Origin of the sequence: Roseateles terrae, from assembly GCF_014192155.1 — a bacterium.
Taxonomy (GTDB): domain Bacteria; phylum Pseudomonadota; class Gammaproteobacteria; order Burkholderiales; family Burkholderiaceae_C; genus Roseateles; species Roseateles terrae.
Map to the genome: position 1 here is coordinate 1,147,556 of NZ_JACHXO010000001.1, position 57,535 is coordinate 1,205,090.

General features: G+C 65.6%; 47 protein-coding genes, 1 tRNA gene and 1 riboswitch (2 of these 49 cut by a window edge). Of the genes, 26 read left to right on the plus strand and 22 right to left on the minus strand.

Annotated features, from left to right (window positions below; translation table 11 throughout):
* From FHS28_RS24040 to FHS28_RS04805, 5 genes are all read left to right on the plus strand, one after another.
* A protein-coding gene (locus tag FHS28_RS24040; protein ID WP_246409487.1) for a serine hydrolase crosses the window boundary here: on the plus strand, positions 1-907 show its 3' portion. 335 nt of this gene lie to the left of the window's left edge; only the last 907 of its 1,242 coding nucleotides appear in the window; its start codon lies off the left edge, out of view; it ends in the stop codon at positions 905-907.
* A gap of 129 nt (positions 908-1,036) precedes the next feature.
* A complete protein-coding gene (locus FHS28_RS04790; RefSeq protein ID WP_221193703.1) occupies positions 1,037-1,447 on the plus strand; it encodes a PA2779 family protein in 411 nt (136 codons plus the stop codon).
* Positions 1,448-1,585: 138 nt separating this feature from the next.
* Positions 1,586-2,539: a PA2778 family cysteine peptidase gene (locus FHS28_RS04795; protein ID WP_184294156.1), complete on the plus strand. Its 954-nt coding sequence runs from the start codon at positions 1,586-1,588 to the stop codon at positions 2,537-2,539.
* A 128-nt stretch (positions 2,540-2,667) separates the two neighbouring features.
* Positions 2,668-4,275 (plus strand): polyamine aminopropyltransferase, encoded by a 1,608-nt coding sequence (locus tag FHS28_RS04800; RefSeq protein WP_088448848.1) that lies wholly within the window; start codon positions 2,668-2,670, stop codon positions 4,273-4,275.
* A complete protein-coding gene (locus FHS28_RS04805; protein ID WP_088448847.1) occupies positions 4,257-5,888 on the plus strand; it encodes a flavin monoamine oxidase family protein in 1,632 nt (543 codons plus the stop codon). The genes FHS28_RS04800 and FHS28_RS04805 overlap by 19 nt, the downstream gene beginning before the upstream one ends.
* A 144-nt stretch (positions 5,889-6,032) precedes the next feature.
* On the opposite strand, the gene FHS28_RS04810 is transcribed toward FHS28_RS04805, so the two are convergent.
* From FHS28_RS04810 to FHS28_RS04845, 8 genes are all read right to left on the minus strand, one after another.
* Positions 6,033-7,553, minus strand: coding sequence for a cytochrome c (locus tag FHS28_RS04810; protein WP_246409489.1), 1,521 nt, complete (start codon positions 7,551-7,553; stop codon positions 6,033-6,035).
* A gap of 20 nt (positions 7,554-7,573) precedes the next feature.
* Entirely contained in the window at positions 7,574-9,346 is a 1,773-nt protein-coding gene (locus tag FHS28_RS04815) for a GMC family oxidoreductase (protein ID WP_088448846.1), read from the minus strand.
* Between the two features lie 30 nt (positions 9,347-9,376).
* Positions 9,377-10,087: a gluconate 2-dehydrogenase subunit 3 family protein gene (locus tag FHS28_RS04820; RefSeq protein ID WP_088449687.1), complete on the minus strand. Its 711-nt coding sequence runs from the start codon at positions 10,085-10,087 to the stop codon at positions 9,377-9,379.
* Between the two features lie 320 nt (positions 10,088-10,407).
* Positions 10,408-10,659: a MoaD/ThiS family protein gene (locus FHS28_RS04825; protein WP_088448845.1), complete on the minus strand. Its 252-nt coding sequence runs from the start codon at positions 10,657-10,659 to the stop codon at positions 10,408-10,410.
* Positions 10,660-10,664: 5 nt separating this feature from the next.
* Entirely contained in the window at positions 10,665-11,951 is a 1,287-nt protein-coding gene (locus FHS28_RS04830; RefSeq protein ID WP_184294273.1) for a molybdopterin molybdotransferase MoeA, read from the minus strand.
* A gap of 166 nt (positions 11,952-12,117) precedes the next feature.
* Positions 12,118-13,527 (minus strand): threonine synthase, encoded by a 1,410-nt coding sequence (thrC, locus tag FHS28_RS04835; protein ID WP_088448843.1) that lies wholly within the window; start codon positions 13,525-13,527, stop codon positions 12,118-12,120.
* A 2-nt stretch (positions 13,528-13,529) separates the two neighbouring features.
* The gene (locus FHS28_RS04840; protein WP_088448842.1) at positions 13,530-14,846 is read right to left on the minus strand and encodes a homoserine dehydrogenase; all 1,317 of its coding nucleotides are present in this window, start codon (positions 14,844-14,846) and stop codon (positions 13,530-13,532) included.
* Between the two features lie 30 nt (positions 14,847-14,876).
* Positions 14,877-16,103 (minus strand): pyridoxal phosphate-dependent aminotransferase, encoded by a 1,227-nt coding sequence (locus tag FHS28_RS04845; protein ID WP_088448841.1) that lies wholly within the window; start codon positions 16,101-16,103, stop codon positions 14,877-14,879.
* Positions 16,104-16,204: 101 nt separating this feature from the next.
* Here FHS28_RS04845 and FHS28_RS04850 point away from each other — a divergent pair, with 101 nt between their 5' ends.
* The 3 genes from FHS28_RS04850 to FHS28_RS04860 all read left to right on the plus strand — a co-directional run bounded on the left by FHS28_RS04850 (position 16,205) and on the right by FHS28_RS04860 (position 19,314).
* Positions 16,205-16,579 (plus strand): Mth938-like domain-containing protein, encoded by a 375-nt coding sequence (locus FHS28_RS04850; protein ID WP_088448840.1) that lies wholly within the window; start codon positions 16,205-16,207, stop codon positions 16,577-16,579.
* 174 nt (positions 16,580-16,753) lie between these two features.
* Positions 16,754-17,233, plus strand: a complete 480-nt coding sequence (locus tag FHS28_RS04855; protein ID WP_058935601.1) for a peroxiredoxin — start codon at positions 16,754-16,756, stop codon at positions 17,231-17,233.
* Positions 17,234-17,517: 284 nt separating this feature from the next.
* The gene (locus tag FHS28_RS04860) at positions 17,518-19,314 is read left to right on the plus strand and encodes a PhoH family protein (RefSeq protein ID WP_088448839.1); all 1,797 of its coding nucleotides are present in this window, start codon (positions 17,518-17,520) and stop codon (positions 19,312-19,314) included.
* 295 nt (positions 19,315-19,609) lie between these two features.
* Here the strand turns inward: FHS28_RS04860 and mdtD are convergent, their stop codons facing one another.
* The gene (gene mdtD, locus FHS28_RS04865) at positions 19,610-21,022 is read right to left on the minus strand and encodes a multidrug transporter subunit MdtD (RefSeq protein WP_088448838.1); all 1,413 of its coding nucleotides are present in this window, start codon (positions 21,020-21,022) and stop codon (positions 19,610-19,612) included.
* A gap of 312 nt (positions 21,023-21,334) precedes the next feature.
* Between mdtD and FHS28_RS04870 the strand changes: the two genes are divergently transcribed.
* Entirely contained in the window at positions 21,335-22,210 is an 876-nt protein-coding gene (locus FHS28_RS04870; RefSeq protein WP_184294159.1) for an HAD family hydrolase, read from the plus strand.
* Here FHS28_RS04870 and FHS28_RS04875 read toward each other — a convergent pair.
* On the minus strand, positions 22,182-24,089 hold the full coding sequence (locus tag FHS28_RS04875) for a propionate--CoA ligase (protein ID WP_088448836.1): 1,908 nt from the start codon (positions 24,087-24,089) through the stop codon (positions 22,182-22,184). The genes FHS28_RS04870 and FHS28_RS04875 overlap by 29 nt on opposite strands.
* A gap of 442 nt (positions 24,090-24,531) precedes the next feature.
* On the opposite strand from FHS28_RS04875, the gene FHS28_RS24550 reads away from it, so the two are divergent.
* The 5 genes from FHS28_RS24550 to FHS28_RS04895 all read left to right on the plus strand — a co-directional run bounded on the left by FHS28_RS24550 (position 24,532) and on the right by FHS28_RS04895 (position 29,591).
* Positions 24,532-25,641 (plus strand): NlpC/P60 family protein, encoded by a 1,110-nt coding sequence (locus tag FHS28_RS24550; protein WP_310736736.1) that lies wholly within the window; start codon positions 24,532-24,534, stop codon positions 25,639-25,641.
* Positions 25,642-26,111: 470 nt separating this feature from the next.
* The gene (locus tag FHS28_RS04885) at positions 26,112-28,181 is read left to right on the plus strand and encodes a hypothetical protein (RefSeq protein ID WP_184294160.1); all 2,070 of its coding nucleotides are present in this window, start codon (positions 26,112-26,114) and stop codon (positions 28,179-28,181) included.
* Positions 28,182-28,269: 88 nt separating this feature from the next.
* Positions 28,270-28,345: transfer RNA gene (locus FHS28_RS04890), tRNA-Ala, on the plus strand.
* Complete coding sequence (locus FHS28_RS24725) at positions 28,307-29,005, plus strand: DUF6538 domain-containing protein (protein ID WP_375140720.1); 699 nt, start codon at positions 28,307-28,309, stop codon at positions 29,003-29,005. Before FHS28_RS04890 ends, FHS28_RS24725 begins: the two co-directional genes overlap by 39 nt.
* Before the next feature lie 67 nt (positions 29,006-29,072).
* Complete coding sequence (locus FHS28_RS04895) at positions 29,073-29,591, plus strand: site-specific integrase (protein WP_088448832.1); 519 nt, start codon at positions 29,073-29,075, stop codon at positions 29,589-29,591.
* 688 nt (positions 29,592-30,279) lie between these two features.
* Here the strand turns inward: FHS28_RS04895 and FHS28_RS04900 are convergent.
* Positions 30,280-31,032 (minus strand): hypothetical protein, encoded by a 753-nt coding sequence (locus FHS28_RS04900; RefSeq protein ID WP_184294162.1) that lies wholly within the window; start codon positions 31,030-31,032, stop codon positions 30,280-30,282.
* A gap of 396 nt (positions 31,033-31,428) precedes the next feature.
* Here FHS28_RS04900 and FHS28_RS04905 point away from each other — a divergent pair, with 396 nt between their 5' ends.
* Positions 31,429-32,217 carry an SDR family NAD(P)-dependent oxidoreductase gene (locus tag FHS28_RS04905; RefSeq protein ID WP_088448829.1) on the plus strand — a complete coding sequence of 263 codons (789 nt, stop codon included), beginning with the start codon at positions 31,429-31,431 and terminating at the stop codon, positions 32,215-32,217.
* Positions 32,218-32,533: 316 nt separating this feature from the next.
* Here the strand turns inward: FHS28_RS04905 and FHS28_RS04910 are convergent, their stop codons facing one another.
* From FHS28_RS04910 to FHS28_RS04920, 3 genes are all read right to left on the minus strand, one after another.
* Positions 32,534-33,142 (minus strand): DUF1989 domain-containing protein, encoded by a 609-nt coding sequence (locus tag FHS28_RS04910; protein WP_088448828.1) that lies wholly within the window; start codon positions 33,140-33,142, stop codon positions 32,534-32,536.
* Entirely contained in the window at positions 33,135-33,818 is a 684-nt protein-coding gene (gntA, locus tag FHS28_RS04915; RefSeq protein WP_221193705.1) for a guanitoxin biosynthesis heme-dependent pre-guanitoxin N-hydroxylase GntA, read from the minus strand. The genes FHS28_RS04910 and gntA overlap by 8 nt, the downstream gene beginning before the upstream one ends.
* A 219-nt stretch (positions 33,819-34,037) precedes the next feature.
* Positions 34,038-36,254, minus strand: coding sequence for a TonB-dependent receptor (locus tag FHS28_RS04920; RefSeq protein ID WP_246409492.1), 2,217 nt, complete (start codon positions 36,252-36,254; stop codon positions 34,038-34,040).
* 117 nt (positions 36,255-36,371) lie between these two features.
* A riboswitch (cobalamin riboswitch) is annotated at positions 36,372-36,620 on the minus strand.
* A gap of 87 nt (positions 36,621-36,707) precedes the next feature.
* On the opposite strand from FHS28_RS04920, the gene FHS28_RS04925 reads away from it, so the two are divergent.
* The 3 genes from FHS28_RS04925 (at position 36,708) to FHS28_RS04935 (ending at position 40,511) form a co-directional block, all read left to right on the plus strand.
* On the plus strand, positions 36,708-37,193 hold the full coding sequence (locus tag FHS28_RS04925) for an RrF2 family transcriptional regulator (protein WP_088448825.1): 486 nt from the start codon (positions 36,708-36,710) through the stop codon (positions 37,191-37,193).
* Positions 37,180-38,076 carry an FAD-dependent oxidoreductase gene (locus FHS28_RS04930; RefSeq protein ID WP_088448824.1) on the plus strand — a complete coding sequence of 299 codons (897 nt, stop codon included), beginning with the start codon at positions 37,180-37,182 and terminating at the stop codon, positions 38,074-38,076. Before FHS28_RS04925 ends, FHS28_RS04930 begins: the two co-directional genes overlap by 14 nt.
* A gap of 242 nt (positions 38,077-38,318) precedes the next feature.
* A complete protein-coding gene (locus tag FHS28_RS04935) occupies positions 38,319-40,511 on the plus strand; it encodes a C1 family peptidase (protein WP_088448823.1) in 2,193 nt (730 codons plus the stop codon).
* Between the two features lie 87 nt (positions 40,512-40,598).
* On the opposite strand, the gene FHS28_RS04940 is transcribed toward FHS28_RS04935, so the two are convergent.
* Entirely contained in the window at positions 40,599-41,345 is a 747-nt protein-coding gene (locus tag FHS28_RS04940) for a PA4824 family protein (protein WP_088448822.1), read from the minus strand.
* A 150-nt stretch (positions 41,346-41,495) separates the two neighbouring features.
* Entirely contained in the window at positions 41,496-41,666 is a 171-nt protein-coding gene (locus tag FHS28_RS04945; RefSeq protein ID WP_184294165.1) for a hypothetical protein, read from the minus strand.
* A gap of 551 nt (positions 41,667-42,217) precedes the next feature.
* On the opposite strand from FHS28_RS04945, the gene FHS28_RS04950 reads away from it, so the two are divergent.
* Positions 42,218-43,078, plus strand: a complete 861-nt coding sequence (locus FHS28_RS04950; protein WP_088448821.1) for a hypothetical protein — start codon at positions 42,218-42,220, stop codon at positions 43,076-43,078.
* 11 nt (positions 43,079-43,089) lie between these two features.
* Here the strand turns inward: FHS28_RS04950 and FHS28_RS04955 are convergent, their stop codons facing one another.
* From FHS28_RS04955 to FHS28_RS04970, 4 genes are all read right to left on the minus strand, one after another.
* Positions 43,090-44,349, minus strand: coding sequence for an ROK family transcriptional regulator (locus FHS28_RS04955; protein WP_246409495.1), 1,260 nt, complete (start codon positions 44,347-44,349; stop codon positions 43,090-43,092).
* A 61-nt stretch (positions 44,350-44,410) separates the two neighbouring features.
* Positions 44,411-45,211, minus strand: coding sequence for an ATP-binding cassette domain-containing protein (locus FHS28_RS04960; protein ID WP_088448819.1), 801 nt, complete (start codon positions 45,209-45,211; stop codon positions 44,411-44,413).
* 1 nt (position 45,212) lies between these two features.
* Complete coding sequence (locus FHS28_RS04965) at positions 45,213-46,259, minus strand: ABC transporter permease (protein ID WP_088448818.1); 1,047 nt, start codon at positions 46,257-46,259, stop codon at positions 45,213-45,215.
* A 32-nt stretch (positions 46,260-46,291) separates the two neighbouring features.
* On the minus strand, positions 46,292-47,314 hold the full coding sequence (locus FHS28_RS04970; protein ID WP_088448817.1) for a sugar ABC transporter substrate-binding protein: 1,023 nt from the start codon (positions 47,312-47,314) through the stop codon (positions 46,292-46,294).
* Positions 47,315-47,460: 146 nt separating this feature from the next.
* On the opposite strand from FHS28_RS04970, the gene FHS28_RS04975 reads away from it, so the two are divergent.
* From FHS28_RS04975 to FHS28_RS04995, 5 genes are all read left to right on the plus strand, one after another.
* Positions 47,461-48,396: a carbohydrate kinase family protein gene (locus FHS28_RS04975; RefSeq protein ID WP_088448816.1), complete on the plus strand. Its 936-nt coding sequence runs from the start codon at positions 47,461-47,463 to the stop codon at positions 48,394-48,396.
* Entirely contained in the window at positions 48,396-49,034 is a 639-nt protein-coding gene (locus FHS28_RS04980) for a nucleoside/nucleotide kinase family protein (protein ID WP_088448815.1), read from the plus strand. The genes FHS28_RS04975 and FHS28_RS04980 overlap by 1 nt, the downstream gene beginning before the upstream one ends.
* Before the next feature lie 56 nt (positions 49,035-49,090).
* Positions 49,091-49,924 (plus strand): hypothetical protein, encoded by an 834-nt coding sequence (locus tag FHS28_RS04985; RefSeq protein WP_088448814.1) that lies wholly within the window; start codon positions 49,091-49,093, stop codon positions 49,922-49,924.
* A gap of 195 nt (positions 49,925-50,119) precedes the next feature.
* Positions 50,120-51,280, plus strand: coding sequence for a glycosyltransferase family 2 protein (locus tag FHS28_RS04990; RefSeq protein ID WP_184294167.1), 1,161 nt, complete (start codon positions 50,120-50,122; stop codon positions 51,278-51,280).
* Positions 51,281-51,411: 131 nt separating this feature from the next.
* Positions 51,412-53,025, plus strand: a complete 1,614-nt coding sequence (locus tag FHS28_RS04995; protein WP_088448812.1) for a histidine kinase famiy protein — start codon at positions 51,412-51,414, stop codon at positions 53,023-53,025.
* A gap of 77 nt (positions 53,026-53,102) precedes the next feature.
* Here the strand turns inward: FHS28_RS04995 and FHS28_RS05000 are convergent, their stop codons facing one another.
* On the minus strand, positions 53,103-53,408 hold the full coding sequence (locus tag FHS28_RS05000; RefSeq protein WP_088448811.1) for a YMGG-like glycine zipper-containing protein: 306 nt from the start codon (positions 53,406-53,408) through the stop codon (positions 53,103-53,105).
* Between the two features lie 299 nt (positions 53,409-53,707).
* Between FHS28_RS05000 and yqhD the strand changes: the two genes are divergently transcribed.
* Both yqhD and FHS28_RS05010 read left to right on the plus strand, forming a co-directional pair.
* Positions 53,708-54,871, plus strand: coding sequence for an alcohol dehydrogenase (gene yqhD, locus FHS28_RS05005; protein ID WP_088448810.1), 1,164 nt, complete (start codon positions 53,708-53,710; stop codon positions 54,869-54,871).
* A 22-nt stretch (positions 54,872-54,893) separates the two neighbouring features.
* Entirely contained in the window at positions 54,894-55,805 is a 912-nt protein-coding gene (locus FHS28_RS05010) for an AraC family transcriptional regulator (RefSeq protein ID WP_088448809.1), read from the plus strand.
* Between the two features lie 21 nt (positions 55,806-55,826).
* Here the strand turns inward: FHS28_RS05010 and FHS28_RS05015 are convergent, their stop codons facing one another.
* Positions 55,827-57,535: the 3' portion of a beta-1,3-glucanase family protein gene (locus FHS28_RS05015; RefSeq protein ID WP_221193707.1), read on the minus strand. It continues 22 nt past the right edge of the window; only the last 1,709 of its 1,731 coding nucleotides appear in the window; its start codon lies off the right edge, out of view; its stop codon occupies positions 55,827-55,829.

Sequence of the window (57,535 nt, forward strand, 5' to 3'; positions counted from 1 at the left end):
CGTCCCGTTGATCAGCCGTGGAGACGGTTCACACGCGGCCGTCCAACCCGCGGACAAGACCGAGCTGCAAGGCGCCACCGCTTTCAGTGCCCAGCCTTCCGACGCCTCGCCGATGGACACACTGCCGGTCCACGCCCGGCACATGGTGGTGATGGACGACAGCGGCCAGGTGCTGGCCGCCAAGGAACCGGACGCCGTCGTGCCGATCGCCTCGCTCACCAAGCTGATGACGGCCATGGTGGTGCTCGACGCCCGCCAGGATCCGCAGGAAGAGCTGACCATCGACGACGATGACGTGGACCGCCTCAAGCACAGCAAGTCCCGCGTGCGGGTGGGCGCCCGGCTGACCCGCGCCGATGCGCTGGAGATGGCGCTGATCGCCTCCGAGAATCGCGCGGCCTCGGCGCTGGCGCGGCATTTCCCCGGCGGCCTCGCAGCGTTTGAATCGGCGGTGCAGGCCAAGATCCGGGCACTGGGGCTCACCCACACCACGCTGAATGACCCCACCGGTCTGTCGCCAGCCAACCTGTCCACTGCGTCCGAAGTGGCCCGCATCGCCATGGCAGCCGCGCGTTATCCGGACATCGTCCGCATTACCAGCGTCAAGTCGTCCACCGTGGAAATCAGCGGCCGCGACCGCGAGCTGCGCAACACCAATCACCTGGTCGGGGCCAAGGGCTGGGACATCCGCCTGTCCAAGACCGGTTTCACCAACGAAGCCGGCCGTTGCCTGGTGATGCGCCTCAAACAAGGCATCCGCACCCTGACCGTGGTGCTGCTGGACACCGATGGCTCGGCGCAGCGCCTGCAGGATGCGTCCCTGATCCGTCGCACCCTGTCCGGCGAGCCGGCCCAGGCCGAACGTGCAGCACCGGCCCGCAAGCACCACAAGGTAAGGCTGAGCTGAAGAGACGGCGGCGGCAGCCAGCAGCTGTTGGCTACCAGCTGCGTGGAGTGTGACTCAAGGTAAGCACTCTTGTAACAAAGGCCGGGGAGCTTCTAGCATCCAGTCTCCTCCCCTTTTTGACTCTCCACCATGAGCCGCACCATCTCCCGCTTCACCCGCGTTGTTGCCTCTTCGCTGATCGTTTCGTGCTCGCTGATGGCGGTGCCGATGCACGCTTCGGCCCAGATCGTGCCGACCGATGCGCTGGTCCAGCCGGTGAGCACCGGCAATGTGGCCGACAGCCGCGCCCGCGTGAATGCCTTCTTCGCCCGCAGCGATGTCCGCCAGGCGATGATGAATGAAGGCGTGGACGCCGCCAGCGCCCAAGCCCGTGTGGACGCCATGTCCGATGACGAAATCCGCGCCCTGGACGGCCGTATCGCCAAGGCCCCGGCCGGCGGCGACGTGCTGGGCATCATCTTCACCGTGTTCGTGATCCTGCTGGTGACCGACATCCTGGGCTTCACCAAGGTGTTCCCGTTCACCCGCTCGATCCGCTGATCCGCTGATCGGCTGATCCGCCGATCGCGTGAGGGGCCGACCGGCCCGCGTCCGCCTGAAGCGGAGTCACCGACCCTGGGGCCGCGCGGGATGTCCACCCGACCGGCCCCTGTTGTTTTTCGAGAGCGAGAGCTTCGCATGCGCCGTTTGATGCTCAAGGCCGTTCTGGGTGGTCTGGTGGTGTCCCCTCTGCTGCTGACCGGTTGCGCCAGCACACCTCCACAGGTCAGTGCGCTGGAGTCGAACTGGCCGGCCCATCTGCCCCCTCGGGTGGACCTGTCCGCCCGCACCCCGTTCATTGCGCAGGATGACTATGAATGCGGCCCTGCCGCCCTGGCCATGCTGCTGCAGAGCAATGGCAAACGCGCCACCATCGAGAGCCTGAAGCCGCAGGTGTTCCTGCCCGGCCGGCAAGGGTCGCTGCAGACCGAGATGCTGGTGGCCACGCGCCGTCAGGGCCTACCGGCCTACCCGCTGCCGCCGCGCCTGGATGCGCTGCTGTCCGAACTGGCGGCGGGTCATCCGGTGGTGGTCTTCCAGAATTTGTCGCTCGACGTCTATCCCGTCTGGCATTACGCCGTGGCCGTCGGCTACGACCGTGAGCGGCGGATGCTGCTGCTGCACAGCGGCAAGACGCGTCGCCAGGAAATCGAACTGACGGTGTTTGAACGCACCTGGGCCCGGGGCGATTACTGGGCCATGACCACCCTGCCGCTGGACCAGGTGCCGGCATCGCTGGACGGTGCCCAGACCGGTGCCGCGTTGAGCGCGCTGGAGCGTCTGCATCCGGCAGCGGCCCGCCAGGGCTACCTCACCGCCCTCACCCGCTGGCCCGGCGAACCGGTGCTGCTCATGGGTGCTGGCAATACCGCCTACAACGCCGGCGACAAGGCCGCCGCGCTCAAGTACTACGGTCGCCTGACCGATGTGCGGCCGGACATTGCCGATGGCTGGAACAACCTGGCGCAGGTGATGCTGGACCAGGGGTATCGCTACAAGGCGTCGCTGGCCATTCAGCGCGCCGTGGACCTCGGCGGTCCGCGACTGGACCAGTACAAGTCACTGCAGAAGAAGATCACGGCGGGCATGTAAACCCGCTGGTGCGGGGGACCGGCTCCCCCGCTGGCCGGGATTCGTCACCGGGCCGCAACACCCCAAGGTGGGCCGCGGCGCGCTGAGCGATGGCTGGGCGTCCCTGCGTGATAGCCTCGCGCCCCATCATGTCCCAAGACCACCCCACGCACGCCCTGCCGCCTCCGGCGCCCCCGGAGGATCTGGAGGACGTTGCGTCCCGCGCCTCGCTGCCCGAGGTGCTGCTGCTGGCCAGCGTGTTTGTCATTGCCGCCTGCGGCCTGGTGTATGAACTGGCCGCGGGCGCGCTTGCGAGCTATCTGCTGGGCGACTCCGTCCTGCAGTTCTCCACCATCATTGGCAGCTACCTGTTCGCCATGGGGCTGGGTTCGTGGCTGTCCCGCTTCATCGACCGGCAACTGGTCGCGCATTTCCTGCGGCTGGAACTGCTGGTGGGCGTCATCGGGGGCCTGATGCCGGCGGCGCTGTTCACCGTGCACAGCCTGCTGCCGCCAGGTCAGGTCATGGCCTTCCGCTTTCTGCTCTACGCACTGGTGCTGGTGGTGGGCACGCTGGTGGGGCTGGAGATTCCGCTGGTCATGCGCATCCTCAAACGGCATTTCCGGCAGCGGTATGCGCTCAAGGAACTCGTCTCGCAGGTGCTGACCTTCGACTACCTCGGCGCCCTGCTGGTCGCGCTGGCCTTCCCCTTGGTGCTGGTGCCGCAGCTGGGACTGGTGCGCACGGGGCTGTTCTTCGGCCTGCTCAACGTGGCGGTGGCCATCTGGGCGCTGTGGATCTTTCGTGCGCGGCTGCGGGCCTGGCGCTCGCATGCGGTGGCCTGTGGGATGTCGGTGCTCGTGCTGGCGGTGGGCATGGCGGGCGCGGACCATCTGAGCACCTGGGCGGAAGACCGCTTCTACGGCGAGCACATCCTGTTCAAGGAAAGCAGCGACTACCAGCGCATCGTCGTCACCCAGGGTCAGGGCGGGACGCGGCTGTTCCTCAATGGCAACCTGCAGTTCCACTCCCGGGACGAATACCGCTATCACGAGGCACTGGTGCATCCGGCCATGGCGGCCCAGGGCGCGCCGCGGAACGTGCTGGTGCTGGGGGGCGGCGACGGCATGGCCGTGCGAGAGATCCTTCGTTACCCCACGGTGGAGCAGGTCACGCTGGTGGAGCTGGATCCCCACATGACGACGCTGTTCTCCACCATGCCGCTGCTGCGCCAGCTCAATCAGGATGCCCTGCTGAGCCGCAAGCTGCGCATCGTCAATGCGGATGCCTTCGGCTGGCTGGAACAGCATCCGACGATGTATGACGTGATCATCATCGACTTCCCCGATCCCAGCAATTTTGCGCTGGGCAAGCTCTACACCGCCAGCTTCTACAAGCTGATCGACCTGCATCTGAATGCGAGCGGCCTTGCGGTGATCCAGTCCACCTCACCGCTGGTGGCGCCGCGCAGCTTCTGGACGGTGGTCAACACGGTGGAATCGGTCGGCCTGACCGCCACGCCCTATCACGCGCATGTGCCGAGCTTCGGTGAATGGGGTTATGTGCTGGCCAGCCGCCGCCCCTGGGTGACGCCGCGCAGCCTGCCGGCGGGGCTGCGGTTTGTCAGCATCGAAGGTTTGCCGGCACTGATGAACTTTCCGCCGGACATGGCCCGCCCCGAGCATCTGGAAGTCAACCGTCTCTCGAATCAGGCGCTGGTGCATGAGTTCGAGCGGGAATGGGGCAAGCTGCATTGAGTGCCACCTCGCTTCGCCGCCGTGATCTGCTGGCGCTGAGCCTGCTGCCGGCTCTGGCGGCCTGCGGCCGGGAGGCCAGGCCGCTGGCCGACCGCATCGCCCGCCGGGTGGCGGAGCTGTCCGGCGGATGGGTGGGCGCTGATGTGCGCAGCGGCCATCGTCTGCGCGAGGCGCCGCCCGGTTGGAGCAGCGCGCCTCAGGAGGTGCGGCGCGCCCAGGTGCTTGTGCTGGGGGCGGGCATCGCCGGGCTCGCTTGTGCGCGCCGCCTCAAGACGCAGGGCGTCGACGTGGCGGTACTTGATCTGGAGACCCGCGCCGGCGGCAACAGCCGGCCGCACGACATGGGCGGGCTGCTCTGCCCGCTGGGTGCGCACTATCTGCCGGTCCCGGGTGACGAGGCGCCGGATGTCCAGGCCCTGCTGGAAGAACTCGGACTGGCTCGCCATGAGGCGGGACGCTGGACCTACGATGAACGGCACCTCTGCCACAGCCCGCAGGAACGCCTGTGGCTGGGGCGGCAGGACCAATGGGTGGAAGGTCTGCTGCCACCGCCCGATTCACCGCAGGTGCAGGCGGAGTACCAACGCTTTGCCAGCCTGGTGGAGCAGGCGCGCCGGGCGGTGGGCTTTGCCATGCCCAGCACCCATCACCGCTGGACGGCGGCTCATGACGCGCTGGACCGTCAGACCTTCGCGGCCTGGCTGGACAGCCAGGGCCTGACGTCCGCCCCATTGCGGTGGTATCTGGACTACTGCTGCCGGGACGACTATGGCGCACCGGCCCGTGAGGTCTCCGCCTGGGCCGGGCTGCATTACTTCGGGAGCCGGCACGGCTTCATGAGTCTGGAAGAGCGTGAATCGGTGCTGACCTGGCCGCAGGGCAACGGGTGGTTGTCCGATCGACTTGCGGCGCCCCTGGCGGATTGTTTGCACACCGGCCACACGGCGCTGCGGGTGCGTGAAGGTCGCCACGCCGTGGAGGTGCTGAGCTGGGACGCTGCGGCGGAACGCCCGCAACGCTGGCAGGCGGATCAGGTGGTGCTGGCCCTGCCCTTGTTCATCGCGGGCCGCATTGTCGAGCAACCCAGCGCCGCCTTGTCCGAGATGGCGCCGCGCCTGCGGTATGCGCCATGGCTGGTGGCCAACCTGCGTCTGGACGAAGAGCCGCTGGAGCGGCTTGGCACCCCTCTGGCCTGGGACAACGTGGTCTACGGCAGTGACAACCTGGGCTATGTGAATGCGGCGCACCAGTCGCTGGACCCGCGGCGCGGCCCCTGTGTGCTCACCGCCTATCGTGCCCTGCCCCAGGCCCAGCGCAGCAGCCTGTTGACGCCCGAGTGGCGCCCCTGGGCGGCGCAGATCCTTGCGGACCTGGCCCCGCTGCACCCGGACCTGCCGGAGCGCCTGCAGGCAATGGACCTGATGCGCTACGGCCATGCCATGAGCATTCCAGTGCCCGGCCTGCGCGGCGCCGCCGCGCTCACCGCCCTGCGCGAGCGGGGCCAGGGCCGCCTGCATCATGCGCATGCGGATCTGGCCGGCTATTCAGTGTTTGAAGAGGCGTTCACCCAAGGCGAGGCAGTGGCGCGCCGGCTGCTGGGACGGACACGCTGAACCTCCTCTCGCGGGGTGCGGAGGACGCGCAACGCGCGCGGGGCCGTGGGCCCAAGGACAAATCGGAGCATCCGTCGAAGGCCGCCTCGGCTTGGCGGGAACTGAGCCATCACGCCCGCTCCCACCCGGGCTCCTCGCGAGACCTTAATGCACCGAGTCTCCGCTTGCGTGACTCTGCGTCGCCAGTCGCTCCCGCACCTGGGCCACGTCCTTCTCCGACACCGCAGCCGCCTGGTTGGTCCAGCCCTGACGCAGGAAGGTCGCCAGCGTCGCCACTTCACTGTCGCTCAAGCGATGGTCGAACCCCGGCATCACCAGCACCGACGGCGCCTTCTCGGTGGACGGCGTGCGCGCGCCCTTCAAGATGATGTGGATCAGTGCATTCGGATTGTTGGCATTGATCACCGTCGCCCCGTCCAGCACCGGGAACACCCGCTGGGCGCCCTTCCCGTCCACAAAGTGGCAGGCGGCACAGTTGTCCAGGTAGAGCCGCTCGCCCAGGGTCAGGTTGACAGCCTGCGTCAGCTTGTCCGCCGTCTCGCGTGCGCCTTGCGGCTTCACGTCTGACGGACGGTCCGGCGCCTGCGTGAGCCCCTTCAGGTAAACGGCCACCGCATGCAGGTCGTCCTCTTGCAGGTAAGCGGTGCTGTGTCGCACCACCTCGGTCATCTCACCGGCCACGGCCGAGCTCTTGTTGCGACCGGTCTGCAGGTAGTCGACGATGTCCTGTTCCGACCAGCGCGGCAGGCCGCGCAGCGACGGCACGCCCCAGCCACCCAGTTCACCGCCGGACAGGAATTGATCTTCCCCGCTATGGCTGGCCTTCTCGTTCATCGCAAACCCGCGCGGCGTGTGGCAACTGCCGCAGTGGCCCAGCCCTTCCACCAGGTAAGCGCCGCGGGTGACTTGCGGCGTCCAGCTGGCGACGGGTTTGAACGGGTCGCTGGATGCAAAGAACCAGTTCCACAGACCCATGCCAAAGCGCAGGTTGAAGGGGAAACTCAGGCTCGTCTCCGGGGACGCTTGCGCCACCGGCTTCACGCCCTCCATGAAGTAGGCGTAGAGGGCCTGCATGTCCTCGTCCGACACCTTTGCATAGCTGGTGTAGGGCATGGCGGGATACAGATGCGTGCCGTCGGCCCGCACGCCCTTGCGCACCGCATCAGCAAACTGCTGCGCGGTGTAGCGGCCAATGCCGTGTTGGGCATCGGGGGTGATGTTGGTGGAATAGATGATGCCGTGGCCGCTGTCGATCGGCAGGCCGCCAGCAAAGGCCGGCTTGCCGGGCGCGCTATGGCAGGCGATGCAGTCGCCAGCCCGGGCGAGGTATTCACCGCGGGCCATCAGCGCCGACTTGGCACCGGGCGCCGCCGAAGCAGCGTCCACGCGCGCCCGGCTCAGCGTCGGCGCCGAAGTCGCGGCAGCCGAAGCGGCTGTTCCGGCAGACGCGGAGCCGGCCGAGGCGGAGTCTGGAGAGACAAAGCCAGAAGCAGAGCCCGCAGATGCGGCCGCGCTGGCACTGGCCGCGGCACTGGCACTGACACTGGCACTGGCAGTGGAGGCAACACTGGGCGTATCCGCCACGCCATGCGTGGCATACAAGGCCGCTGCGGCGAGCCCTGCGGCAGCCAGCAGCGGCTTCACGAAGGTCAAACGAGACGTCATGGTGGGGGTCCTGCCTGCGCTCATGCCTGCACCAGCGGGCCGGGGTTCTTCAGGTACTGCTTCTTGATGGCTTCGGCCGCGAACAGCGTGATGGCACCGATGGTGGCGGTCGGATTGGCCTGGAAGTTTTGCGGGAAGGCATTGCCGCCCGGCACAAACACGTTGTGCACGTCCCAGGATTGCAGGTAGCGGTTGAGCGCCGAGTCATGCGGAGACGTCCCCATGATGGCGCCCCCCACGTTATGGGTGGAGACGTACTTGGTGATGTCCCAATTCGAGTCCATCTTGAGGAAGTTCTCGCTGATGGCATCCGGCTTGAGTTCACCCGCAATCTTCAGCACGATCTCGCGCAGGTAACGCTGCAGCTTGAGTTCGTTCTCACGCCAGTTGAAGGTCATGCGCAGTAGCGGCTGGCCCCACGGATCTTTGTAGGTCGGATCCAGGTCCAGGTAGTGACCGCGGTAGGACATGCAGGTGGTGGTGATGCTCACCCCCATGGAATGGCCATACCAGTCCACCATGCCTTCCTTCCAGCCCTTGCCCCACTGCGGCGTGCCGGGGGGCAGCGCAGCGCCGATCGGTGTGCCGGTGGCCTGCGAACTGTGGATCTTGGCGCCGCCGATGAAACCCAGCTTCGGACCATCCTGGAAGTTGCCCGGGGAGATGTCGTTGAACATCTCGCCGGTGGCGCCCGCGGTGGCGAAGGGATTGAAATGCTTGTCCTTGAAGAACAGCGTCGCGCCGCCGTTGGACAGGAACGCATAGTTGCGGCCGATGGTGCCCGTCTCCGAGATCGGGTCGTAGGGCTTGCCAATGCCCGAGAGCAGCATCAGGCGCACGTTGGCGAACTGGAAGCTGCTCAGGATGACGATCTTGGCGGGCTGGAACACTTCCCGCTGCTGCTCGTCGATGTAGGTCACGCCCTTGGCCGTCTTCTTGTCGGCGTGCAGGTCCACGCGAATGACGTTGGCATTGACCTTGTAGTCGAAGTTGGGCATCCGCTTGACCACGTCGAGGATGGTGGTCTGCGGCGAGGCCTTCGAATAGTTGAGGCAGGGATACTTGCTGCAGTAGCCGCAGTAGTTGCAAGGCGCCAGCTGCGCGCCATATGGGTTGGTCCAGGCCTGCGACACATTCGCCGACGGATTCGGGAACGGGTGGTACCCCAGACGGGTCGCCACGTCCTTGAACATCGAGTTGTTCAGCGTGTCCTTCAGGGCCGGCAGCGGATAGGGACTGGAGCGCGGACCCTCGAACGGATCACCGCCAGGCTGCAGTTCACCGCGCAGATTGCCGGTGTTGCCGGAGAGGCCGCAGACCTTGTCGAAGAAGTCGAAGTGCGGTTCGATTTCGTCCCAGGTGAAGGGGAAATCCTTGATGCGCATGTCGGCATCGAGCTGGCCCTTCTTGTAGGCCTGATCCGCGTAGGTCTTGAGCTTGATGTCGGTCGGGGTCGGCCGGATCAGCACACCCGTCCAGTGCAGGCCGGAGCCGCCCACGCCCGTACCGGGGGCAAAAGCGCCCCACTTGCGGGTGGGCAGCGCCGTTTCTTCGCGGGTGTAGCGAACGGTCAGTGCGGCTTCACGCGGCGTGGCGAAGACCTTGTTGCGGGTGTTGTAGGCGTACTGATCAGCGGGCTTCGGATAGGCGAAGTCTTCCGGCGGACGGTCCGGACCGCGCTCGAGCGCGCGGACCTTGAGGCCTTCACGGGCCAGCTCGATCGCCATCAGCGATCCGGCCCAGCCGAGGCCGACGATGACGACGTCCACGTCGTCGTTGGTGATGTTTGGCATGCGATGTTTCCTTTCGACGACGGACCCGCTTCAGGCCCGCTTGCCACTGAGGCTGACGGGGCCCAGGGGATACGGGCGGTTGTGCTGGTCCACCCACTCGGTGTAGGCCGCACGGGCGCCGGGGAAGCCGATCGCGACCCACGCCTTCATGTCCTTGTTGCCGCCGTACTTCGGGTCAGCCAGATAGCCGTTCTTGGTGTCGCCCAGGAACTGGCCGAAAAACTGCGAGGCCTTCAGGGTCGGCTCCCCGAGCGCAGCAAAGTCCACGGTGTTCTTCTGGAGGGCGGTGAGGAAGGTGTCCTTGTCCTTCTCCCCCAGCTGTTCGAAGGGCTTGCCGAACTGCTTCTGGCAGGCCTGCTGCGCCAGCTTGATGCCGATGCGGTAGGTGTCCTGCGGCGCGTAGGGCAGCTGGAAACCCAGCGTCGCGGGTGCATCCGGCTTGTGGGGGCCTTGCAGATAAATGTCGCTGCCCAGACCTTCGTGCAGTTGCTGGTCGATAAAGACCGGCACATTGGTTTCCAGCGCGCCCGGACCGCGGCCTTCGGCGGGGATGAAGCGGTCGCAGACGGCCATGACAAAGGTCCACTCGGCCGGCGAGAAGAACACCGGTTGGTAGCGCGAGAGGGTCACCCCCTCCAGCCCTTCGGCTTTGGGTTGGCCGAGGGGCAGTGCCACGATGGGCACGGCAGCGGCGGACGCCAGCAGCAGCGTGCGGCGGGACGAGGTGAACTTGCTTGACATGGCGGCTTGCTCCGAGGAGGGCTGGCGAATGGCGGCCAGCACAGCATTGGTAGCGGTACCAATGTTGCGGTGACGGCATTATCAGCAAGCTCGGAACAGGTTGGTACCGCTACCATGCGGATATCGCACGGACGTGGGCGAGATCGTCAACTGACAGGGCGCCCTGCGCACGCAACCATCCTTCATTGCTGCGCGGGCTAGCCGGATTCGGGTCGCGCTCGTCAGCCGTCAGCCGTCAGCCGTCAGCCGTCGGCCATCCGCGGTCATGCCTGAGGCCGCAGGCCACAGGCTCCAGGCGGGACGCCGGCTCAACCGCCCGTTCAACCGCCTGTCACAGGCGGGAAAAACGCCACCTCAGCGCCGTCCGTCACGGCGGCATCCTCACGGGTCATCACCTGATTCAGCGCGCAGCGCACCGCTCGCCCTCGCGCCAGCGCCTGGGCATGCGCCTCATCGCGCGCAATCAAGGCGTCCCGCAGTGCGCCGACCGTCAGACCCGGCTCAAAAGCCACCTGCTCCTGTGGCCCGAGGGCCTCGCGCAGCGAAGCAAAATAACGCACGGTGATGGTCATGGCAGTCAGAACAGGTCGTTGAACGGCAGGAAACGCAGCAGCTGACCGGGCTCAACCGTCGCGCCCGGCGGCAATTCAATCAGCCCATCGGCCCAGGCGGCTGAACTCATGACCCCCGAACTCTGGTTGCCAAACAGCGCCAGACCGCCCTGGTCCGTCACCCGACCGCGCAGGAATTCGCGCCGCTTGTCGGCCTTGGTCCAGGTGAACTCCGCCGGCAGTTGATAGCCGCGCGGCGCCAGTTGCGTTGCGCCTTGCAGTCGCAAGAGCACCGGCCGCACGAACAGCAGGAAGGTGACAAAGCTCGACACCGGATTGCCCGGCAGGCCCATGTAGAAGCAGCGGCCCTGCGGCGCGTCGGCATGATGCACTTCGCCAAAGGCCAGCGGCTTGCCGGGCTTGATGGCAATCTGCCAGAGGTCCAGCCGCCCTTCCCGCTCCAGCGCGGGCTTGAGGTGATCCTCTTCACCCACGGACACACCGCCGGAGCTCAAGATCAGATCGCTGTTGCGAGCCGCTTCACGCAGCGCGGCACGCGTGGCGTCCAGCGTGTCCGGCACGATGCCGAGGTCGCGCACCTCGCATCCCAGCGCCAGCAACAGCGCATGCAGCGTCGTGCGGTTGGAGTTGTAGATCTGCCCGGGACCCAGCGGCTGGCCTGGTAGCACCAGCTCATCGCCGGTGGAGAACAGCGCCACGCGCGGCCGACGGGCCACCGTCAGCGCCGCGGCACCCGCAGTGGCGGCCAGCCCGAGCGCAGCCGCATTCAGACGCGCGCCTGCCGACAGGATGGTCTGCCCCCGCTGCAGGTCTTCCCCGCGGCGGCGGATGTGCTGCCCCTGCGGCACCGACAACGGCACCCGCACCTGACCCAGCCCGCCTGCAACATCCGCGACGGCTTCACACTGCTCCTGCATCAGGATGGTGTCCGCGCCTTCAGGCACCGTGGCGCCTGTGAAGATACGGGCTGCGGTGCCCGGCTGCAGCGCGGTGGGCACCGAGCCGGCCGGGATGCGCTGTGACACCGGCAACAGCGCCGTGGCGGTGTCGCCCCGCTGTGCGCCCGCCTGTGCGCCCGCCTGTGCGTCGGCCTGTGCGTCGGCCTCAAGTCCGGCTCTGCGGATGGCGTAACCATCCATCGCGCTGTTGTCGTAGGGCGGCACGTCCAGCGGAGAGACGAGGTCCTGGGCCAGGATGCGGCCGAGCGCCAGCGGCGTGGGGACCGATTCGGTCAGCCCCAGCGGCTGGACTTGCGACAGCAGTCGCTCCAGCGCCTGCTCCATCGGCAGCATCGGCGCACGCTGCGGATGAGCGGTCGCCATCCCGGCAGCGGGTGCGGCGGATGCATCGGAAGGCGCCGCAGGGGTCACAGCGGCCGAAGCCGATGACGGCGCCGGAGGCGTGGACAACGAAGGCGTGGACGACGAACCGCTCGGCACGGCCCCGGACTTGGACATCTCAGACATGGGTGGTGATGAACTGCTTGATTTGCTCCACCGAAACCGGCAAGACCTGCACCCGCTTGGGCCGGCTTTCCAGGTCGGCAAGCGCGGCGGGCCGCGGCGGCACGAGGCCCAGCGCTTCCTGAATGGTCGCTGCGAACTTCACGGGCAACGCGGTTTCCAGCACCAGCATCGGCACGCCCGGCTGACGCTGTTCCAACGCCACCTTCAAGCCGTCGGCGGTATGGGTGTCAATGACCTGGCCATAGCGCTGATGGCACAGACGGATGGTGGCCAGCCGGTCCGCATGATTGCTGCGGCCCGAGCTGAAACCAAATCGTTCGCCGATGCGCGCCCGCTCTTCTTCGGTCAGCGCGAAGAACCCCTGCGAGGCCAGCTGCTCCCCGAAGAGCTGACGCACACGCGCGCCGTCTCGGTCCAGCAAGTCGAACACAAAGCGCTCGAAGTTGCTGGCCTTGGAAATATCCATCGACGGGCTGGACGTTTCCAGCGTCTGGGCTGCGCCGCGCGGGCGGTACACGCCGGTGCGGAAGAACTCGTCCAGCACGTCGTTTTCGTTGGTGGCCACCACCAGGCGGTCGATCGGCAGGCCCATCATGCGGGCGACATGGCCCGCGCAGACATTGCCGAAATTGCCGGACGGCACGGTGAAGCTGACCTTCTGGTCCTCCCGCGTCGTGGCCTGGAACCAGGCGGCGAAGTAATACACCACCTGCGCCAGCAGACGCGCCCAGTTGATGGAATTGACGGTGCCGATGCGGTAGCGGCGCTTGAATTCCAGGTCGTTGGAGACCGCCTTGACGATGTCCTGGCAGTCGTCAAAGACGCCGTCGAGCGCCAGGTTGTGGATGTTGGCGTCCTGCAGGCTGAACATCTGCGCCTGCTGGAACGGGCTCATGCGGCCGTTGGGACTCAGCATGAAGACCTGGATGCCGGACTTGCCGCGCATCGCATATTCGGCGGCGCTGCCGGTGTCCCCCGACGTGGCGCCCAGGATGTTGAGCGTCTCGCCGCGGCGGCCCAGCTCATACTCAAACAGCTGGCCCAGCAGCTGCATGGCCATGTCCTTGAAGGCCAGCGTGGGCCCGTTGGACAGGGCCACCAGCGCCAGGTTTTCTTCCAGCGGCTTGAGCGGCGTGATCTGCGGCGTGCCAAAAACGGCTTCGGTGTAGGTGCGGCGCACCAGCGCCTTCAGTTCGTCGGCGGGAATGTCGTCGATATAGAGCGACAGGATCTCCACCGCCAGATCCGCGTAGGACAGGCCGCGCCAGCCGGCCAGGGTCTCCTGGTCCACTTGCGGATAAGACGTCGGTAAATACAGCCCGCCGTCCGGCGCCAGGCCTTCCAGCAGGATGTCGCAGAAGTGGCGCTCACTGCGGTCGCCACGGGTGCTCACATACTTCATGGTCAGGCCAGTTCTTCCTTGCGCAGGGCCACGATCGGTGCGAGCACCGTCTCCAGCGCCTGCATCTGCTGCAGCGCCTTGGTCATGCGACCCTCCTGCGTGTCGTGGGTCAGGATGATCAGGTCGGTCTGGCTCTCACCTTCCGCCGACTCCCGCTGCAGCACGGCATCGATGCTGATCTGATGCTCGGCCAGGATGGTGGTGATGCGCGACAGCACGCCCGCCTGGTCCGCCACCCGCAGGCGCAGGTAGAACGCGGTCTGCACCTGCTCCATCGGCAGGATGGGCGTGTTGTTCATCGCTTCCGGCTGGAAGGCCAGATGCGGCACGCGGTGGTCCGGATCGGCCGTGGCCAGGCGGGTGATGTCCACCAGGTCGGCGATCACCGCCGAGGCGGTCGGCTCTGCGCCCGCGCCCTTGCCGTAATACAGGGTGGTGCCCACGGCGTCCGCCTGCACCAGCACCGCATTCATCGCGCCTTCCACATTGGCGATCAGGCGGTTGGCCGGGATCAGCGTCGGGTGCACCCGCAGCTCGATGCCACCCACATCCTGACGGCGGCGGGCAATGCCCAGCAGCTTGATGCGATAACCCAGCTGCTCGGCGTACTTGATGTCCGCCGCCTGCAGCTGGGTGATGCCTTCCACATGGGCCCGGTCGAATTGCACCGGAATGCCAAAGGCGATCGCACTCATGATGGTGGCCTTGTGGGCCGCATCCACGCCTTCGATGTCAAAGGTGGGATCGGCTTCGGCGTAGCCCAGGCGCTGCGCTTCCTTCAGCACGGTGGCGAAGTCCAGGCCCTTGCCGCGCATTTCCGACAGGATGAAATTGGTGGTGCCGTTGATGATGCCGGCGATCCATTCGATGCGGTTGGCGGTGAGGCCCTCGCGCAGCGCCTTGATGATGGGGATGCCCCCGGCCACGGCGGCCTCGAAGGCGACCATCACGCCCTTCTCGCGGGCGGCGGCGAAGATCTCGCTGCCATGCACTGCCAGCAGCGCCTTGTTGGCCGTCACCACATGCTTGCCGGCGGCGATCGCCTCCAGCACCAGGGTGCGGGCCACGCCGTAGCCGCCGATCAGCTCAACCACGATGTCGATGTCCGGGTTGGCAATCACCTCACGGGCGTCGGACACCACGGTGCAGGCGTCGCCGACGATGCTTCGCGCACGCTCCACATCCAGGTCGGCCACCATGGTGATCTCGATGCCGCGGCCGGCGCGTCCGCGGATGTCTTCCTGGTTGCGACGCAGCACCTGGAATGTGCCGCTACCGACGGTACCAATGCCCAGCAGGCCAACTTTGATCGGATTCATGGTCAGGATTCTTTCAATGGGTCACTCGAATCAACGGCCGTGGCGTTTGCGGTACTGCGCCAGGAACCGTTCGATGCGGCCAACTGCCTCACGGAGGTCGTCCGTGTTGGGCAGAAAGACCAGTCGGAAGTGATCGGGGGTCTTCCAGTTGAAGCCCGTCCCTTGAACGATCAATACCTTTTCCTCAGCCAGCAGGTCGTAGGCGAACTGCTGGTCGTCCTCGATCGGATAGATCTTGGGGTCCAGGCGGGGGAACATGTAGAGCGCGGCCTTGGGCTTGACGACGCTGACGCCGGGAATCTGCGAGAGCAGTTCATAGGCGAGGTCGCGCTGGCGGGCCAGGCGGCCGCCCGGGGCCACCAGGTCGTTGATCGACTGATAGCCGCCCAGGGCGGTCTGGATGGCGAGCTGGCCGGGGGTGTTGGCGCACAGACGCATCGAGGCCAGCATGTTTAGGCCGGTGATGTAGTCGGTGGCGTGGCGCTTGTCGCCGGAGACGACCATCCAGCCAGCCCGGTAGCCGCAGGATCGGTAATTCTTGGACAAGCCGTTGAAGGTCAGCGTCAGCACGTCATCCGACAGCGACGCGATGCTGGTGTGCACCGCGCCGTCATACAGGGTCTTGTCATAGATCTCGTCGGCCATGACGATCAGCTGATGCTGGCGGGCGATCTCGACCAGCGCCTCCAGCAGCTCCTTCGGGTAGAGCGCGCCGGTCGGGTTGTTCGGGTTGATCACCACGATGGCCTTGGTGCGGGGGGTGATCTTGGCGCGGATGTCGTCCAGATCCGGCAGCCAGCCATTGGATTCGTCGCAGACGTAGTGCACCGGCTCGCCGCCGGACAGCGCCACGGCGGCGGTGTAGAGCGGATAGTCCGGGGCCGGCAGCAGGACCTCGTCTCCGTTGTCCAGCAGCGCATTCAGCGCCATCACGATCAGCTCGGAGGCCCCATTGCCCAGGTAGACGTCATCGACCGTGACGCCGGAGATGCCTTTTTCCTGGCAGTAGTGCACCACCGCCTTGCGCGGGGCGAACAGGCCTTTGGAGTCGGTATAGCCGGCGGCGTCGGGCAGGTTGCGAATCATGTCCTGCACGATCTCGTCGGGCGGCTGCAAGCCGAAGGCGGCGATATTGCCGATATTCAGCTTGATGATTTTCTGGCCTTCCTCTTCCATCTGCCGCGCCTTGTCCAGCACGGGTCCCCGGATGTCGTAACAGACATTGGCCAACTTGCTGGACTTGGTGACGGTCTTCAAGATTTCTCCAGAGGAATGACGGGAAAATAGCCCTTGATTTGAACACAGGGTGTCTGACGTCCGGCCGCATCCGGCCTGCGTCGCTGCCAAAATCAGCCTCAATGAAATTTCAACTCGACGAGCCGCAGGGCGGCAACACCATCCATCGGCATGACACCCGAAGCGTCTGGGTCAATGGCACGGAACACCGCAACAGTTTGCTGGTGCCGTGGCAGGGCACGGTGGAGGACTGGCGGCTGACGCGCTTCGAAGACCTCACCGAGGCGCACTTCGAGCGCATCCGGGCCCTGAAACCGGAGCTGGTCATCTTCGGCAGCGGCAGCCGCATCCGGTTTGCCCGGCCGCAGCTGTACCGTGCGTTGATCGAAGCGCGCATCGGCATGGAAACCATGGACATCGGCGCCGCCTGCCGCACCTATAACGTGCTGGCCAGCGAGGGCCGTGCGGTGCTCGCCGCTTTGCTGATCGAGGACTGAACTCCGTCAAACCCGGCGTTGGCGGGGCCGGGCCATGACTTTTGGGGTGGGGCTGAACGGTCTACCTGCCTTGGCGGTTGACTGGCGGGTGGCCGGCATGGGCGATGGGCGACCCATTCAACGTATAATCGCTGGCTATGCCCGCCCGGGCACCTTTCTCTCTGAAAACGCCACATGACGCCAGCGCTCAACAAACCTCTTCCGGATATTGAAGCTCTTGCCACCGGAGGCGTGAAGTTCACCCCCTCGGCTTTCCACGGTCAGGCGGTGGTGCTGTACTTCTACCCGAAGGACAACACCCCTGGCTGCACGACGGAAGCCATGCAATTCCGCGACCATCACAAGGAATTTGTGAAGGCCGGCGCGGTGGTGCTGGGTGTCTCGCGCGACAACATGGCCTCCCACGAGAAGTTCAAGCAGAACCTCGAGCTGCCGTTTGAACTGATTGCGGACACTGAAGAAAAGCTGTGCCACATGTTCGGCGTTGTGAAAAACAAGATCATGTACGGCAAAAAGGTCAAGGGCATCGAGCGCTCGACCTTCCTGATCGATGCACAGGGCATTCTTCGTGAAGAGTGGCGTGGCATCAAGGTCGCCGGCCATGTGGACGAAGTGCTCAAGGCTGTGAAGGCGCTCAAGAAGGAAGCGGCCTGAGTTTCCATCTGGATCCCGGTTTTCCCGGGTCCCTGTTGTTTGATCACAGTGTCACCGGGGAGCGGGCACGAGTTGTGCATAATCAACCGCATGCCCCAGTGCCCGATCGCAACATTTTCAAGGACGAGCCGCACCGCCCCCGGTGCGGCTTTTTGTCTTTTGAATGGCGCTGGCCCTGAAAAAGCCGCCGATACCTCCGGCTTTTTCCGCCCCGACGGCTGCTCGGGCATGACCCCTGGTCCGCTCGGACCCAGGCTCTTCACGCTTGACCCGCTCATTCGCACATGCCACTGCCCAAGCCACCGACCAAGCGCGCCAGCCGCCTAGATTCCGACGCCTACGCCACCACGCTCACGCCGAGCAAACGTCCCGCCACCGCAAGCCGCGCGGCCTCTGCGGCGGCGCCTTCGGTGGCTGCCCCCGCCCTGCTTGATCCGCCAACGCCTGTGTCCCAGGCCGTGGCCGCGTCCCACGCCCCGGTGACACCGGCGTCCCGCACCAAAGCGGACACCGCTTCCAGCCCCCGTCCCGACAACCGCACGGACACCCGCATTGACACCCGCGCCGATGTGGAGGCCCGCAGCAGCGGCTCGCCGTCCCTGGCGCTGGTGGCACCGGCCGCTGCCAAGCCCGAGGCCAGGAAATCTGCCCCGGCCAAAACCCGTGCGCGCCAGCCGGTGGGGGATCCCAAGCTGTTTGTGCTGGACACCAATGTTCTGATGCACGACCCGATGTCGCTCTTCCGTTTTGAAGAGCATGACATCTATCTCCCGATGATCACGCTGGAGGAACTGGACGGACACAAGAAGGGCATGACCGAGGTGGCGCGCAACGTCCGCCAGGTCAGCCGTGAACTGGATGCGCTGGCGGCCACGCTCAAGTCCAGCTCCATCGAGGAAATGTCCAAGGGGCTGCGCCTGGCGGAGACGGGCCACCGCGAAGCGGGCGGCAAGCTCTTCTTCCAGACCAGTCTGATCGACACGCCGCTGCCGCAAGGATTGCCGCAAGGCAAGGCGGACAACCAGATTCTGGGTGTCGTCCAGGCCCTGAAACAGCAACAGCCGGGCCGTGAGGTGGTGCTGGTGTCCAAGGACATCAACATGCGCATCAAGGCGCGTGCGCTGGGTCTGCCGGCGGAGGACTACCGCAACGACAAGACGCTGGAGGATTCCGACCTCCTGTACACCGGCGTCCAGCAGCTGCCCGCGGATTTCTGGGAGCGTCATGGCAAGACCATGGAGAGCTGGAACCAGGGCGGCACCACCTTCTACCGCATCAGCGGCCCTTTGGTGCCGACGCTGCTGGTCAACCAGCTCGTCTACCTGGAAGCCCCGGGCGCTGCGCCGCTGTATGCCAAGGTGCAGGAGATCACCGGCAAGACCGCGGTGCTGCGCACCCTGAAGGATTACGGCCACCAGAAGCACTCGGTGTGGGGCGTCACCGCACGCAACCGCGAGCAGAATTTCGCCCTGAACCTGCTGATGGATCCGGACTGCGACTTTGTCACCCTGACTGGCTCGGCCGGCACGGGCAAGACGCTGATGACGCTGGCCGCCGGTTTGTCGCAGGTGCTGGACGAGCGCCGCTACAGCGAGATCATCGTCACCCGCGTGACGGTGCCGGTGGGCGAGGACATCGGCTTCCTGCCCGGCACGGAAGAAGAGAAGATGGGGCCCTGGATGGGTGCGCTGGACGACAACCTGGAAGTGCTGGCGCGTGGCGATAGCGCGGCGGGTGAATGGGGCCGCGCGGCCACCAACGATCTGGTCCGCAGCAAGATCAAGATCAAGAGCCTGAACTTCATGCGAGGCCGCACCTTCCTGAACAAGTACGTCATCATTGACGAGGCGCAGAACCTGACGCCCAAGCAGATGAAGACCTTGATCACGCGGGCGGGTCCGGGCACGAAGATTGTCTGCCTGGGCAATTTGGCCCAGATCGACACGCCCTATCTCACCGAGGGCAGCTCGGGCCTGACCTTCGCCGTGGACAAATTCAAGGGCTGGGCTCACAGCGGGCACGTCACGCTGGCGCGTGGCGAGCGTTCACGCCTGGCCGACTTTGCCTCCGAAGTGCTCTGATCCACCGCTCCGGCCCCAAGCCGGCGACACCACAACACCGCCTGAGGGCGGTGTTTTTCGTCGACGAAGTCGGTGCCAGCGTGCTCCTCGGTGCACCGTTGGCTCGGTGCACCGTTGGCTCGGTGCACCGCAGGAGTGAGGAAGGGCTGCCCCTGTTTTCGTAAGTATTAAGAGGAGACCGCGAAGCGGTCGGGGGACATGGAGAAAACAGGGGCAGCCCTTCCTCACTCGCGCTCCAACCGCTGCATCCATCCCCCCGTCAGTACGACGCAGCACCGCTCACGCTCCTGCGTCGTCAGGACTCGCTCATCCTCGACTCTGCCGTCTCTTTCTTCGCCCCTTCATCCACCCGCAGCTGATGAAAGATGAACGCTGCCATCCCCGCCATCACCCCCAGCGCCAGATAGGTCGCATGAAACGCCGGCACCATCGCTGCGCCGTCGGTGCGTGCCACGCCCTCCGAGAAGAGCAGCAGGAATGCGCTGGACGTCGCCACCCCCAGACTCATCGACAACTGCATCACCACCGCCAGCAGGCTGTTCCCCCCACTGGCGGTCCGCTCATCCAGATCCCCAAGCGTCAGGGTATTCATCGCCGTGAACTGCATGCTGTTGACCATCCCGAACACGCCGAGATGAATGACCAGCCACACATGCCCGACATCCCGAGGAATCAGCGAGAAACTCGCAATCAGCACCCCCAGCAGCAGTGTGTTGACGATCAACACCCGCCGATACCCACTCCAGCGAATCAGCCGGATCGCCAGCGTCTTGGTGAACATCGCCCCGAGCACTGACGGAATCATCGACAACCCCGCCTCACTCGGTGAAAAACCCAGCCCCACCTGCAGAAACAAGGGCGTGAGAAACGGTGTCGCCCCGCTCCCCAATCGTGCGAACACATTCCCCAGCAATCCGATGCGAAACGTCGGCACCGCAAACAGCGCTGGAGAGAACAGCGGGGCTTCCGTCCGGGTGGCGTGCAACCAATAGGTCATCATGCACACCACACCCGCCACCAGCATGACCAGACAGATGGCCATACTCACCACATGCTCGCCAAACCCCTGAAGCGCGAGCGACAGCAACATCAACCCCAGGCTGAACAGCACATATCCGCTCCAGTCGAAGCGCTGCCGCCCGGCCCCCTTGAGCTGCGGCATATACCGCCGACATGCCAGTACGCCCACCAGTCCCACCGGCAGGTTGATCAGAAAGATCCAGTGCCAGCTTGCATACTGCGTCAGCACCCCGCCAAGCGTGGGCCCGAGCAGCGGCCCCACCAGCCCCGGTAATGTGATGAAGGTCATCACCTTCAGAAACTCATCCTTGGGAAACGCCCGCAGCACCACCAGCCGCCCCACCGGCACCAGCAGCGCCCCGCCCATCCCCTGCAGCACCCGGGCCAGCACCAGAATCTGCAAGCTGGGTGAGATCGCACACAACAGCGAGCCGAAACTGAACAGTCCGATCGCCCACAGAAACACGCTCCGCGTCCCCAACCGGTCCGCCAGCCACCCTGACGCGGGAATCAGCAGCGCCACCGTCAACAGATAGGCCACCACCGCCGATTGCATCCTCAACGGGTTTTCGCCCAGATCCCGCGCCATGCCCGGCAAGGCGGTGTTGAGGATGGTCGTGTCCAGCGTCTGCATGAAAAACGCCAGGGCCACCACCCACGGCAGATACCGATGCATGGCGGCATCCATCACCGGTCGCCCGGTGGTGGGATGAATCGGCGTGACGCCTTGGGCCCCGGGCCTCGCGGCGGATGAAGGGGAGGAGGAAGTAGGAACGTCCGGCATGGGGCCAAGTATGCGACGGCCCGGTGTCGGCGTAGGATGCAGGGCTTCGCTGTTGTGCGCCCGGCGCCACCCGGTGTGAATGTTGCCCGCGACGCGCTTGCCGCCTCCGGTGCCACCGCTGCCTCCGGTGCGGTCGCCGCCCGCGGTGCAAAGTGGTCCACGGTGCATCCGCATCCTCGGTGCCTCCGGCGCGCCCGGTGCTTGATCCTTACCCTCATGCGCTTTTACGTCTCCGACCTGGACGGCACCCTCCTCGACCCGCAGGCTCGCCTCTCCTCCGCCACCCGCGACGGCCTGGCCGAGCTGCTGCATGAGGGCCTGGCCTTCACCGTGGCCAGCGCCCGCCATGTGATGTCCATCGCCCGCATCCTGGATGGGCTGCCGATCCAGCTGCCGGTCGTGTCCTCCAACGGCGCCTACATCAGCGACCTGCGCACCGGTCGCCATGAACTGGTCAATGCGATGGAGCCCGCCATGGGCCAGGCCTTGTTTGCGCTGGTGCGCCGGCATGGCCTGATGCCGTTCATCGCCACCCATGGCCCACAAGGCGATCAACTGTTCTGGCAGGAAGTCCGGAACGAAGGCCAGCAGCGCTTTGTCACCGAACGACAGCGCAACGCCGACCCGCGCCTGCGTCAGGTCGACCGGCTTCAGGATCAGCTACAGGACGCCCTTGTCACCCTGCTGGTCGTGGACAAGGCCGAGCCGCTCGCTGCCTTGCAGGCCGACATCCACAGCCTCTTTGGCGATGCCATGGTCACCCACCTGGCGGAGGACCTCTACATGCCGGGCTGGCCCTGGTTGAATGTGCACGATCGCAGCGCGAGCAAGGATCAGGCCATCGCCACCCTCGCCGAGCGCTACCAGTTGCACGACCGTGAACTGGTCGTCTTCGGCGATCAGGTCAACGACCTCAGCATGCTGCGTGCCGCCCACCATGCGGTGGCCGTGTCCAATGCCAGCGAGGATGTGAAACAGGCCGCGCACCGCATCATCGGCGCGCACCATGAGGACGCGGTGCTGCACTTCATCCGCGACGACTGGCGCAGCCTGCGCGAACGGCTCAACCTCCCGCCGCCAACTGTGCCTTGAGCTGCTCCAGCGCGACCGGGTCCTCCATCGTGCTCAGATCGCCGGTCTCACGGCCTTCCGCCACGGCCTGCAGGGCTCGTCGCAGCAGCTTACCCGAGCGGGTCTTCGGCAGCCCCGCCACCAGCCGCACCCGCGCCGGCCGGGCCACCGCGCCCAGCTCCTGATCGACCTTCCGGAGGATGTCGCCTTCCAGGGCCAGCGCCAGTGCCTGGGTCGCCGCCTTGGCGGGATCGCGCAGCACGGCGAAGGCCAGCGCCACCTGGCCCTTGAGCGCATCGGCCACGCCCACCACGGCCACCTCGGCCACTGCCGGATGCCCGGCGATGCACTCCTCGATCTCGCGGGTGCCGAGCCGATGGCCGGCCACGTTGATCACGTCGTCACTGCGGCCCAGGATGAAGTAGTAGCCTTCCTCATCCCGCACGGCCCAGTCGAAGGTGGAATAGACCTGTCGATCCGGCACGCTGGACCAGTAGGTGCGCACAAAGCGGTCATCGTCACGCCAGACGGTCTGCATGCAGCCGGGGGGCAGCGGCCCGTCGATGACCAGCAGCCCCTTCTGATTTGCGCCCTGCAGCACGGCGCCAGTCTGCTCATCCACCAGCTGCACCTTGTAGCCATACATCGGCACACCGGGCGAACCGAACTTCGGCTTGCTCGACGGGAGCCCGCGGGCCAGCGTCAGAATCGGCCAGCCGGTTTCGGTCTGCCAGTAGTTGTCGATGATGGGCTTGCCCAGGGCCTCGGCAATCCATCGCGCGGTGGGCTCGTCCAGTGGCTCGCCCGCGAGGAACAGATTGCGCAGGCTGCTCAGGTCGTGGCGCTGGAGCATGGCCGGGTCCTGCTTCTTCAGCACCCGGATGGCCGTGGGTGCGCTGAACATCACCGTCACCTTGTGGCGCTCCACCAGCTGCCACCACACGGCCGCATCGGGTCGCGTCGGCAGGCCTTCGTACATGATGGTGGACATACCGGCGATCAGTGGCCCGTAGACGATGTAGCTGTGGCCGACCACCCAGCCGATGTCGCTGGTGGAGAAGAAGGTTTCGCCGGAGCGGCCATCGAAGATGTGACGCACGCTGGCCGCGAGCGCGACGGCATAACCGCCGGTGTCCCGCTGCACGCCCTTGGGCCGGCCGGTGGTGCCGCTGGTGTAGAGGGTGTAGCTCACCGCCTCTGATGGCAGCCACACGCAGGGCACCTGCGCATGCTGATGGGTGGCGCGCAGGTCGGCATAGTCCACATCGCGGCCGGGTTGGCGATCAAACGGACTGAGCCCGCGGTCCACCATCAGCACGTGCTGCGGTGGATGGGCGCACAGCCGCAGCGCTTCATCCAGCAGCGGCTTGTAGGGCACGACCTTGCCGCCCCGGCTGCCGGCATCGGCACTGATCACCAGCACCGGTTCGGCATCGTCGATGCGATTGGCCAATGCATGGCTGGCAAAACCGCCGAACACCACCGAGTGAATGGCCCCGAGCCGCGCGCAGGCCAGCATCGCAAACGCGGCCTGGGGAATCATCGGCATGTAGATCAGCACCCGGTCGCCCTGCTTCACGCGGAGCGACTGCAGCGCCGCCGCCATGATCTGCACCTCCCGATGCAACTGCGCAAAGGTGTAGATCTCTTCGCGATCCACCTCGCTGGAGGACCAGATCAACGCGGTGTCCTCGCCCCGCGTGGCCACATGGCGATCCACCGCGTTGTGGCAGAGATTGGTCGTGCCGCCCACAAACCAGCGCACAAAGGGCGGTCGGCTGGCATCACACACCTGCTCGAACGGCTGGTGCCAGTCGATGAGCTGGGCTTGCTCGGTCCAGAAGGCTTCCGGGTCGCTCACCGAGCGGTGATAAAAGGCCTGGTAGTCGATCGCTGTCATCGAGGTGTCTCCATGCGGCACTCTGCGTGGCGCCATGGTCGGATTTCACGCATCGCGTCTGACGACACCCTGACCCGTACCGCGAACCGGCTGCGCGAACTTGCGACAAATCAATGAGTCAGCCGCACAGATTCGCCTCACGCTTTACACCCGCGAAAAACGCACGGCATCACACGATCGGAAACTTCTCCAAACAGCTTTTGTCATGACCTGTATGGTCAAATTCGGGTTTTCCTGAGGAGAGACTCGTCGCCCTGGCGAGGACTTTCCCGAAGCCAGGCGTCCATCCTGGGGCAATCCCCAGGGTCCGATGCTTGACCAGCGCGGTTTCGCTTTTTAAGCTCCGCGCCCAATAACGATGCGAACTGTCCCTTCTACTTCCTCTGCTCCTCACCGCAAAAAAGTCCAGCGCGCCACGGCCGCACTGGGACTGATTTGCGCCTTGACGGCCGGTAGTTGCTGGGCGCAACCCACGGCGAAGGCCGGGGAAGGCGCTTCAGGCACCGCCGCGCAAGCGTCCGCCTCGAAAGAGAGCAAGGGCAAGCAGAGCGCCAAGTCGTCTTCGAAGACCACCAAGGTGGCGAAGAGCGCACAAACGAAGCAGGACAGCAGCAAGAGCAAGCATTCCGGCAAGAGCGCCGACAAGCCGGTGGCAGAGAAGGCGGACAAGCCCGACGCCCCGGTGGCTGCGGACAAGACGCAAGCCAAGTCCACCGACAAGGTGGAAGCACGCGCGCCAGACCTGACCCCGCCCCCGGGCACGATGATGGGTGCTTACGGTCAAAGCCTGATGCGCACGGCGGCGCTGTCCAGCGTGGCCGGTGGTGCGGCCGTGGTGCTGCCCCAGCCGACCGCTGCGATGAATGCGCAGGCGGGCACCCTGTCTTCCGGCACGCCGGCCCTGGCCTCCCTGGCTGCGGCACAGAACACCCCCGCGGGCACGACCAGCATCACGGCCGCCAACACCATGATGGCCGCCGCAGCGCCAGCGCTGCCCGCCACGGCGATGATGGGTGCTGCAGGCGCCACGTCCAACGATGCGGTGAACCGCTTCCTGAAGCAGCAGGGCATCGTCGCTCAGGCGACCGCCCAGACGCAGGCAGAGAATGCCGCCATGGCCGGCAACCCCAGCCTGCTGAATGAAGTGCGGGACCGGGCATCGAATCTGGTGCTGTCCGCCATGAACTTCCTGGGCGTGCCGTATCGGCGCGGTGGGAATTCTGTAAGCAACGGTTTCGACTGCAGCGGCTTCACCCGCCACATCTTCGAGATGAGCGTGGGCCTGGTGCTGCCTCGGCGTGCCGATGAGCAGGCCAAGATGTCGCAGCTGATCTCCATCAAGAAGGAAGATCTGAAGCCGGGCGACCTGGTGTTCTTCAACACGATGCGCGCCACCTTCTCGCATGTGGGCATCTACGTGGGTGAAGGCAAGTTCATCCATTCGCCGCGTGCGGGTGGTGCGGTGCGGGTGGAAGACATGCGTGAGAGCTATTGGGCCAAGCGCTTCACCGGCGCTCGCCGCGCGGACCTGGCGCAGGCGCCCAATACCTGAAGCGGGCCAGCGCCCTCCAATCGCGGCTCATCAATCGCCGCTGAATCGCCGCTGATTCGTCACCGAGAGGGTGACGGGCGGATGTCTCCCCTGAACGAGCGGCGCATGCGCCGCTTTTTTGCGCCTGAGCGATGTGACGGCCTTACTGCCTGGAGCGAAATGCTGCATCGGCCCTTCGCCCAGCGCCCAGCGCCCTTCGCTCATCACCCATCAGTCGTTGCCGATAGAGCTCCATACCCTCTGCCAATGAGGCACTGGACGACTGCAGTTGGGCCACTGAGCGTCTGACGGTAGCCCGTCCAACCGCCGCCATGCGCGACGTGTTCGGGCTCCTGCGCGACAAGCCCCAATCGCGCCCATGCGGGTAACCGAGCAGCTTTCAGAGGCCCCGCGTCCACTCCCCGGTTGAAGGCGCAGCCTGGTTCCCGGCTATGCTGCGGCTGGAGCGACTCCTGACCGCTGCAGCCACCTTGTCCGCCGTTCTCTCCTTCCCCTTCCCGACCCCTGCCCGCCCGCCAGATCACCTGGGCTCTGCGCTCATGCTGGCGGTGCTGCTGCATGTGTTGGTGGTGCTGGTGGTGGGGAACGCACCCGGGGGTAACGCCAAGCCGGGCGAAGGCGTGTGGGGGCCGATCACGGTCCGCCTGCAGGGAGATCGGTTCGAGAAGGGGTCCGGCGACCCGGCCGTGATCGTGCCGGAGCGCGGGCCGGTCGGGACGGCGCGAGAGCAGCGATACGGCGGCACCGTGCGGCGCGATGCACCCAAGCCGGATGAAGCGCCCGGCGCGGCTCGGCAGGGTCAGTGGCGGCAGACGCCGGGGGAGCGGCTGACCGGAGAGGATGAGGCGGCTGCGCGGGCGCAGGTGGCGCCGGTGACGCCGCCAGCGAAGCCTGCGGCGGACGACACGTCGTCGAAGCCGCCTGTCGCGCCTGCGCCTGTCACGAGGGAGCGGGCGGATGCGATACCGTCGCCTCGACCTACGCCGACGACGACGCCGCCCCCGGTGCAAACAACGACGGCGGCCACGCCTCCGAGTCCGCGGCCGACGGCGACGCCCGCAGCGGCAGATCCGCAGAGGGCCGCGACAACGCCGACGACGACCGCAACAGACACTTCGAAGGTTCCGCCGCCTGTCATGGCGCCTGTCCTTCCGCCTGTGACACCGCCTGTCACGGCGACCGCCACGCCGCCCTCGCCCGTCACCGAACCCCAAACGCCCACCGCCACGCTGACACTGCCGACCGATACAGCGCCTCAGGTCAGCCGCCTGAAGCCGTCCGGCGAGTCACTCAAGAAGCTGCCAGCGTCGCGTTCTGAAGCCCCGCTGCCGGCGCCCTCTGCGCTTGAACTGCCGCGTCCGACGCTGAGCGACACCTCATCCTCCTTGCGCCGGATTGAACGCCAGGCCGCGCCCGGAACGCAGGCGGATCGACGCGCCCCGCCGGAAGCGGAAGGACCGCTGCAAGGCCCGGCTGCATTGCAGTTGCCCGAGCCCCCGCGGCCGACGCTGACCGACACGGCCGAGCCTGTGCGCCGCATGGAGCGACAGCCCGTGTCACCGGCTTCGAACGCCAAGGCCAAACCAGCCGCCACAGAGGCGCCCTTGCCTGCCCCGGCGGCGCTGCAGTTGCCGGAACCTCCAAAACCCACCTTGAGCGATACACCCGCCACGGTGCGGCGCGTCCCGCGTGCATCCACCGAGCGATTGAATACCGCGACGCCGCCGACGGCGCCGGCCCTCACCGCCCCGACGCCACTGCCGAGCCTCGCGCCCAAGCCGACGCCGGCGCCCCCCGCAACACCGACGCCAGTGCAGACGCCAGCGCCTTCACCGGCGACGGTGGCGCCCGCTGCCGCGAGCCCGCCCCTGCCCACGCCCGCGGCAACGCCCTCCTCCATCCCACCGCCGGACGCGCTTCGCAATCCGGTCACGACTGCGCCTACACCCACGCTGCCAACCACAACACCGCCCACATCATCGGCATTGCCATCGCCCCCACAGGTGCAGCCTTCCCCCTCGCCGCCCGTGGCGCCACCGCCATCGTCGACAACCCCAGCGCCGATGCCTGCGTCTCCCGCAGCGCCCACGGTGGCACCGCCCAGCGCTGCGGCAGTCCCGCCTTCGTCCCTGCCACGCCCGTCGGCGGTGACGACGCCCAGCACCGCACCGCCGTCGCCTGCCAACCGGATTTCGCTGGACGGCTCGTCCTCCCCCAGCACCACGCAGCCGAGTGTGGGGGCGCCGGACGCAGGGTCCCGCACGGGGCAGGACGTCGCAACACCCGCCTCCACGCCGCCGAATGCACCCAAGCAGTTGGATCTCACCCTGAAGTCGCAACGGGGTCCCGCACTGCCGCGCGGCAACGCCAATGGCGTGATTCAGGCGATGCCTGTGCCGCCGGAGCCCAAGGACAAACTGGCGGAAGAGCTCAAGCGGGCCGGCCAGGAGGAATGTCGGAAAGCGTATGCCGACATGGGCGTGCTGGCGGTCGTCCCACTGGCGCGCGACGCCGTGAAGGGCAAAGGATGCCGCTGGTAGCGTGCGGCCTGTGCAATGCAAGCAATGGAAAACCCCCGTTTCGTCAATGCGTGGCGAAAGGCGGTTTTGCTATAGTTCTTTGCGTGTTGGGGGGGTAGCTCAGCTGGGAGAGCGTCGCGTTCGCAATGCGAAGGTCGGGAGTTCGATCCTCCTCCTCTCCACCACCAATACCCAAGGGGTTGCAACGAAAGGCTGCAACCCTTTGTTTTTTCTGGGATTCCAGTCCTGACAAGGACTCGGGTAGTGGCACTGACGAAGCAGGCCGTGTAACTTCGCCGTGTGACAAACACTGCTATGACCCGTTTCCCGGCGTCACTCGCCGGTCTGATTCCTCCGTTTACTGGTTCTGCCTCCGCGCCCCCAAGGACCTCCGCGAGCACTTCTCCAGGCCCTGGGCTATCCGCATATCGCTGCAGACCACCGACCTCCGGGAAGCCAACGAGAAGGCCCGCAAGTTCCAGGCGGAGTGGGCCGAGAAGTTCGCCCGGCTGCGCAAGGCATCCAGGCCCCAGCCGGTGGCCTTGAGCCCCGCCATCGCTGCCGAGTTGCGGCGCTGGGTCCTGCAGGCGGATGACAACGCGCGCGACTTCCCCGAGGCTGCCCGGGCATGCTGCTGCGCCAAGCCCGTAAGACCATCGAGGAGGCCCCGCCTGAGCTGGCGGAGCTGCTACCCTCCTTCACCTTCCTCAAGCCCCTGCAGATCAACGAAGCAGGGCTTACAGCGCGTCCGGCCACTTCGCCAATGGGTGACCCCCGCTTGGGGGCCTGAGCGAGGCCGAGGGGGCAGCCCTGGCGAACTGGAATGCGGGAGCCACTGCCGATAGCGCCATCAACGTCGCCCGGCGCAATGTCAGCGCTATTCGGCCCCTGGCCAATGAGGTCAGCCGAAGCTTGGGGCTTGCCGTGGACTGGTCCGGGCCCGATGCACGCGAGGCGTTGCTGCAGTGCCTGCGGGCCTACCATCTGGCTAACGCGAAGGCCGTGCAGCGCGATGCTGGTGCCTGGATCGAGACACCAACTGAGGCCCCTCATGTGATGCAAGCCGCGGTAGTGGTCGAGGACCTACCACCCAAGGACAAGCCCGGACATTTGCTGACGCTCCGGGACCTGTTCGAGTTGTGGAAGCTGAAACCGGCGCGGCGAGGCGGCAAACTGGCTCCGAAGACGATTGCCCGAGGACTGGAGGTTGTTCAAGCCTTCGAGGAGGCATGCGGAAATCCCCGCCTGAGTACGGTCACGCGGCAGCACGCACTACAGCTCCACGACTATTACCGCACAAAGGGGCTTGCGCCCAAGTCTGTCAAGGACCGGCTTGATTGGGTGGGCACGCTTTTTCGCTTCGAGGCTGACGAGCAAGACCGGCTGAGCGGCAACCCTTGGCCCCGCGTGAAGGCCGAAGGGCTCCTCTGACTCAACAGTGAACCGGCGAAACACGCGAAAGGGCGAGCTGTGGCAGCGCTCGGGCCCCCATGTGACCCTTTGGCGCAGTTGTCTGGAGGGAGTCAACGAAGGCGGGCTGGCATTCAGTCCTGACCCCTTCCATGCCAGTCTCTACACGAAGGTCGCAATGCCGAACGGGCCGCGGCCCATATTGGTCGAAGCGGTAGCGCTTAAGGAGGACTGCGTGGCCCTCAGGGAGCACAAGGGGAATGCGACTGTACTGGCCCTTTCCGGAGCGGTAGATGTGGTGAAGAGATCCGCTTTGCCGCTCCGCGACGACTTCTATCGGGAAAGGGCGCTGGAGGTTCTCTCGTAGACCTGGCGACATCGCTGCCCCTCAGGCTGCGGCTCAGCGGCTCGCGAACGCGGTTCACCTGAGGAGGCGGCTGGGCGTCGTTCTTCCCCAAGCCCGCCGACTGGACCTATCGCGGTCCCTTGAGGGGGGGCCGAATGTTCACAACAAAAATCCGAGGGGGTATCTGACGAGCCCAGGCGGCGAGTTCCCCCCGGTGCCAGCCATGTTTCCAACGCACGGACCACCGGATGTCGGCTCTTGTCAGCGCTTCTAGCTCTGACACGCGCTCAGTGCTGCATTGAGGGCTAGCGCCACGTCGTTCCAGGTCCTTGTTCGACGCGGACCGCACAGCCCCGGCAGTTTTCACGCAAGCCAGCGGGACAGCCAGAATCCCCTTCGCAGCGCCTGCAACTCTTCCAGACGCGACGTGACCAGTGGGCGTCCCACGCGGCGTCCCAATTCCAGAAGCGCCAGCGCCCTGGCCAGCGCCGGACCGAACCCGGATGCCAGCACCATGGTTACCGTGGCAGCCATGGCGGGCATGGCAAACCACACGACGTCGTTGGCCTCCCAGCCCCCCATTTGCAGCAGCAGCGGGACATTGAGGACCAAAGCGGTCAATGCGGCCACGGTCGCGGCGCGAGGAGGAGGCGGCGAAGGGAGCGGCAGGACGCGGTGTCGTTGCAAATCTACAAGAGGTGCGAGTGGCGCAGGAAGACCGGTGACAGCATCTAAGACTCGCATCCGACGACGTTCAGCGACGAAGCCGATGGTCATGCCGCACACCCACATGAGCCCAGCCAGCCCGAGTGCCAAGGGTTGCATATCCGGGCGCTGGGCTCGCCAGGCCAAGGCCGTCGTGGACACCACCAGCAGACTGCCGAAGAACAGCAGCGCCAGCACGGCCGCCCACAAGGCTTCTCGAGGCGAGTAGCGGGCCCGGTATTTGAGGTAGAGCCCAGACGCCAGGAACACGGCGCCCATGACCACCGACATCGCGACGAGTGCGGGCTTGTCGGGCACGAACGCCCACATGGCCGGAATGACGAAGGCCCCCGCCGCGCCCAGCACGAGAGGCAGATGTTTGAGACTGGATAGGTCGTCTGGCGGCCTCAATGTCCCGCTCCTAGTGCTTTGCGTGCCTGCTGCTCTGCGAAGTCAGCACCACCGTAGTTATTCCATACGACCTGCGGGCCATCACATCAAATTTGCACTGGGAGGCCGCAGTCTGAGCGGCGGTTTGCGCTGGGGTGGTCACTGGAGCTCCGGCACGAGGTTGTTACGTCGTCGGAGATTGTGTGTGAGCGGGCTGAGGATCACCAAGGCACAGGCGCAGGCCAATCGGACGCATGTGGTGTGTTCCGCGTGTCTTGTCACATTCTAGATTGATGACGGACGTAATCAAACTATTGACTTTTTGGATTTCGACCATCATCATTACAGGACTCCACCCAGTTGACCCCTTGGTCGAACTGATCCAACAAACGGCCAACGCCACCCGGAATCACGCACATGAACACACTTCCCACAGCCCTCGTCACCGGCGCCTCCACCGGTATTGGCGCCACTTATGCCGAGCGCCTCGCACAGCGAGGACACGATCTGGTCCTTGTCGCCCGGGATGAGAGCCGGCTTGAGACGGTGGCCGCCCGCATTCGTGAGAACTACAAGGTACAGGTTGATGTGCTGCGGGCAGACCTCACACAGCCAGAAGACCTGGCAGCCGTCGAAGCCCGCTTGATCAATGACCCGCGGATCGGCGTCCTCATCAATAACGCTGGGATGGCGCAGTCCGGCGCATTTGTCGGGCAAAGCGCGCAAAACATCGAGCGATTGATTTCTCTCAACGTCACGGCCTTGACCCGGCTTGCTGCAGCCATCGCGCCGCGGCTGGTAGAGGCCGGCACGGGCACCATCGTGAACATCGGCTCGGTGGTGGGACTGGCGCCCGAATTCGGCATGACGGTGTATGGCGCCACCAAAGCTTTTGTGCTGTTCCTGTCCCAGGGCCTGCATCTCGAGCTGTCTCCCAAGGGCATCTATGTCCAGGCAGTGCTGCCAGCCGCCACGCGCACCGAAATCTGGGAGCGCGCCGGGATTGACGTCAATACTCTGCCGGAGGTCATGGACGTGCGTGAACTGGTGGATGCCGCCCTGATCGGGTATGACCGACGGGAGCTGGTCACCATTCCGCCGCTGCATGTGGCGGAGCGCTGGGACGCCCTGGAAGGCGCGCGTCAGGGTCTGCTTTCGGACATCCGACAGGCCCAAGCCGCAGACCGCTATCGCCCCCAAGCCTGAGCTGCCGCCCCGACGCCTCGCCCTTCCGTCATGTCGAACTCCCTCGAAAAATCGATCTTCCGTGCGCACTCCAGGAGCCTGAACGCGTCCGACGGATGATCCTTGCAGGCACGGGGCCCGCAGGCGGTCCCGGCGTGAGCGCCGTGGCGGGGGTGGCCCATCAGAACCTGATCCGGGCCACTCTCACAGGGCAGGATCCCACGCAGTATCTGGGTGGTCTGCACTCGACGCTCGGTACCGTCCAATTCCGCCGTCACGGTTGACCTCCCTCGAGACGAGGCCGATCGGTTTGGTGCGAGCAGTCGCCACTCACGCGTTAGCCCTTCGCTCTCAAAATCTCATACTCGATCGGCTTGAAGCTCCCGTTATTCGACCCTTCGGCCGAACAGGCGGTCAGTCCACACAGCAGATCCATCTCCGCCCTGAGCTCGACCCACTGCCCTGCCCGGGACGTCGGCGGCTCGACGGACACGACCCCGTCCTCCCGAACCCGCACGTTCATGAAGACATTGAATGTCGTGGTGATCTGAGACGGCTTGATCCCGTGCGGGGCCAGGTGGGTATAGAGATTCTCGAAGCAGCTCGGATGGTGACCTTTCACCTTGTAGAGGATCTCAAACATCTCCTGGCTGCAGGGTGTGAGCAGGAAATCGTGTCGCCCCACCTGATCCTCACCGATGGTGAACATCGGCCGACTGTCATTGGCATACAGCACATCGCCGGTGCTCAGATAGATCTTGGACGCATAGTCAATGCTGCGACCGGAAGACAGCACGCAGTTGTGATCGTCCCGGTGGAAGGCAAACAGATCCGCGACCTGCTCCCCCATCGGATCGATGATGCGCAGCACATCGCCTTTGTTGAGGGTAAAGGCAGTGCCGCTTTGCGGCGCGATGCGGCATCGGCCATGGGAGGCGTCACACATGAGCTTTCTTTCCCGAGAATGGACACACCCAGTCCGCCGGCACCTCGCGACCCGAGTACTGGCGTGCCTCGGACGATTCACCAAAACGCGCCAGAACCGGATTGATCGAACCTTGCAGGGCGAGATCGCGCTTACGGATCGCGTTCTGCATGGTGCCGTACTTTCCGCTTTCCTTGAGCGACTCGAACTGGTTGTGGAAGTTGAAGACCAGGCACGGCATGGGCGAACGGCGTGCCAGACGCGACGCTTTCGGATGCATGCCCACCACAAAGTAAGCCCGGCCGCCAATGCTCATCGAAAACTGCTCGTCTGACGGGTGATCGCTGACCGTGGCATCCCAGGCGTACTCCTGACGATCCAGATCGTGCACCACTTGAAGATGCTCCCAGAGCCGACGCTCGAACGCCAGTTCGTCTTCAAAGACATCGTCGAACAAGGCGACGAAGCTCACCGGTTGATTGCCAGGATCCGGGAACTCCTCCGAAAATGCACGCAAGTCACGCCGCAACGCTTGGGCGGCGGCCACCGACCCCATCGTTCCGTGACTGGCATGCCGGAGCCGACCCGTGTGCAAAGCCGACCGTGCGCCGACGCACGGAAATTCGGGTTGATCGACAAATGCGTCAAAGCGGCGCTGATGAGTTGCGGCGCCAGCGCCGGGCTTGACGCCGGACATGGGGCAACGGGTCGATGAAGTCATAGGTGTTTGGGCTCATGTACTGCTATGACTTCACCTTATCTGCGTCGCTCCATTCGTCGTGAGAGGCTTTCAGCGGTTTGCCGGTGGGAGATGGGCCGGCAGGTACGTAGTCCTTGTCCCACGCGAAATTCGAACTAATGCACGGCGCGCAATCCGCACCGAAACGTTCACGGTGCGGCCGCTCACCACATGGCTTTAGAAGCTCCGGCGCAGCGTGATCCGCAGCGTTCGGGGCTCCGCCGGATGCACATGCCGGTCCGCCACGGGCGCGGTTTCCCCGGGCAGTTGCGACTCATAGAAGTATTCGATGTCGTTGACCTTCCGATTCGCCAGATTGAAGACATCCAGCGTCAGCTCCGTCTGGTGGGCGAATCGTCTGCTGATCCGGAAATTGGTCGTCAATGAGGAACGGGACCGCACACGGTTGTCCTCCACCAGCGCCCCACTGCCCAGATACCGCCAGTTGAGGCTGGCCGACCATGCGCCCAGATCCTTGAGCGACACCCCCATCGAGGCCACCTTGTCGACCGCATTGGGAATACGGTTCCCTGCTGGATCAGCATCTGCGAATCGGGCATGCGTCCAGGCGAAATCCGCGTCAATCAACAGCCACGGCAACGGCACATACCGGTTGTTCCACTCGAGACCGCGCCGCCGACTCGGTCGATTCGCCTCCGTCGTCCCCGCATCGCCCACGTAGACCAGCTCGGAATCGAAATCCAGTCGCCACGCAGCGATCGACGTTTGCAATCCCGGCACCCATTCCGTCCGGATGCCAGCTTCATAGCCCTTGGCCTTCGCCAGTCCCGGCGCACGGTCGGTGGCCGCCGTGACGCCCCGGGCATCGTTGCTGTGGAACCCTCGCCCGGCATTCAGAAACAGCTCGGTCCGCTTCCATGGGCCTAGCACGATGGAAAGTTTCGGTGACGCCAGCGTCTGTCGCGCACTTCCCGAGTTCCCCACACCCGTGAGGTGATCCACCCGAAACTGGCCCTGATCTGCGCGGAGGCCCAGGACCGTCCGCCCCCAGGACGCCCACTCAACACTCGTCTGCCCATAGACCCCGAGCATCGTTTCCCGGATTCGGTCCTCCCGCGTGACGTTCCTGATCTCCGCCTGCTCAGTGTCGAACAGACCGACGCGTGCGCGATCCTGCCGCACCTGAAAGCCCAATTCCGTCCGTGCAGGCCACGTCCCCAGCGAGTGCTCCACCGCCTGACTCCCGCTCAGGCCATAGACCTTCCGATGGTCTTGCTGGGAGGCTTGGTCTCCCAGCTCGGGACGGTCCATCGCATAGGTGAAGTTGGAAAAGAGCGCCAGTTGATAGTCGATGGCATAGGCGGCGAGCCGGGACTGCCGCCCCTCCTCATCTCGCCCCCAGGAGGCTGACACGCTGGTGCGCCACGTGCTGCCGCGATCGCTCGGGTCTACCGCATGAAATCGTCCGAAGGGGCGTCCTTCAAACGTCCCGGCTTCAATCAGCCGCTCGGGAATCTGGTCTGTGGATCGCCAATGCGCGTGATAGTCCATGACGCTGACGGCCCACTCGTCCGGCCCGGCTTTTCGGGAGAGGGTCATCACCAGGTTGCGACGGTTCAGCCCCTCGGGAACCGCCCACGGACCGTCATTGCGCATCAGCTCGGCAGCACCCATCCACTGCATGCCTGCGCCAAGCTCGTGGCTTCCGGCCACCAAGCCCCTGCGGTAGCCACCCTCCCCCGCGGTCAAGGAGACCAAGGGCGCGTCCAGCCTGCGGTGGTAGTGAATATCCGCAGAGCCCGCCGCTGCGAAATCCCCATTCGCCGCGAAGTACGGCCCCTTGCGGTAGTCGATGTGATCGACGAGCTCGGGCATCAGGAAATTCAGATCGGAATAGCCTTGGCCATGGGCATTGCTCGGGATATTGACCGGCATGCCCTGAACCGAAGTTGCGAAGTCGGTGCCATGGTCCAGATTGAAGCCGCGCAGGAAGTATTGATTGGCCTTGCCGTCTCCACTGTGCTGCGTCACCATCAGGCCCGGCACGAACTCCAGGACCTCTCCGGGTCGAAGGGCTGGACGGCTTTTCAGCAGCTCAGCACGAATGCTGCCTTGCGAAGCCGCATCGGAGCTGCCAACGCCGTTGTCGTAGTGACGACCGTGGACCTGCACGGTGTCCAGTGTCCGCTGTTCCGGTAGTTGCGGGGCATTCGTCAGGTTCCGGGGATCGCCTTCGATCAATCCAGGCTCGGGTGTCGACGCCCATCCGCCGGGCGAGCAAAGCAGCAGTCCCGCCAATGCCAGGGGATGCAGGACCGGCCGAATGCCAGCCGGTATGGCGGGATGAAGGATGAAAGGAATGCCCCGGCGGCGATTCATTCCTTTGCCGCGCGACAAAGTGAAACGACGGGCGACCTCACGCGATGTGTTCATTGCAACAGTCCATTTCCCTGCGTCCCCGCAGGTGGTTCAGAGTTGGCGCTGAGGCATGAGCACGGGCGAGGCTGCGCAGCGGAGCGCGCAGCCCTGCCGGCGCGCCGCACCCCGCAGCATCCGGAGCAGTCGCAGGCCGGTATCCGGGCTCGCGGCGCGACCGGCACATCGATGGATGTCCCGATCTGGCGTTCTGGCCTTCCCAGGCTGCAAGCCCAGTGGCTGCCGGAAGTGATTCCGACCTCAGACGCTTTCAACCGCCGACCGTTGCGGGGGCAGCACAGGCTTGGCGCCGTTCTGGCGCGCACCTGTTTCCCGTTTAACCCGGCCGCCAAGCGGCTGGGCACCTTCGACTGAAATTAGGGCGCGAGTGTAGCTGGGCTTGGATGGCCATTCCGCCCTGACGATGACCCCGACACGAACCGGGTCAACTCAAGAAACTCATAATGTTGCATGAGTCAGAATTTTCAACTGTCCGACATCCTGCACGTACTCCTTCACATGGCGGAGCGGGACGGTCCCACCACATCCGAGGCGCTGGCGGCAGCCATGGGCACGAACCCGGTGGTCCTGCGACGGCTGATGGCCGGCATGCGCAGTGCCGGTTTCGTGGTCTCCGGCAAAGGGCACGGCGGCGGCTGGGCGCTGGGGTGTGACCTGGAACGCATCACCCTCGGGGACGTGTATCTGGCTTTGGGGGAGCCCCGACTGATCTCTCTCGGCTTTCGCGAGGACCACCCCACCTGTCTGGTTGCCGCCGCCGTCAATGACGCCATGCGCGGCGTCATTCAGGATGCCGAAGCGCTGCTGCTGAAACGATTTGGCGACATCACGCTGGCCACACTGTCTGCGGACTTTCACCGGCGCATGACGCAGCAAAAAGCCAAAGGCCCCACCCAACCCCATCAGCTGGAGCACCACCTTCATGAAGACGATTGACTTTGCCATCATTGGCGGCAGCTACGCGGGAATGGCCGCGGCACTGCAACTGGCGCGCGCGCGTCGCCGCGTCCTGGTGGTGGATGCGGGCCGCCGCCGCAATCGGTTCGTGGATGCCGCAGGGGGCGCCTCCCATGGCTTCCTGACGCAGGACGGACGAGCCCCCGCGGAGATCGCCGCGGATGCACGCGAGCAGCTGATGAACTATCCGAATGTGGAGTGGCTCCACGGCGTGGCTGATGATGCCCGGCTGGACACAGACGGCGCACTCAGCTTCAAGGTGGGCATGGAGAGGGTACGGGCCCGTCGCCTCATCATTGCGACCGGCGTCCAGGACGAGTTGCCCGCCGTGCCGGGCCTGGCGGACCGCTGGGGACGTACGGTGTTTCATTGCCCCTATTGCCATGGCTATGAGGCGGATGCCGGACCGATCGGCATCATTGCTGCCTCGGCACTGGCCCTGCACCAGGGTCTGATGCTGCCGGATTGGGGCCCCACCACGCTGTTTCTCAATGACAGCTATACCCCAAGTGACCAGGACATGGCCGCGATGATCCGTCGCGGCACGCGCATCGAGCCAGTCCCCATCGCCCGCATTGCAGGCGAGGCCGACGTCGTCCTGAAAGACGGTCGAACCGTGTCAATGAACACTTTGTTCACGCAACCCCGCGTTTCGCTCACCAGCCCCATTGCGGAGCAGCTGGGATGCAGGATCGAGGCGGGCCCGATGGGACCTTTCATCCACGTCGATGAGTCCAAAGCCACCAGCATCCCTCATGTCTTCGCTTGCGGAGATGCGGCGCGTGCGGCCGGCAATGTGACGCTCGCGGTGGCGGATGGCGCGATGGCGGCCTTTGCAGCGCATCGTCAGTCGATGGTGTGACCGGACCCCGCCGCCGGTGTCTCCGCAAGGGCATGCCCTTCTGCGCGCAAACCAGACGACGAAGATCGGAGCCAGCACCATCGGCGTCAGGCTGTTCACCAGCGTGACGGAGATGCGAGCGTGTTCCGGCGCCGCCCCGCAGCCCAGGTCACCCGGATGCAGGACATTCTCCGACAGAGGGCACCCGCAAGAGGTGAGCGTCCTACCATCGGAGGGTGAGCAGTTCCCAGCCAGGAGGTTTCATGGCCGCAACTCCCCGCCCGCGCAAAAGCAAGCAGGACCGCCCCCCCGCCAAGTCCACAGCCAGCAGCCGCCGCGCCGCGCCAGTGAATCGCGTCAAGAACGCCAGACCGGATGCCATGGACTTCCGGGACCTGATGTTCGTGCCGACGCTGATTGAAGTCCCGACCACCCGTCCGCTGTCGGATTACAAAAAGGTGAAAGTGCCCATCCTGGACCAGGGGTCCGAGGGCGCCTGCACCGGCTTCGGACTGGCCACCGTGGCCAACTACCTGTTGCGGGTGCGCAAGGTGGTGCCGGACAAGGTGCCGGTCAGCGGGCGGATGTTCTATGAGAACGCCCGACGGTACGACGAATGGCCGGGCGAGCACTACACCGGCTCCAGCGCGCGTGGCGCGATGAAGGGCTGGCACAAGCACGGCGTCTGCGCGGAGGAAGACTGGCCCTACGACCTCGGCCCCAAGGGCCCTCGGGGCCTGACCGAGAATCGGACCTCGGAAGCGTTGAAGCGCCCGCTGGGCGCCTATTACCGGGTCAATCACAAAGACCTCATCGCCATGCATGCGGCGATCACGGAGGTGGGCATTCTTTACGCCACCGCCACCGTGCATGAGGGCTGGGACCGGGTCGGCAAAGACGGCATCATTCACCAGGACCCCGACGCCGCCCCTACCGGCGGTCACGCCTTTGCCATCGTGGCCTATGACGAATGGGGATTCTGGATCCAGAACTCCTGGGGACGCGGCTGGGGCGCGGGCGGCTTTGGTCGGATCAGCTATGACGACTGGCTCGACAACGGCACTGACGTCTGGGTGGCACGACTTGGCGCCCCGGTGGTGCTGCGCAAGGCGGACAGCATCAGCCGTGTGCATGCACCGGTATCCGGCATGTCCGCGGCCTACTCCTATTCAGACCTGCGGCCGCACATCATCAGCGTCGGCAATGATGGCCAGTTGCAGGCCGGAGGCGATTACGGCACCACGGAAGCCGAACTGGCGCGGATCTTCACCGAAGACATTCCGCGGGTGGTTGAGGCCTGGCCGGTCAAGCGGCTGATGCTGTATGCGCATGGGGGGTTGGTCAGCGAAGAGGCGGCGGTTCAGCGGCTGTCGGAATACCGGCCGGCGTTGCTTGAGAGCGGCGTCTATCCACTGTCCTTCATCTGGCATTCCGACTTCTGGACCACACTGAAGAACCTGCTGGTGGACGCTGTGCGCCGGCGCCGCCCCGAAGGGATTCTGGACGACACCAAAGACTTCCTGCTCGACCGCGTCGACGACATGCTGGAGCCACTCGCGCGGGCACTGAGCGGTCGTCTTCAATGGAAGGAAATGAAATCGAACGCCACCCAGGCGAGCCATCCCGGCGGGGCCGCATGGCGGACGGCGCAGCATCTGGCGGATCTGGTGAAGGTCTATCCAGACCTCCAGATCAATGTGGTGGGCCACAGTGCCGGCTCGATCCTGAACGGCCCTCTGCTGCAACTGCTCACCCAGACGCATGGGCTGAAGATCAACACCTGCACTCTATGGGCGCCGGCCTGCACGGTTCAGTTGTTCAAGGAGGACTATGCGCCGCTCATTCAAAGCAAGGCGATCGACCGGTTCGCCATCTACACATTGAATGACAAGGCGGAACAGGACGACGACTGCGCCGGCATCTATCACAAGTCTCTGCTCTACCTCGTCTCCAATGCATTCGAAGACCAGGAGCGAATTCCCGGACTGAGAGACGGGGTGGCCTTGCTGGGCATGCAGAAGTTCATTGATGCGGATCCTGAGCTGGTTCGATGGGTGTCGAGCGGAAGCGCGGAATGGATCCTGTCGCCCAACAATGAGCCGGAGACCAGCCTGCGGGCCAGCACTGCCCGCCATCATGGCGACTTCGATGACGACCCGGCCACCGTGCGGTCCACCTTTGCACGCCTGGTGCAACCCGGTGTGGCGGCGGGTGGAACGAGGCCGCAGAGGAGCAAAGGGAAAGGCGCATCGTCCGCTGAGGGCGAATCCGGCACCCAAGGGCGGCAAGAGCCGAGGGGCTCGTCCAGGCGAGCCGCGGCGGCAGCGATGACTGATCCGACACCCACGGACAGCGATGCCGCCTGCGTCGTGCCGGATGTCAAATTCTTCAAGTCCGCGAAATCGCTGCGCGAGCGGCGGGAAGAGATCGACCGCAAGAGCAGCAACAGCGCTTGAGGCGGGGCAGATCAGAGCAGGAAGATGTCCGGGTCACAGAACACGATGGGCACTGAGCACAACGGAGACCGCATTCCTCGTCGCAACTCAGCCTCCAAACACCCAGTTGACGCCAACGGTCCACCAGGGGCGGTGGAGACCCCGCAGTGCTTCTGCGCGGCTGAGATCCAGCGACAGATGATCCGTCACCAGCCGCCGCAGACCGAGACGGGCTTGCGGACCACCGTCATCGCGCCACGCTTCCGTCAGCAGTTGCCAATCCTGCGTTGGTGTCCACTCCACGGCGGCGCCGTAGCGCTCCGCATCGGCGGCGTGGGGGTGAAAATCCCAGCCCAGATTCAGATGCACATCCAGGCCTTCTGTTGCAGACCAGGTCAGCGGCAGCAGCAAGGTTTGACCGGCGAAGTGGCTGGCCGAACCCCGTGGACCATCCGACTGGACTTTCCCTGGATCCGCGTCGCCCCGCGCCGCCGCCCCTTGCCACTGGGCTGACCACTCCACCCCGACCGCCAGACCGGGCCGCAGGGCGGTCACCCATTTGGCCTGAACGCCACCGTTCAACAGCGCTGACCCGGGAACCGAGTCCGACCGTTCCCCGTCGATGCCCAGTTCCACGCCTGCCCAGCGGCATGCCGGGCCGATGTGCTGCAGATGTCGCCCGGAAGCCTGCTCCCCCCACACTTCCATCTGACAGCTGCCGGGATCGAGGACCGTGGCGTCGTCCACGGCGTGATGGCCGCCTGCGGCGTGACTCCACAGAGGTGCAACAACGCCGGTGCAAACAAAGAGCGCGGCGATCAACGGCCGCCGCGGGTTGAGGATCACAAAGGACATGGGGACTCCTGCGCCTGCGCAGCATGCCCGACGTCAAGCGTTTGTGAGGGGGCTGCGCCTCGCCATGCGCATCAAGGGAACGGACAGGAAGTGGGACGTCGGCGCGCTATGGCGCCCGTCGGGCTCGGGGCTCATGGGGTGGAGCCTTCTTCATTGCCTCGAATGGCGACGCTGCGCCAGCAAGGCCACGCGCATGCGGCGGGTGGTCCACAAGGTCTGCTGCTCCAGTCGCAGGAGGTCGCTCAGCCGCTCGGCCAGCGATGGGACGGTCGCAGAAGCTTCCGGCGCCTGGACCGGGGCATTGGAAAACAGGAATCGCATGAACACATCCTCCAGAAGGACGGTACGCACAGGGGCAGCGCCCGTGCCAGTCCGCCCCTGCCCTCACCGGTCAGGGAGGTCAGGCGCTGGCGCTGTCACGGTCCACGGAAGCGATGCGTTGCAAGCGGCTCGAAGGCTCGCCAGACCGCCCACGGCAGTCACGGGATTGGTTCAAGAAATGGCCCCAGCAAAATCTGGAGGGGCAGGCCGCGCGACCCTCTTGGCGCGCAGCCGAAGTCGGCGTCAGCGCGTCAATGAAGCGGCGGCCATCCCGGCACGCATCGCAATTCGACTGGCACTTTCCACGCACGAACTCCGTTGTTGTGAGGCCCCGATTGTTGCACAGCAGCGAGGCCGGGATCAACCCGAAATGCGCAAAGCCGCAGGCCCCTTGTGGCGTTGAGCCAGCCGCACCGAACCGCCCGCGACTCAGGGAAGCACACAGGCTCTGCAGTCCCGCTTCCGCCCCTTTGATGACACCGACTACCCACAGCGCCCCACTGACAGCCGCCGCCTCCGCGGGCTGGCTCGCTTCCTCGCAAGACCCAGACATGCCCGCCAACTGGCCGCTCCCGGTGGTTCTCAGCCGACAGTTCGCCCTTCAGGCGCTCACGATCCGGGAAGAGGCCGCCCAGCTGTCCGCATTCATCCGATGGTCCAACGACCCAGTGGTCCGCATGGACGAGGACCTCAAGACCGAACTGACATGGACCTGCGACGAGTTGAAGCAAGGACAAGCGCTGCCCGGTGAACTGGATCTTCCCGAGGGCAGCGATCCGCGAGCGCTCTGGTGCCGACATCCACCCTCGCTGTGCGAACGCCACCGCTTGCACATCCAGGCGGATCAACAGCGGCTGACCGGCGTCATTGATCGCATCGCGAGCCATGGCCACTCGGTCCTCTGTGAACTCCGGCAGAGAACCGCCGCAGGCGTTGAAAGGGTTCAATCACAACTGGTCGGTGCCCTGGCCGACTGCGAACCGCAAGTCTTCTCGCACATTGAAGCCTTCACCGCATCACTTGATGAGGCGCCAGCGCCCACCTGCGCAGACACGTTGCGCATCCTCGCCCCGCACGCGCGGCTGCGTGACCTGATCCGTGAACTCGACACCACCGGCGGCGCCATCGACACGCTGCAACGGCTTCTCGAGCACCCGCGGGCGCCTGGCACTTCCGGACCACTGGAGGAGACACTGCTGACGCTGAAACTCAGTTTGGTCCAGGGCCGTTGGCAGAACTTTGATGAAGCCGCAGCTCGTTTCCGGCAGCTGCGGGGGCCGCTGATCCCCACCAGCGTTCCCACCCACCGTCCCGGCAACCTTCCCGGCAGCCTTTCCACCGATGGTCCGACCGCGCTTCCGGCGGCAGCGCCCGACCGGGACAATGAACCGGACCGGAGCGCGCCTGCCTAAGTCAAAGCCGCTCAGCCCGCCAGCTCCTTCAGGAACAACTCACGATCCGGCGCAAAGTTCGTATGCAGCGGCAGCAATGCGCCGCCCAATGCGGCGGCGTCCGCCCCCACCGAGCCTTGCAGCAAGCGCGGCGGCGCCACGCCTTCCCAGGCAGGCCCCTTCATTGCTGCTTCCGTCTGACGGATCAGCGCTGCCAGCAAGTCCCGGGACAGCACACCGTCGATGATCACGCCATCCAGGTCCAACAGGCAGGCCGCGCCATGCAGGGCATGCGCCACCGCCGGCCCTGCCTGCGAAACCCATCCGTCCGTCACCGCCCGCCAAGGCGCCTGCATGGCCTGCGCCGGCTCCGCCAGCGGCAGCCCGGCAGCGGCCCAGGCCTGCTCCAGCGTATTCAGCGACGCCACGCTCAACAGCTGCCGTGCGGCGCCCGCGCCTCCCGCGCCGGCGAATCCAAGCGGCATCGACCCCACCGCCCCCGCATTGCCGGTCGCCCCGGTGTGCAGATGGCCGTCAATGACCAGCCCCCCGCCAATGAACGTATCGACAAACACATACAGGAAGCTGTGCAGACTCCGCCCTCGCCCGGCCACCAACTCGGACACACAAGCCGCCGACGTATCCTTCATCGACAGCACCGGCCATTCGCACCGCTGGGCGACGGCCTCGCGCAGATTCAGCCCCGCCCAGCGGGAGGCCTGCTCCGGCGCCACCCCCAGCAGGCTTTGCCAGCCGCCGAGTGCCAGCGGCGCACCGATGCCCACGCCGCAGACCCGGTCGCGCCCCTCAGGCCCCAGCTTGCGTCGGATCGCCGCCAGACGTCGCGTGATCTCGGGCAGCAGTTCATCCGGATCCGGGAATGCATACGGCCACGACCAGAGCCCCTGCACTTGCCCGGTGAAGTCCACCAGCAGGGTGTCCATCTGGCGCCGACCGACCTTCAGGCCCACGGCATAGGCGCCCTGTGGATTCAGCGACAGCGGCACCGACGGCTGCCCCACCTTGCCGCGCACCGGCGCGCCCTTGCGCAGATAGCCTTCGTCCAGCAGCCGCTTGGTGATGAGTGAGACCGTCTGGGCCGTCAGCCCCGTCAGCCGCGCCAGGTCCGCGCCCGGCAGCGACCCATGCAGACGCAGCGCCTGCAGCACCACGCGCTCGTTGTACTGCCGAACCCCGCCCTGATTGGAGCCGCGGGTGGACATCCGCGATCCGTCCCCGTGCCGGGGGGCGGTATCGGCAGGCGTTTCATCGTCGGCGGTAAAGGCGGACAAAGGGATTCCTCAGACTGGGGTGACTCGACGGGGACCGAACTGTAGCGGTGATCCGAACCGGTCAGTGCGCCAGCACTTCGGCCGGCAGTTGATCCGCCCGCAGCGCGCCGGTCATGACCGCGACCGTGTCGCTCATGCTGATCTTTTTCGGATTCAGCACCGCCGCGCGCTTGCCGAGCCGGGCCACATGGATGCGGTCCGCCACTTCGAACACATGCGGCATGTTGTGGGAGATGAGCACCACCGGCAGGCCCTTGTCCCGCACGCGTCGGATCAGCTCCAGCACCATGTTGCCCTCCTTCACGCCCAGCGCCGCCGTCGGTTCATCCATGATGACCACATGCTGCGCAAAAGCCGCCGCCCGCGCCACCGCCACACACTGCCGCTGCCCGCCGGACAGCGTCTCCAGCGGCTGCGACATCGAACGAATGCCCACCTTCAGATCCGCGAGACGGGCCATGCTCTCATCCAGCATGCGACGCTTGTCCAGCATGCGCAGCAGGCTGCCCCGCAGGCCAGGCCGGCGCAGCTCGCGTCCGAGGAACAGGTTCTCCGCAATCGTCATGGCGGGCGCCACCGCCAGGTCCTGATAGACCGTCTCGATGCCGGCACGGCGGGCATCGATGGGGCTGCGGAAGACGGTGCGCTGCCCATCCAGCTGGATCTCGCCGGCATCGGGCACCGTGGCACCGGACAAAGCCTTGATCAGCGAGGACTTGCCCGCGCCATTGTCGCCGATGACGGCCAGGATCTCTCCGGCGCGCAAGTCGAAGTCCGCCCCGTCCAGGGCCGTCACCTGACCGTAGCGCTTGATCAGGCCGCGGGCCTGCATCACCACACGAGGGGTCGAAACGGTGGTCATCTCAGCGTGCTCCCCGACGGGATAGTTGATCGGCCGTCACCGCCAGGATGACCAGCACCCCGGTGACCAGCACCTGATAGATGGACGAGACGCCCATCAGCGTCAGGCCATTGCGGAAGACGCCCACCACCAGCGCGCCGATCAGCGAGCCGATGATCACGCCGCGGCCACCAAAGAGGCTGGTGCCGCCCAGCACCACCGCGGTGATGGCGTCCAGGTTCTCGGTCTGGCCCGCATTCGGATCCCCCACCCCGGTGCGCGAGACGCTCAGCAGCGAGGCCAGGCCATAACAGAAACCCGCCGTCACATAGACCGCCAGCAGCACCCGCTGGGTCGGAATGCCCACCAGCCGCGTGGCTTCAGGGTTGTTGCCCACGGCATAGACATGGCGCCCGGCCGCCGTCTCGCGAAGGACGAACCAGGCGAGGCCATACAGCACCAGCATCATCACCGTGCCCCAGGCAAATTCCGTCCCGCCGATGGAGAAGGTGTTGCCCAGCGCGGTGAGCATCGGCGGCAGGTCGGTGATGGTCTGCGATTCCGAATACAGCTGCGTGATCGCGAAGGCAATGTTCATCGTGCCCAGCGTCACGATAAAGGACGGCAGCTTGATCCGCGTGACCAGCAGGCCGTTGGCGAGGCCAAACAGCGTGGTCATCGCCAGGCCCGCCAGCACCGCCAGCGGCGGCGGCAGGCCGCTGCTCACCGCCAGCTTGGTCATGAGGATGCCGCCCAGCGACATCACCATGCCGCAGGACAGATCGATGCCCGCAGTGAGGATGACCAGCGTCTGACCGATGGCGATCACACCGACCACCGCCACCTGTTGCAGGATTAGCGAGACATTGCCGCCGGTGAGGAAGATGGGGCTTTGCGTGGCGAAGAATCCACAGGCCAGCAGCAACGCGATGAAGGGCCCGAGGGAGGCCAGCGTCAGACCGGCCGGCAAGCGGCCTGAGGGCGGCGCACCGGCCGCCTTGGCTGCGGACGGAGCGGCGGTTGGGACGGCGGATGGGGCCGCCGGCGCAGCTTGATGATTCGACGTCATGACCCGACCTCCTGCCTCCAGCGGCGCGGCGCTCACTTGTTGCCCCAGCACAGTTCGGCGCCCTTGGCGACCGGCAGGCTGGTGACGCCGTCAACGGCCTTGTCGGCGATCAGCGCGACGCCGGTGTCGGTATAGCCGCTGGGCTTCTTGCCGGTGCGGGCGAACTCCACCCCGGCTTCCACGCCCATGCGGGCCATGGCCAGCGGATACTGCTGGCTGGTGGCGGTGATCTTGCCGGCGCCGACGTCCTTCACCCCCTGGCAGCCGCCGTCGACCGCCACGATGATGACGCCCTTCTCCTTGCCCGCCTTCTTCAGTGCGTTGTAGGCCCCCGCAGCGGCCGGCTCATTGATCGCGTAGATCAGGTTCACATTCGGCGCGCGCTGCAGGCAGTTCTCCATGCCGGTCTGACCCTTGGCCTGGTCGCCGTAGCTGTCGGCCATGCAGGCGATCTCGGAGGTCTTGCCCAGCTCATTGCTCTTGGCATCCGGCGCGGACAGACCCAGGCCGTTCATGAAGCCGTTGTGGCGCTGGGCGCCGACCGGGTGGCCGGGGAACAGGTCCAGCGTCACGATGACCGGTGCCTTCCCGCCCAGCGCTGCCTTCGCGTATTGGCCAATCAGCACGCCGGCGCGGTAGTTATCGGTCGCGAAGAGCGCATCCACCGCATCGGTCGGGTCGGTGGGGCTGTCCAGCGCAATCACCAGCACCCCCTTGGCCCGCGCCTTCTTCACCGCTGGCACGATGGCCTTGCTGTCACTGGGCACCAGCAGGATGGTCTTGGCGCCGGCCGCCACCATGTTCTCCAGCGCCGTCACCTGGCTGGCGTTGTCACCGTCCGCCTTGCCACCGGCCGTCAGCAGCTTGGCGCCCTTGGCTTTGGCGGCTGCGGCGGCGCCCTCCTTCATCTTCACGAAGTAGGGATTGGTCTCGGTCTTGGTGATCAGGCCGATCACCGGCGCCTCCTGCGCCGTGGCGGCAGAGGTGCCCAGCATCAGGGCGGCCGTCAGGCCCAGGGTCAGGGAATCCAGCGCAGCAGAGCGGGTGCGGATCATCGGAATGTCTCCTGGTTTTGTGATGTGCTTTCATTCTGGAAATCGGAGATAAATAAATCAAGTGGATTGATTAATGGAAAACCACTACCTCCGTCTGAACAGGTGACAGGCATGCTTGCGCCCGGACACTGGAAAGGAAGAGCGTCATGATCGTGGTCAGCGGAGAAGCGCTGATGGATGTGTTTGACCTGGGGCCCACCGCCACCGGTCACACGCTGGATGCGCGAATCGGCGGCTCGCCGCTGAATGTGGCCATCGGCCTGGCACGGCTGGGTCAGGCGGTACGGTTCTTCGGCGGGGTGTCGCGCGGCTTCCTGGGTGAGCGGTTGATGGCTGCCATGACGCAGGAAGGCGTCGATACCACCCTGGTCCAGCGCACCGACGCGCCCACCACCCTCAGCCTGGTCGGGGTGCGCGCGGGCGGCGTGCCCGATTACGCCTTCTATTCCCACGGCGCCGCGGAGCAGCAGCTGCCGCTGTCGGCGCTGGCGGCCGTGGCCGGCGCAGCGCCGGCTGCCGCGGCCTATCACTTCGGCTCCTATGCCATGGTGATCGAACCCACGGGCAGCACGCTGCGGACCCTGGTCGAGCGCGAGGGGCAGCGCAGCGTGATCGCCTACGACCCCAACGTTCGCCTCAATGTGGAGCCGGACCTGTCCCGGTGGCGGTCGGTCATCGACTGGATGGTGCCGCGCACCCACCTCTTCAAGGTCAGCGAGGAAGATCTGTCGCTGCTCTACCCCAGCCAGGCGCTGGACGATCTGGCGGCCGGCTGGCTGGCGGCCGGGGCGGCGCTGGTCGTGGTCACCCGCGGTGGCGAGGGTGCGCTGGCCTGGTCGGCGGCGGGCCATGTGCAGGCGGCGCCGGTGCCGGTGGACGTGGTGGACACTGTCGGCGCGGGCGACACCTTCCAGGCCATGCTGCTGACGGGGCTGAGCGAGATGGGCCTGCTGAGCCCGGCTGGCGTGCGCGGCTTGACGCGCGACGCCATCGCGCGATTGCTGTCCCTGGCGACGCAGGCGGCTGCCATCACCTGTTCGCGCCGTGGGGCCGACCTGCCCTACCGCCGGGAGGTGATGTGATGCACCTGCCAGACGAAGCGCTCCGCCGCGCACAGGCGCTGCTGGCCAAGGGCGGACGACGACTGCTGGGCATTGCCGGACCGCCGGGTGCGGGCAAGTCCACCGTGGCGGCCTTGCTGAAGGAGGCGCTCGGCGATCAGGCCCAGGTCGTACCGATGGACGGCTTTCATCTGGCGCAAGCGGAACTGGAGCGGTTGGGTCGTGCTGGCCGCAAGGGCGCGCCGGACACTTTTGATGCGTCCGGCTTTGTGAGCCTGCTGCGTCGGCTACGGACGCCCGATGCGGAGGCTGAAGCCCTGGTCTACGCCCCCGAGTTCCGCCGCGATCTGGAAGAGCCGATCGCCGGCGCCCTGGCTGTGCCGGCCACCCTGCCGCTGGTCATCGTGGAGGGCAACTATCTGCTGCTGTCCTCCCCGCCCTGGTCTGAAGTCCAGCCGCTGCTGGATGAGTGCTGGCATGTGTCGGTGGCGCAGGCGCAGCGGCTGGCCCGGTTGATCGCGCGCCATGAACGCCATGGGCGCAGCCCACAGGACGCACGCGCCTGGGCGCTTGGCAATGACGAACCCAACGCCCGACTGGTGGAAGCGGCGGCGCACCGGGCGGACTGGCAGATGCCCTGGGCGGAACCGGCCGGCTGAACCGGACACGCAAGATGCAGGCACCAAGTGGGATCTCCACTCGTCTCCCTGCTTCCATGTACGCGAACTTCCCCCCCCGCGCCCTCATCGATCCCACCGCATCCGCAGACTGCGAAACACAAGCGCTTGATCCAGCGGCCGCCCAGCAGACCCTGAACGCCATCCACAGCAACGTCCGGCTGGCGAGAAATTTGCTAGACCACATCAACTCGGACGACCCGGGGGCTCGTGAGCTGCCTGCCCCACGGCGGGAACTGCTGCGGGAGCGCTGCGTGCACGTCCTCGAAAACCGGGGTTACAGGGCCCAGGGCGGCACGCCCGCACCGACTCAGCCTGCCGCCATGCCCAAAGGGGTGCCTTTGCCGATCAGGGAGTGGCATCGGCTGATGTCTGAAGAAGACCGCAGCGGCCTCGATGAGGTCACTCGGGAACTTGCCACCGAAAGCCGTCACCAGCTGACGCGAAGCCTGGCTCCCCTGCGCCAGGAACTCGCGGTACTCGAAGCCGCCTGCCGGTCGTTGTGTCCGCCGCTGCACCTGCCGTTGTGCCCAAAGATGAGCGCCATGCTGGATCAGCTGGCCCAGGTGCGAGAGGACGACGTGACCTCCCTCGCCATCGGGCCCGTTGTCAAGGCCGCACGGGGCGCCTGCTCCGGGTTTCAAAGCCATCTCACCGCCGTCCAGACGCTCGGGTCCCTGCAACAGGAGCTGGGTCTGACCAAGGCTGCGACGGGGCCCGGCACCGCCATCAATAAGGTGACGTGGATCAAAGCCCGCGATGCCCTCCTGAACGGGCGTTGGGACGAATTCCGGACGCAGGTCGCGGCGCTCTCCCGCTTGCAGCAGCCAGCCCCGGTCCTGCACGCCCGACCGGCCACTTCGCGTCCGTGACATCGGTCCCATTTGTCACGAACTGCCCAATCTGTATCAACTCTCTCACAGAAAGTCAGGGTTCCCCTGAACACAAAATGAGTTCGGCAAGCGACACTTTCGTCCTGGCTTGCAGGTCCTGCGGCTGTTGCAGTGTCCGAAGTCTCCGCAATTCCAGTAAGTGTTCCCCAGCAGTTGACCGCAACGATGACGGCCGTGATCAGCCCACTCGCCACCCCTGGTGTGCCGCCCGCTTCCAAGCGTGGCGCTTCATCTGCTGCCGATGCGGCGGCGGCGAGCCCCTCCCTGGCGCATCCTCAGGCCCGGTCCTCTCAACCGCAAGCGTCCGCACCGTCATCGCTCGCCCGGCCCTGGCTGTCGTTCCTGATCCCCGTCTACAACGTCCGCCGCTTCCTGCGGGAATGCCTGCTGTCGGTCGTGGCTCAGGTGGACGAGAGCATGGAAATCGTCCTGCTGGACGACTGCTCCACCGATGGGTCTGCGGATCTGGTCCGCCAGCTCGAGATCGAGTTTTCGTCGCCGACGGTCCGGATCGTGACGCGCTTCCACAGCAGCAACCAAGGCATCTCCGCCGTGCGCAACGGTCTGCTGGACACGGCGCGCGGCGAGTATGTGTGGTTCCTCGACTCCGACGACTGCCTCGTACCCGGCGCGGTGGAGCAGTTGCGCCAGCTGGTGCGCCGCGAACAGCCCGACCTGGTGCTGTGCGACTACTCGGTCTGGCGCCCGGTGCAACATCGCAAGCACCGCCGGCGCGGGGAGCTTCATCGCCGCACCTTCATCGGCCCGGCCCGGCAGCATCTGAATGATCCATCGGTGCTGCTGCGCGGCCTCTTTGAAGCCGGCCACCTCCACTGCTGGTCCAAGATCGCCAAGCGCAGCGTGTGGGACGGCCTGCGCTTTCCGGTCGGCAAGTTCTTTGAAGATGTGACGCTGGCCGCACCCCTGCTGCTGAAGGCCAGGGGCGTCTGGTACGAGCCGCAGGTATGGGTGGCCTATCGGCAGTGGGAGGGCTCCATCCTCGCCACGCCCTCCCCGCTCAAGGCCCGGCATCTGGCCGAGTCGCTGCTGGATCTGCCTGCGGTCGTGGGCGACCGTGCGGTGGATGCATCGGCCCGCTTTGCCTGGAGCCACTTTCTGGCGCGCCACTTCATCTGCATCGCCCGGGAGGCCCACGCCGCCGTGCCCAATGCCTGCGCGGATGCGATCGCCGAGTATCGGGACGCCTTCCTCAAGTCCTGCCCCATGCCGCTGAACGACCTCTACGCCGCCTATGCGGGCCGGGGCTGGTTCCTGCGCGCGCTACGCCTGCGTCGCTGGTTGAAGCAGGGCTCGCCGACCGCTGCCAAGGCCTGACCCCGTCTCCTTCCGCGCGCACCAAACTGGTCCGCGCCTGTCAGACTCGTCCTGCAAACGAACAGGGAATCGACCGGCGCACCTCCTTTGTGGGGGACGGCACCATAAGGCCTGTCTTTTTGGGACGCCTTATGAGTTCAGACACCGACCTTCGCGACAAGACTCCACGCCTCCCGCGTCACGACGCGCGTGTGCAGACAGAAGGGTTTGCGTCGAGTGGGCATGGGCGCGACATCTTCTTCGCGGCCGTGCAAGCCACGCGGATGCCGATGGTGGTGGCTGACCCGCGCCAGCCCGACACGCCCCTGGTCTTCGCCAACCAGGCGTTCCTCGAAATGACGGGCTATTCCGAAGAAGAAATCATCGGAAAGAACTGTCGGTTCCTGCAGGGTCCGGAAACCGACCCCAGCACCGTCGCGCTGATTTCGGAAGCGCTGCGGGCGGAACGCGAGCTGACGGTCGAGCTGCTGAACTACCGCAAGGATGGCTCGACCTTCTGGAACGCCCTGTTCCTGACGCCCGTGCGCAATGAAGAAGGCGACCTGCTGTATTACTTCTCTTCGCAGTTGGATGTGAGCCGCCGCCGGGATGCGGAAGCCGCTCTGCGCCAGGCGCAGAAGATGGAGGCGCTGGGGCAGCTGACCGGCGGCATTGCGCACGACTTCAACAATCTGCTGCAGGTGATCACCGGCAATGCCGAAGTGGCCGCGCATCGATTGCAGGTGGTGGCGCCGAATGACGCGTTGATGACCCGCTCCATTGCCAATGTCCGTGCGGCGGCGGCCCGCTCCGGCTCCTTGACGCAGCAACTGCTGGCCTTTGCGCGCAAGCAGCAGCTTCAGGGCCGGGTGGTGAATGTGAATGACGCGATCCACCGCACGGTGGACCTGGCGTCCAGCTCGCTGGCCGACGTCCACCTGATGCTGGACCTGGATCCACAGACCGCCAACGTTCGCATTGACACCTCCCAGTTCGAGGCCGCCCTGCTGAACCTGCTGGTCAATGCGAGGGACGCGATGCCAGGCGGCGGCCGCATCTGGATCCGGTCCAGCAACCTGCGCACGACGGCCGAAGACGTGGGCAACCACGGACTCGTTTTGCCGGGTGACTACGTCTGTGTGTGCGTGAGCGACGAAGGGGACGGCATTCCGGCACCGATCCTGGCGCGGGTGATGGACCCGTTTTTCACCACCAAGGCTGAGCGGGGTGGCACGGGACTGGGCCTGTCGATGGTCTATGGCTTTGCCAAGCAGAGCGGTGGTGTGGCCACCATCTACTCAGAAGAGAAGACCGGCACCACCGTTCGGTTGTATTTCCCGGCGGTCGAAGACTCGGCCGCCCCCCGGGAGGTGCCGGTCACCCAGCCCCGCAGCGGACAAGGGGAGATGATTCTGGTGGTGGACGACCGGCCGGAGGTGGCCCAGACGGCGGCCGCCATGCTGGAATCCGCCGGCTACCTCTGCCACGTTGCCCTCAGCGCCCGCGACGCGATGCAACTGCTGAAGCAGGAGCCCGACATTCGTCTGCTGCTCACTGACATCATCATGCCAGGCAGCAAGAACGGCGTGCTGCTGGCCCACGACGCCCAGCGGGTCGCACCCAATCTGAAGGTGCTGTTGATGACCGGCTTTGCGGACGGCAGCCCGGATCGATGGGACGGCCAGAGCTACGACATCGTGCTCAAGCCGTTTACCTCGGAAGATCTGCGGGTGAAGGTGCGGCGGGCGCTTGACGGCCAGGCCTGATTCCCATCGGTCTGCTGCTCCGTCCACGCGGACGCGGCAATCAGCAAGCGCCGCAACACTGCGGCGCTTTTTCATCTTCAGCGAACGGCGTGACGGCGGCCGTCTTCATCTACCCAATAGCGCCCGCCGCGGCCATCGGAATACACCTGGCGCTCGCGCCCATCGACCATCAATCGGCCGATCACCGCACCCGCCACGGCGCCAATGGCAGCGCCGGTGAGCGCGTCGCCACCGGTCACCGCACCGATCACCGCGCCGCCCACCGCACCCACGGCGGCATTGCGGCCGTCTTCACGGCGTAGATGGGAGTCGGATGCGCAGCCCACGGTCAGCGCGGCGGACACTGCAATCAGCAGCGGAGCAGTCAGTCGGGAAGTGATCATGATGTTCAGGCCTCAGCTTGGTTTCACACCCCTCCGGCGCCTGCGGTGCCATCGCACCCGGGGACGGGTTGGGAGGGGACACATTCCATGGCGGATCGGCAAGATGCGCTCCTGAATGGCTCCCTGACGCGCTGGTCGGCCCGCCGCCGATGCGGCCCTCCCTCCCGTCACATTGCCTGTTTTTCCTTCGTTCTGCAGGAATAGGCAAAACAAGGGCAGCATCATGCATTGCAGCATCCGGTGGACAGGAGAAGAATGTCAACCATTCCGAGCTTCCATCCACCAGACAGACCAAGGCCATGAACAACTTCATCCTGAACACCCCCACCAAGATCCTGTTCGGCAAGGGCCAGATCGCCAAGATCGCCAAGGAACTCCCGGCGGACGCCCGCATCCTCATCACCTATGGCGGCGGCAGCATCAAGCACAACGGCGTGCTGGCCCAGGTGCAGAAGGCTCTGGAAGGCCGTGCCGTGTTTGAGTTCGGCGGCATCGAGCCCAACCCGACCTACGAAACCCTGATGAAGGCGGTGGAGGTGGTCAAGGCCGAGAAGATTGACTTCCTGCTGGCCGTGGGCGGCGGCTCGGTGGCGGACGGCACCAAGTTCATCGCCGCCGCTGCGCGCTACACCGCCGCAACCGACCCCTGGGACATCCTGCTGACCAACGGCGCCAAGGTCGCTGCCGCCGTGCCGATGGCCGTGGTGCTGACCCTGCCGGCCACCGGTTCTGAATCCAACAGCGGCGCCGTCATCAGCCGCAAGGCCAGCGGCGACAAGCTCGCGTTCTTCAGCACCCACACCTATCCGGTGTTCGCGGTGCTGGACCCGGAAGTCACCTACAGCCTCCCGCCGCGGCAGGTCGCCAACGGCGTGGTGGATGCCTTTGTGCACACCGTCGAGCAATACCTCACCTACCCGGTGGACGCCAAGGTGCAGGACCGTTTCTCTGAAGGCCTGCTGCTGACCTTGATCGAAGAAGGCCCGCGCGCTCTGTCCGAGCCGACCAACTATGACGTGCGTGCCAATGTGATGTGGAGCGCCACCCAGGCCCTGAACGGCCTCATCGGCGCCGGTGTGCCGCAGGACTGGACCACCCACATGCTGGGCCATGAAATCACCGCCATGCATGGCCTCGACCATGCGCAGACGCTGGCCATCGTGCTGCCGTCGGTGCTGACCTACAAGAAGGAGCAAAAGCGCGCCAAGCTGCTGCAGTACGCCGAACGTGTGTGGAATCTGCGTGACGGCAGCGAAGACCAGCGGATCGACGGTGCCATCGCCGCCACCCGCGCCTTCTTCGAGAAGATGGGCGTCGGCACGCGTCTGTCGGCCTATGGCCTGGACGGCAGCACCATCCCCGCCATGGTCGCCAAGCTCAAGGAGCATGGCATGCTGACACTGGGCGAGCACCGCGACATCACGCCGGAAGACAGCCAGCGCATCCTGGAAGCCTCGCGCTGAATCCAGACCGGTCGCCCACATCATGAGCGTGACGCTGGAAGAGGCGGTCCGCCGCCGGATCATCGAGCAGGCGATCAGCTTCTCGACGGGGGCGTTCGCCAGCCCTTCTCCGGTGCCGGGGGTCAAGATCCTTTACACGGATCAGAGCCACCCGCGCACGCCGGTGCTCTATGAGCCGACGATCGTCATCGTGATGCAGGGCGCCAAGGTCGGCTATCTGGGGGACCGGACCTTCCGGTACGACGCCGAGCGCTACCTGCTGCTGACGGTTCCCCTGCCCTTTGAATGTGAAACCATCGCCAGCAAGGACGAGCCCTTTGTGGGCTTGTCCATTGGCGTGGACGCGACGCTGCTGCAGTCCGTGCTGTCGGACGTCGGGACGGAGCATGTGGACGGGCTCACCGAAGGGTCGGAGGCGTCCGGCATCAACGGCGCGGCCTATAACGAAGGCCTGCTATGCGCCATCGAGCGGCTGTTCGATGCCATGAAGGACCCGCGGGATGCAAGGTTCCTGGGCAAGCTGATCGTGCAGGAGATCCTCTACCACGTGCTGTTCGGCGAGAGCGGTGCGGCGCTGCATGCGCTGGTGCACCGGCACACGCAGTTCGGGCTGATCTCCAAGGTGATCAAGCACATCGAAGCGCACTATGCCGACACCTTCAACGTGGAGCAGCTGGCGAAGATGGTGAACATGAGTGTGTCCGCCTTCCATCACAACTTCAAGGCGGTGACCAACACCTCGCCGCTGCAATACATCAAGAGCTACAAGCTCCACCGCGCGCGGCTGATCATGCTGCAGGAAGGTGCGAAGGCCGGTGTGGCGGCCTCGCGGGTGGGATATGAAAGCGCCTCGCAGTTCAGTCGCGAGTTCAAGCGCTATTTCGGGGCCACCCCGGTGGACGAGGTGGCCCGGCTGCAACCGGCGGGACGCTGAAGCGCCAGCGTCCGCGTCCGATCACCAGCCCACGGTGATGAACATGCCGCGGGGCGACGGATGCTCCAGCAGCGTGCTCTGGCTGCGCACGTCGTCGTAGCAGAAGCCGTAGGCCAGGCCGTCGATGCTGTGGTCGTGCCAGAACTTCGAGTAGTAGTTGGCCGGGCCGGCGCCATAGTAGGTCGAGGCATTGCTCCACTGCGAAGGATCGACCCGCATCAGCAAGTGGCGATTGAAGGCCGCGGTGATCTGGGCCTGCACCACCTTCTCGTCGGAGCTGCCGCTGGCCAGTCGCCCGGAGCCTTCCAGGATTTCCTGGGTGGTCGGCTTGCCGCGGATGTAGAGGTTCTGCGGTCCGCCGTTCTTCGAGAAGACGAAGTCGTTGCCGATCACCCGGCCGCGGAAGGTGCCCGCTTCAGCGGTGAACACCAGATCGGTGGAGGCGTAATAGGCCCAGACCTGGTCCACATACGGGGCGAAGTAGTTGCCATAGGCCTGGCCGCGGTTGAACACCGACTTGGCGGGCGCCACGATGCGGTACGGCCGCTGCACCAGCCCCCGGAACTCCGGCTGGGCCAGGGCTTCGAAGTCGGCAAAGATCTTGGCACGGGACGCGTTCTCCCCCAAGGTACGGTCGTAGCCGTCACGGCCCAGCAGACGGGTCTTGAGCGGGAAGCCGAACTGGTCCACCCGAGTGGTGTTGCCGTGATAGCCCCATTGGTCCACGGTGAACTCGATCCATTCAAAGTTCACATCCTGGTTGGGGTCGGACGGGTTGTTCATGTCCGGACCGGCAAAGCCCAGACGGCCGTCGGCGGCCTGGTTGATCTTGATGTACATCGGCGAGCCGAGGCTGATGAACATGCGGCCCGAATCAATGCGCGGGATCGACACCCAGGGCATTTCATTGAGCTTGTAGAAGTAGTTCGAGTAGTTCTGACCATTCTTGGTCAGACGATTCGGTGCGTCATTGGCGGCCAGCGAAGCGGGCACCAGACGGCCGGTGTTGTCGACATAGGACAGCACCTTGGTGACGGGGTCATAGCCGATGATCGACCAATACACCTGCTGGTCCTGCCAGACGCCATTGGTGCCATTGACCAGCTTGAGTGTCATCACCCCATTGCCTTCCGGCAGATCGGTGCTGCTGGATTGACGGATGCGGAAGGACGAGACGATGTCGTTGAAGCTGCTGTTGCTGCCCAGGTTCGGCGCATCGGCCGAGAGGGTGACGGAGCGGCCGCCGTAGTTGATGTCGTCGAACAACTGCACGCTGTAGCCGCTGCGCACCTTCACCGACGAGACACGGTCGTTCCAGGCGGTGCCGACCCAGCTGCTGTCCGCATCCGCACAGAACGAAGCGCCCTGATAGTTGGCGTTTTCGTAGAAACAGGCGATGCCGGTGGGCGCAGGCGGTGTGGAGCCGCCGACGGTGGCGCTGAAGCGCGGCGTGTCGTACGCGGGGTTGCCGTTGTTGTAGGTGAAGAAGTAGCTCAGCGTCGTGCCGGCGGCCACATTGTTCACCTGCGTTTCGTACCGCGCATTGCCGGCGTTGTAGCCCATGCGCAGGTTCTGCTGGCCGCCGCCATTGACTTGATAGTGGACGTCCACCCAGGTCGTGTTGACGCTGGATTTGAACCAGATGACGGCGCTGCTGCCGCTGCTGGTGACGCCCTGGGTGTAATCGGCGGCAAGCGCCGGGGCCACAAAACCGGCCAGGGCCGCAATGG

What these genes read in the sequence shown, in the direction of transcription:
- FHS28_RS04855 (WP_058935601.1), top strand. Translation starts at nt 16,754, where the DNA reads ATGACGCCAGCGCTCAACAAACCTCTTCCGGATATTGAAGCTCTTGCC.
- FHS28_RS04830 (WP_184294273.1), bottom strand. Translation starts at nt 11,951, where the DNA reads ATGCTGCCGATGGAGCAGGCGCTGGAGCGACTGCTGTCGCAAGTCCAG.
- FHS28_RS04795 (WP_184294156.1), top strand. Translation starts at nt 1,586, where the DNA reads ATGCGCCGTTTGATGCTCAAGGCCGTTCTGGGTGGTCTGGTGGTGTCC.
- gntA (WP_221193705.1), bottom strand. Translation starts at nt 33,818, where the DNA reads ATGTCCGGCGTCAAGCCCGGCGCTGGCGCCGCAACTCATCAGCGCCGC.
- FHS28_RS04935 (WP_088448823.1), top strand. Translation starts at nt 38,319, where the DNA reads ATGGCCGCAACTCCCCGCCCGCGCAAAAGCAAGCAGGACCGCCCCCCC.
- mdtD (WP_088448838.1), bottom strand. Translation starts at nt 21,022, where the DNA reads ATGGATGCCGCCATGCATCGGTATCTGCCGTGGGTGGTGGCCCTGGCG.
- FHS28_RS04860 (WP_088448839.1), top strand. Translation starts at nt 17,518, where the DNA reads ATGCCACTGCCCAAGCCACCGACCAAGCGCGCCAGCCGCCTAGATTCC.
- FHS28_RS04980 (WP_088448815.1), top strand. Translation starts at nt 48,396, where the DNA reads ATGCACCTGCCAGACGAAGCGCTCCGCCGCGCACAGGCGCTGCTGGCC.
- FHS28_RS04965 (WP_088448818.1), bottom strand. Translation starts at nt 46,259, where the DNA reads ATGACGTCGAATCATCAAGCTGCGCCGGCGGCCCCATCCGCCGTCCCA.
- FHS28_RS04985 (WP_088448814.1), top strand. Translation starts at nt 49,091, where the DNA reads ATGTACGCGAACTTCCCCCCCCGCGCCCTCATCGATCCCACCGCATCC.
- FHS28_RS04995 (WP_088448812.1), top strand. Translation starts at nt 51,412, where the DNA reads ATGAGTTCAGACACCGACCTTCGCGACAAGACTCCACGCCTCCCGCGT.
- FHS28_RS04805 (WP_088448847.1), top strand. Translation starts at nt 4,257, where the DNA reads ATGGGGCAAGCTGCATTGAGTGCCACCTCGCTTCGCCGCCGTGATCTG.
- FHS28_RS04905 (WP_088448829.1), top strand. Translation starts at nt 31,429, where the DNA reads ATGAACACACTTCCCACAGCCCTCGTCACCGGCGCCTCCACCGGTATT.
- FHS28_RS04870 (WP_184294159.1), top strand. Translation starts at nt 21,335, where the DNA reads ATGCGCTTTTACGTCTCCGACCTGGACGGCACCCTCCTCGACCCGCAG.
- FHS28_RS04790 (WP_221193703.1), top strand. Translation starts at nt 1,037, where the DNA reads ATGAGCCGCACCATCTCCCGCTTCACCCGCGTTGTTGCCTCTTCGCTG.
- FHS28_RS04930 (WP_088448824.1), top strand. Translation starts at nt 37,180, where the DNA reads ATGAAGACGATTGACTTTGCCATCATTGGCGGCAGCTACGCGGGAATG.
- FHS28_RS05000 (WP_088448811.1), bottom strand. Translation starts at nt 53,408, where the DNA reads ATGATCACTTCCCGACTGACTGCTCCGCTGCTGATTGCAGTGTCCGCC.
- FHS28_RS24725 (WP_375140720.1), top strand. Translation starts at nt 28,307, where the DNA reads ATGCGAAGGTCGGGAGTTCGATCCTCCTCCTCTCCACCACCAATACCC.
- FHS28_RS04940 (WP_088448822.1), bottom strand. Translation starts at nt 41,345, where the DNA reads ATGTCCTTTGTGATCCTCAACCCGCGGCGGCCGTTGATCGCCGCGCTC.
- thrC (WP_088448843.1), bottom strand. Translation starts at nt 13,527, where the DNA reads ATGAAGTATGTGAGCACCCGTGGCGACCGCAGTGAGCGCCACTTCTGC.
- FHS28_RS04815 (WP_088448846.1), bottom strand. Translation starts at nt 9,346, where the DNA reads ATGCCAAACATCACCAACGACGACGTGGACGTCGTCATCGTCGGCCTC.
- FHS28_RS04825 (WP_088448845.1), bottom strand. Translation starts at nt 10,659, where the DNA reads ATGACCATCACCGTGCGTTATTTTGCTTCGCTGCGCGAGGCCCTCGGG.
- FHS28_RS05010 (WP_088448809.1), top strand. Translation starts at nt 54,894, where the DNA reads ATGAGCGTGACGCTGGAAGAGGCGGTCCGCCGCCGGATCATCGAGCAG.
- FHS28_RS04975 (WP_088448816.1), top strand. Translation starts at nt 47,461, where the DNA reads ATGATCGTGGTCAGCGGAGAAGCGCTGATGGATGTGTTTGACCTGGGG.
- FHS28_RS04950 (WP_088448821.1), top strand. Translation starts at nt 42,218, where the DNA reads ATGCCCGCCAACTGGCCGCTCCCGGTGGTTCTCAGCCGACAGTTCGCC.
- FHS28_RS04875 (WP_088448836.1), bottom strand. Translation starts at nt 24,089, where the DNA reads ATGACAGCGATCGACTACCAGGCCTTTTATCACCGCTCGGTGAGCGAC.
- FHS28_RS04800 (WP_088448848.1), top strand. Translation starts at nt 2,668, where the DNA reads ATGTCCCAAGACCACCCCACGCACGCCCTGCCGCCTCCGGCGCCCCCG.
- FHS28_RS04910 (WP_088448828.1), bottom strand. Translation starts at nt 33,142, where the DNA reads ATGTGTGACGCCTCCCATGGCCGATGCCGCATCGCGCCGCAAAGCGGC.
- FHS28_RS04945 (WP_184294165.1), bottom strand. Translation starts at nt 41,666, where the DNA reads ATGCGATTCCTGTTTTCCAATGCCCCGGTCCAGGCGCCGGAAGCTTCT.
- FHS28_RS04920 (WP_246409492.1), bottom strand. Translation starts at nt 36,254, where the DNA reads ATGAACACATCGCGTGAGGTCGCCCGTCGTTTCACTTTGTCGCGCGGC.
- FHS28_RS04810 (WP_246409489.1), bottom strand. Translation starts at nt 7,553, where the DNA reads ATGACGTCTCGTTTGACCTTCGTGAAGCCGCTGCTGGCTGCCGCAGGG.
- FHS28_RS04840 (WP_088448842.1), bottom strand. Translation starts at nt 14,846, where the DNA reads ATGAATCCGATCAAAGTTGGCCTGCTGGGCATTGGTACCGTCGGTAGC.
- FHS28_RS04850 (WP_088448840.1), top strand. Translation starts at nt 16,205, where the DNA reads ATGAAATTTCAACTCGACGAGCCGCAGGGCGGCAACACCATCCATCGG.
- yqhD (WP_088448810.1), top strand. Translation starts at nt 53,708, where the DNA reads ATGAACAACTTCATCCTGAACACCCCCACCAAGATCCTGTTCGGCAAG.
- FHS28_RS04960 (WP_088448819.1), bottom strand. Translation starts at nt 45,211, where the DNA reads ATGACCACCGTTTCGACCCCTCGTGTGGTGATGCAGGCCCGCGGCCTG.
- FHS28_RS04925 (WP_088448825.1), top strand. Translation starts at nt 36,708, where the DNA reads ATGAGTCAGAATTTTCAACTGTCCGACATCCTGCACGTACTCCTTCAC.
- FHS28_RS04970 (WP_088448817.1), bottom strand. Translation starts at nt 47,314, where the DNA reads ATGATCCGCACCCGCTCTGCTGCGCTGGATTCCCTGACCCTGGGCCTG.
- FHS28_RS04820 (WP_088449687.1), bottom strand. Translation starts at nt 10,087, where the DNA reads ATGTCAAGCAAGTTCACCTCGTCCCGCCGCACGCTGCTGCTGGCGTCC.